We start from the raw sequence: 57,671 nt of genomic DNA, 5'->3' as shown, positions 1-57,671 counted from the left end.
ACACCAGCGACGCGTCACCGAGGTCAACCATGCCAGCCGCGACAGCCAGGTCGGTCAGCGTCAAGTCGTTGCCGCCGAACACAAGCCCGCGTTCGGTCAGTTCGTATCCGACACTGTCCGGGCCGAAGTCGGTGCCACGCACCAGGCTTCCGCCGCCGATGCCGAGCGACAACAGATCAGGCATCCGGAAGTTGGTCCGTACCCCGGCCAGCTCAGTGACCGCGCCTGCCTCCCGTGGGAATCCGGCGGCGACGATACCGATATCGGCAGTGGTCCCACCCACGTCGACCACTGCACAGTCACTGAGCCCGGCCAGGAACGCCGCGCCCCGCATGGAGTTCGTCGGGCCTGAGGCGAACGTGGCGACCGGGAACCGGCGCGCGTATTCGACCTCCATCACCGTGCCGTCGTTCTGGCTCAGCAATAGCGGCGCCGTGATCCCGGCGCCATGGAGTGCCGCGGTCAGCGCGTCGGCGATCTGCCCGGCCAACTCGATCAGGGCCGCGTTGAGGACGGTCGCGTTTTCCCGCTCAAGCAAACCAACCCGGCCTATCTCGTGCGAGCACGAGACGTGCAGGTCGGGCACTTCAGCGCGGAGGATTTCCGCGGCCTTGAGCTCCATCTCGTGGTTCACCGGCGCGAACACCGACGAGATCGCCACCGAGCGCAGGCCGCGTTCGGCCACGTCCGCGGCGACCCGCTTGAGCTCGTCAGGGTCCATTGTGGCCAGTTCGGTACCGTCGTACTCGTAGCCGCCGTGCACCAGGTAGTGCTTCTTGCCAATCGCCGCACGCAGCACCGGCGGCCAGCCGGTCAGTGGCGGCAGCGCGCCCGTCGCGGGCAGCGCGAGCCGGACCACCGCGGTGGGCGTGAGGCCGCGCTGCTGCACGATCGCGTTGGTGAAATGAGTCGTGCCGATCATCACCGCGGTCAGGTCGTCGATTCGTTCGATCACACCGGATGCGGCCGCGCCCGCGAGCAGATCCGTGACCGCCCAAGCGACACCGTCGGTGACCTCCGGTGTCGTCGGCGTCTTGACCGAAGCAAGCAAGCGATTGTCTGAAGAGAGGAGTACCGCGTCGGTGTTCGTACCGCCTACGTCGATACCGATTCGCACGTCTCCTCCTTCCCCTTCGGGGTCTCAACCACAGGCACCTCACTGATAGCCCGGACCAAACCGATCTTTCCCGCTATCAGATACAGCACACCGGCGAGGACTAACGAGTTCAGCGATCCGATTCCCAGTGCCTCGCGTTCGCTCCACCATCCGAACCAAGCCGCGACTGCCCAGATCACTACTGTCACAGGTACGAATGTCGGCTCGGTCGCGGGCAACGCACCGCGTTGCCGTGACTCGTCGAGCGCCGGGCGCCAGCGTTTGAGGATGTAGTACTCGGCGACGATGATCCCGGCGATCGGCGGCAACGTGACACCGAGAATCATCAGGAAGTCAACGAACCGGTCGAGAATCCCGACTGCGGAAAGGACAGTCCCGGCGATACCGATGACCAGCGTGGCCCAGACTCGGTTGACTTTGATTCCGGTCAGCGTGTCGATCGCGTTCGTGATTCCGAGCGAGGAGCTGTAAAGGTTCCAGTCATTGATCTTCACGACCGCGGCGACCAAGGTGATCACGCCGACCACGCCGACAGTGGTTGTCAGGATCGTGACAGCGTCTTCACCCTTGACAGCGTAGGCAAGCAGGACCCCGATCAGGCCCATCACATACTGGCCCAACGTGATCGACAGGACGCTCTGCTTCACCACGTCCACCGGTTTGCGGTTGAACCGATTCATGTCCGGCATGATCGTCGCACCGGCCATGTACCCACCGGCGACCAGAGTCGCACCGGCCGCGATCGTCATCGGTTCACCGAGCGGGCCTGAGGAAAACAGTGCCCCAATGTCCACTTTGCCGAACTCGGTGATCACGGAGTACGCGATCACGATCTGGAACGCGGGAACCGCGGCGACCGCGATCCACTTGATGACACGGAATCCGTACATCACGAGGACCGTGATCAGCAGGCCGGTGATCAGCGACCACACCCACACGTCCAGCCCTGGCACCAGACCGTTCATGCCCAGCGCGAACACACCGTTCTGGATGCCAAACCACCCGATCAGGCTAATCGAGATGATCAATCCGAGCAGCGCCGAGCCGTAGCGGCCGAATCCCGTCCAGCGAGCGAGCAGCGAAGTGGAGAGTCCCTCACGGCAGCCGGCGATCCCGACGAACACCGCGACCAGTTCCAGCACAACGGATCCGAGCGTCAGTGCCCAGAACGCGCCCCAGAAGGACAGTCCCGCGCCGAGGATCACGCCGGTTGAGAACGTGATCAGGTCCGAGATCTGGCCGAACTGCTGCAACGCCACCCAACCCCAGCCGACCCTGGCTTTCTCAGGCACCCGGCTGAGGGCGTAGTCGTCTTGTGGCGTCACCTGGTTCCTCCGTCTCTCGGCGGGCCGCCCGCGCGTACGCGCATCACCACGGTCGGCTCGGACAAGTACGCCAGCGGTTTCTCCTCGACCGACACGAGCGCGACCTTCGCGGGGTCAGCGCCTGCCCGCATCGCCGACGCTCGTGCGGCTTCCCGTACGGCGGCTCGGATCTCCTCAAGGCGTGGGCTGTTCAATGGCACGATCCGGCGCGCCTCACCGACCACAGGGGCGGCGGCGGCACCGACGGCGGCAGCGGCTTCGGCGTTCTCCGGCGACTCGACCTTCACTGTCCCAGCCAGCGCGGTGCCGACAATCCTTGGCGACAAAGACTTCACGAACGTCCGCGCGCCCGGTCCAACTAGGACCAACGGTAAGTCGCCTGGCGCGTCCTTGGCCCGGTCGATCGCTTCTTCGACCGAAGCGTGAATCGGCACGAGCGCGGGAACACTCAAACCCGTTGGCACGCCTGCGACCTTGGTATGCCCGACTGTCATTCGTGGACTGCCGTCGGTGAGCGCGCAGACCGCCCGGACGCTACCGTCCACATTGGTCATTCCGATGAGCGCGTCTTTCTCCTGCGCCAGCAATGCCGCGCCGACAACAGACGTCGCATCCGTGCCGCCCAGGAGTGACAACGGGTGGGTGACAGCGTTGTCAAGCGTGGCAATGGTCCCGTCGCTACGGGCAAGGAATACCTCTGCGTGGGACATGCCGCGCTGGTTGACCTCGGTCAGCAGCTTGGCCGCCTCCTCAGCGACCGGCGCGGTCAACGCGGCCTGCAGGATCGTGGCGTTCTCCCGCTCGATGAGCCCGAGGCCACCGTATTCATGGGACAACAGGATGGCCCCACACGCGCCCATCTCCTCACGAAGCACTTCGGCCGCCGCGAGTTCGTGCCGTGGCGTGACTGAGGAGAATACCCCGGTGATCGCGACGGCTCCGACAGTGCCGACGGTTCGGGTGATCTGCCGGGCGAACGCCAGAAGTCCGTCGAAGTCAAGGGGTTCGTAGTCGCTGCCGTCCAGCATCGCGCCGCCGGACAGGCACGTCGACGCCACCACCACGCGCTCACGCAGCTCCTGCGGCCACATGGTCAACGGCGGCACCGACGTTGTCGCAGCACCGAGCCGTACCGCGGCGACCTTTGCCAATCGGCCTGGCCAGCCGCGCCAGTAGCCCTTCTCGGTGGACAAACCGTTCAGCGCGCGCAGATCCGTGACCGCGAACATGACGTGATCGATGTCTTTGGCCGTGATTCCGTGCGGTGCCGCGGCTTCCAGGACCGCGTCGATGACTTCGCCCGGAGTGTCGGCCGCACACTCGACCGTCACGACGATCCGATCATCCGGCGAGAGGATGGCCGCGGACGTCCGGCTGCCAGGAACGGCAACGCCAAGCCGGTATCCAGTCATGAACCCGCCAACGGATGGTAGTCAAGGTCTAGGCCGAATGCCCTAGGGCCGACTAGTTCCAAACCCGCGGGCTGAAGCCAAAGTGGCGGGCACGGCAGCGCGAGCACGACCACGCGTTGCCCGTAGCGCAACGAATCCGTCGCCACGACATCGCCACTGTAGACATCGAACAGGGTGATGATGTCCGGAGTCGTGGCGCGGACCTCGCCGTCCTCCAAAATCGCCAGGTACTCGTGGCCGACCTCCACACGCAAGCACCGCCCGCTGTCGCTGTTGATCCCGTCGAGCAAGGCCGTGGACCGCAGGCTCGCCGCGAAGGTCGACGTCGTGCTGGTCTGGACCGGCGAGACCATGCTGACTTTGCCTTCCATCAGGCAGGTCCCGCCGAACTCGGCCGCCAGCCGCCGCACCGCCGTCACCACGGGTACGCCCGTGCAGTCCGCGAGCACGCGGCCGATCTTCAGCGCGCGGCTGATGGAACCGTTGACCGTGCTCGTCCTGGCTTGTTCGACGGTCATCACGTATTCGGAGCTCACGCCCGTGTCGCCGAAGGCCGTGACCGCGCTGCGCGCCAGGCGTTCCAGCCAGTCGCCGGTGTCGGCTTGAACCAGGACAACGTGATCGTGGTCGTCCGCCAGCACGGACGGGCCCGGTTGGACGCCCGCGACCTGCATCGCGACCTGCTCGACGCCGGGGAAGGCGCGCCCCATGCCGTCCGCGTCGGCCAACGGCAGTCCTGCGTTCGCCGCCAGCGCCACCGACGCGGGGCCGTTGCTGCCACCGATCTCCGTGCACATCATCGCCACGACTTCGGCACCGAAGTGCTGTTCGACCTGACGGCGGATGGCGATGCTCTCGCGGCCGGTACCAATCCGTTCCACCCAAACGGCGGGCGAACCGAGGTAAGCGCACGGCATCACTAGGCCATCCGGCGGAAGATCGTCGAGGCCGATGATCTCCACGGGACCCTGTGTGTCCAATGCGACCTGCGCCATCGGTACGGTTCCCCCCGCGTAACCACCGCCACCGGCCGCGAGTACGTCGCAGCCTCTGGCGAAGTCGACAAGGCAACCCCCGTTAAGTCGCACGAGGGAATGGTAGTAAGACAGCCACTCTGAGTATTTGTCCTTGCCCAATAGAATCCAAGCCCCGGCTATCCCCACTGAACAATCCTGGCGACGGAGGAGCACAGTGAGCCACGTTCCGCTCCGCGACCTGCTCGCGGGGCCAGACCTGAACCAGCTCACCGTCCTGACGGCGTCACCAGGGCGATCGGTCAGTTCGATCCGCGTCATCGACAAGCTGACGGACCTGCGATCGGTACCGCGGGACAGCTTCGTCGTGGTGCTGCCATCGGCATCAGCGCAGGCCAGAGGACACCTGTTCGACATCGCGATGCGCGACGCGACCGCGAGTGGCGTGGGCGCGATCGTCCTCAACGGCATCGACGCGACAATGGTCGAATCAACGGCCGTGCGGATCGCCAACCGCAACGCTCTGTCACTACTGCTGGCCCCGGTCAACCTGGAACCAACTCGGCTAGTTGTTGCCGTGTCAGAGGCCTTGGCGGGAGACGCCACATCTGCGTTGGCCCGCATCGACGCGGCCCGACGCCTGATCGCCTCGGCGGAGACGCGTACGCACGACCGTCGCCCAGGGATCCTGCTAGCCGCGTCAGACGCGTTGGGAACACCAGTCGCCGCGCGCCAACCAACGCACGGCGAACCCGCCGCCCCGGTATTGGTGGACGGTTCCGTCGACACATTCATCGTCGCCGAGGTAACGGACGAAGCACGCGGCGCCTGGGTCGTCGCCGCCCGCGCCGTCGCAACCTTGACCGCCGACGCGTACGCCCGCGTAATCGCCGATGAACGCCGTACAGAGCTCGCCCCGCTCGCTGACCGCGGCCGCCTGTTGGGAGAGCTGTTGCTGGCACCAGACTCCGAGCGTGTCCAACTGGTATCCCACGCGAGGTCGGTCGGCTTGCCGGTGGACGGCTGGCACCAGGTATTACGCTTCGAACTATCGTCCTCTTTAGACTCTGCTTCGACCTTGAGCGCAGACCAAGTCGACGCGATCAGCGCGGCAATGCTGCACGCGGTCCGTGCGGAGATAGACGCGAAGTGGCACAGCACAAGAATCGGCGGAGAACCGCTGCTGGTGCACAGTGTGGACGCGGACCCCGGCCCAGCGGCAGCACGAACCGCATTGGCAGCAGCCACAACCGCACTCTCCGCAGCCAGGAAACGCTTCCCCGGCATCGTCGTCCGGTGTGGAATCGGAGCCGTACACAGGCAGGCAGAAGGATTGCGGACGTCCGCAACGGATGCGAAGGCAGCGCTCGCGGTCACCAGGCAGGCAAAGCCAGTGCGGGATGTCGTGGCGATCGACGCGTTGGGCCTCAACCGGATGCTCGTCGAGTGGTACGCGTCGGACAACACACGGGCGTCAGTCGACGACCTCCTCGCCCCCCTCGTCGATCTGGGTCCAGCGGCGGCGGAAGAAGCGATCCGGACATTGCAGGCCTATCTGGACCACCAGAACTCCCCCGCCAGAGCAGCGGAAGTACTCCGCGTGCACAGGCAGACCGTGCACTACCGGCTGAACAAGATCACCCGCCAGCTCGGCGTAGACCTGGCAGATCCGGAGCAACGACTCGCACTGCAACTCGCGTGCCGCGCGTGGCTGATGCGATGAGGCTGCGGGTCCGGGTGCCGATGCCGACCCCCACGTGCGACATCGGTGCCCTGACCCCGCCTTTTGGATTACAGAAGCGACCGTAACGCCGCACGCTTTCAGTTCTCTTTCACTGCGCTGACCACTGCCATCGTTTCCCGCTCACCGGGTACGCAGCCGAACTCCCGGTGCATGGCCAACGCCTGGTCAGCGATGCTCAGGCCCTCTTCGGTCGCGCCAAGTCTCAATTTGATATCGCAGATGATTCCAGCAACGTGAGGGTTCTGAGCTCGCCCGGCTTGCAGCCGAACTCCGATGCTTGGCGAGAGCCTGTTCGGCCGTTCGTGGCCACGTACGCGATCATCGCGAGATAGTTCGCGCATTCGACATCAGCCTGGCTGCCGCTTCACCCTTAGTTACGAAGCCAGCGGCGACAACATCAGTCTTCCGATCCGAAACATCCACGGCGACAACAAGAGTCGGTCGACAGCAATGTGGACACGGTGGACATATCAGTCGACCAACCGCTGGAACGCGTCGTCACGGAGTTTGAGCTTCGCCAACCGGTCCCTGGTCCAAAGACCCTGAGCAGATTCGGCTGCCATTCATGCCATCACACCACTAGAAGTACCTGCCTACCACCAGCTCAGCTCGGTGCCCGCGATTCGGCTCTCGTGGACTCGGCATCAGCCCTTTTCGGACAGACGCGCCAATAGCGCCAGGGTCTTCTCTTCACCCGGCCGTGCACCGAACTCCCGATGCATTGTCAGGGCCTGCTCAGCCAACTCACGCGCCGAATCCAGGTATCCAGCCTGCATTCTCACCTCGGCCAAGGCGGTCATAGCCTTGGCCTCCAACAGACTCATCCCACTCTTGCGGGCGAGATTCAGTGCCTCCACACAATGTTCTTCCTCGGTGCTGGCCACAGCCAGCCCGATAAGAGCTTGGATTTCGACAGCCCTGGCCACCGCCGCGCGCGCGGTATCAAGCGCTCGCCGAAAGACGGCTACGGCTTCATCGCGTTCTCCCGCCGACAAAGCAATCATGCCAAGCACGATCCCAGCCTTCGCTTCATAGGTAGCATGGCCGGTGATCTTGGCGCGTTGCAAGGCGATGCTCGCGCGCTCGGCTGCTTTCTCCATGTCGCCCATCGCGAGGTACACCTCGGCAGGGCCGACCGTATAGTCATCGTGCGCGACATATGGACGAAGATGCGATTCTGCGGAGAATGTGAACTGCCTCAGCGCCTCTTCGTAATCACCTGCCTCGCACAGGGCAATTCCCAGATACGAGCGGACTATGACGTCGACTATCCTGTCTTGGCGGAGCTCAGTCGAGCTGGGCCGCAGTCCTTCGCTGATGAGCGCGACTGCTTCCCGCAACTGTCCGCGATGAATGTAACAAGTTCCCAAGTTGGCCAACACGGAGATCCTGCGCGCGTCGCCCTGCTCGACGCCGCGATTGACAAGTTCCAGCGCTTCCTCACCGTAACGAACTGCCATCTCCGGCATGGCCGCCTCACCGTACATCGCACACAGGCTAGTCAACGCCGACGCCTGAATTCCTGTTTCACCGATCTCCGCCGCGATGTCCCTGCACGCGGTCAAATCGCGGATCGAATCGTCGAACCGGCCGGAGATCGATTCCGATCCGCCAAGCACCAACAACATCACGGCTTCCGCACGCCGGTTTCCCTCCCGCCGCGCCATATCCAGCCCAAGGCCAGCGGCGCGGTCCAACTCAGCGACGCGATATCCGATGTGCATGTGTGGGCGCGCCGCGTCAGTCAACTGCCAGGTGTAGCGAACGGGACCGTCAACCGCAGCATGTTCGATGATCGCGAGATAGTTCAGACGCTCGAGTTCCAACCATCGCGTCGCCTCATCGGTTGCCGCGAAGACAACCGGTGTCACGTCCGACGGATGCGGCTTGAGTCTCGACATGTACACGGTGGCAAAGCAAAGACGGACCGCGTCGTGGACGCTGTACAGATACCAATCCGCCAGTCGCCGGAATGCCTCGTCACGGTCATATTCACGAGATCGGCTTGCGGCGTAGACGCGAATCAGATCATGAAAGCGGAACCTGTCGTCACCCTGCGACTCCACGAGATTGGCGGTCACCAACTGGTCAAAAATGTCGCAGGCCTCGTCGATTCCGCAGCTCCACACTGCCGCAGCGGCCTGCAGCGTGAAGTCATTGCCCGGTATGACCCCAAGCAGACTGAACGCCCGCTGTTGCGTCTCGCTCAGTGTTCCGAACGAAACATCGAACGCCGCCCTGACAGCAAGTCGGTTGTCCCCCGCTGTCGCCAACTTCGCCAACCGGTCACCGGTGCGCAGATCCTCCGCGTACCGGCTGATGCGCAGACTCGGCCGAGTAGCCAGATTCGCCGCCGCGATCCGCAACGCGAGCGGCAACCGTCCACAAAGGTCTGTCAACTCATCGGCCCCAGCCTGATCCTGAACACATCGCTGGGAACCAATGATGCTGGCAACCAGCTCACGCGCATGAACCCGGTTAAGTGGCTGCAGCGCCAACCTTTTCCCGCTGTACAGAACCGAAAGGCCGACCAGCTCAGATCGACTGGACACGAGCACGGCACTGCCGGGGCGGCCGGGCAACAGAGGCGCGACCTGCTGCACGCTGCCCGCGTCGTCCAGTACCAGCAACACCCGCCGCCCCGCGAGCCGTGACCGCAGCAGACCGGCGCGTTCGTCCTCGTTCGCCGGGATCGCCATCGGGTCGATTCCGATCATCCGCAGGAGTTCACCAAGCACATCGTTGGCTTTCCGAGGCGTCTGCCCGGCACCGTTGAGCCGGAGAAACCATTGTCCGTCCGGATAATCGTCAATCAACCGATGCGCGGCCCGCAGCATCAACGCCGACTTGCCCATCCCAGGCGGACCACTGATGGTCAAGATCGGCACAGTGTTGCCAGGGCGGAACGTCTGAAGAATCTGGTCCAGCTCGGCCTCCCGGTTCGTGAAGTCGGCGATGTCGATGGGAAGCTGACACTCCACCCGCCACCCGGAGGCCTGATCGCCGGACAAAACCGCCTGATGCGCCTGGCGCAGCTCAGTTCCCGGCTCCACACCCAGCTCATCGACCAGCTTCTGACGGACATCGGTGTAGACCTGCAACGCCTCGGCCTGCCGTCCAGACTTGAACAACGCGAGCATCAACAACGCCCACAGCCGCTCCCGCATCGGATGCGCGGACGTCAAATCCCGCAACTCGGGAAGCGCAAGGTCATGACGGCCATCTCGCACATCGAGTTCAAGCTTTCGCTCAAGAGCCTTTGATCGCCGTTCAACCAACGCGGGGACAACCGTGCGATGCAGATAATCCGATGGCACGTCGACGAATGGCTCACCACGCCACAGCACGAGAGCTTCTTGCAGGATGTCCGCTTCCTGGGAGTCCGCAGCGGATTCGAATCGTTTGATGTCAACATTCGATTCATTGACTGCGATTCGATAGCCATCGGCCCCGACTTCGATTGTCGCTCCGGTGATCGCCCGTAGACGCGTCACGCACGTATAGACAACCGGACGCGGGTTTGCCGGAACCGAATCGCCCCAAATCGCCTCAACCAGTTCATCGAACCCGACGAACCTGTTGGCCCGAACCAGCAACATCGCGAGCAAACAGCGCAACCGTGCCGAGCCAATTGGCACGACTCGGCCGTCCACCACGACTTCAAGCGGGCCTAGAACCCGAAACTCCACCCTGTACCCCGGAAGGTCCGACAGCAAAACCAACCGGTGAGTGTACTCCGCAAATGGCTCGGCCACGCCAGGACCAAGACTGGGGGTTGGTCCTGACGTGGCCGAGGTTCGCGTCCGGGATCACGGTGCCGCCGGATGCCCCTCCTTTGGCACTTTCCACCCCTATCCCGGGTTGCTTGGCAAGCCTATCGATAGGTCCTTTCATGTACCTTTCACGAGATTGACCGACCAGCCGACGGTACGGATTTCAGCAGGCAGAGGCCACATTCCTGATCGAAAATGACGGCCTTTACCTTGCGGCCGATCAGACTAATTTCCCGCTCAGCGGAACTATCTGGTCTCACCGTACGCGGACGCCGCGAAGTCACTGAGCTCCGTGCGGTCCGCCACTTCGGCTTTCATGATCAGGCTTGCCACGTGCTTCTCGACCGTGCGGGGTGAGATGTGCAGCCTGTTCGCGATCGCCTTGTTGGTCAACCGCTCCACCAACAGTTGCAGAACCTCGTGCTCGCGTACCGTCACCCCCAATGCACGGAGGTCATCTGGCACCTGGTCGATACCTGTTCGACGCTGCTTGACGGTCGCACCGGCATGGCGGAGCAACGAACGGCAGGCACCAGCCACTGCTGGGACTGACAACTGATGGAAGTATTCCTCGGCGCGACGGAGCCAAGCGATGGGTTCCCCCCACCCGTCGGCAATCGCCGCTTCAGCCGCAAGCCTGAGCACAAGGTGCCGGGCCATGCCGTAGATCTCGGAGTCCTCCTGAGCCAAGTCGGCAGCCGCATTCGCCTCTTCCACGTGGCCTTCACGCCCGTGCAGTACCGCCTCCGCCATCTTGACGAATTGTCGGTTCCATCGCATCGCGCCTTGTGTCGTCGAGACAGTCGCCCCGTGCTCTGCCCAGCCCGCCTTGCCCTCAAGCACGGCCAGGAACAGGCGAAGACCGTGTCGCCCTGCGAGATGGAAAGTTGACGGCAAATCCTCGGTGATGGCCACCATCTCCGAGAGTTCCTCGGCAGCCAGTCCACGATTCTCTTCGAGGAGCGCACAGAAGGCCCGCGCGAGTCCCAATGCCAGTGGGAGCTCATTCGCATTGTCGTCCTGCCACTCCGAGAACTCGGCGAACGACTGCTCCATCTCGAAACGCTTGCCTTGGTGTGCGGCCAACGTGGTCTGCACCATCAGGAGAAAACGAAGCTGCGGACGCAACCGGAGCCGGGTCATCTCTGGCTTGTTCTGCGCGATCAGTTCAGCTGTTCTTACGAAATCGCCTCGCAGTACGGCGTCGACCGCAAGGTTGGCTTTTACCGTGTACCCCAATGTGACCGCACCGACGTGCTGAACCTCTTGAAGGGTTCGCTCATATGCCGCCCAGTCACCAAACGACATCCATGAGTTGACGGCACAGAGCACCAGCGCATACACCCGCCAGATCGGCAGCCGATGTTGCTCGGCAAGTTGCAGGCCACGCTGGAAACATTCGTCCGACTCCTGCATGCTCCGTTCCCGAGAAAGCTCGCCAACGATGAGCCATGCCTCGCACAAGACGTTCACCGCATTCGCCCGCTCAGCGGACGCTATGGCACGTCGTGCCAGGGCTTCGGCGTCGGCCCGACGGTTGCTTCCTTCGACGTGCCGGGTAAGGCTAGCCGCGATGACGTCGATTGCTGCGCTGTGCTCCTCGGTCATGTGGCCGTCGAGTACCTGCCGCGCCACGCCGACCTGCTCCATACCTTCGCTGAAAAGCCCGGCCAGGTAATACACCTTGGCCAGTCGCGTGTGCAGCGCGGCACGCGTTCCGCGACTGACGCTTGCGCCGTTCAACTGCTCGTCCAGCGTGTCCACAAGCGTGCGGGCACGATCGACCTGCCCAGCCTCGGCCAATGCGTAGAGCAGGACCTCCAAGATCTGAGCCTTGCTCTCCGCGCTCGATTCTCCTTGAAGCAAGGCGTTGGCTCGATCGAGCAATTTGACCGACGACTCGGACGCTCCGTCGGCGAGAGCACGTCGCCCTGCCTCCGCGAAAAGCGAAGCAGCACCTTGGATGTCGCCTGAGTCGGCTTGCAGCGTCGCGACCAACTGGCACCACTCGCCTGGCAGGTCTGGGTGCAGGGCCTCCACCGCCGCCGCAGCTTGTCTTGAATACTCCGAGCGGTCGGTCGGCGGCAGATTCGACCTCAGCGCCTCGGCTGTGAGCGGATGTCTGAACGCATACCAGTCCGGTGAGGATTCATCAGGGGCGACGAGCTGCGCGGCGACCGCAGCACGCAAGTAGGAGAGCAGGCTGCGCTGATCGAGCTCAGTGACACGGGCGACCACCGACAAAGGGAACCTGTCCCCAAGTACTGCGGCAACTGAAAGCAATGCACTACCCTGCGGCCCCAGCTGTCCGACTCGGTCAACTACTCCGCGCAGGACCGTCTCCGGAACGTCAGCGCGGAGCGTGCCGATCACCCGCCAACCATTCGCACCGTTGACCAGAACGCCATCAGCAACGAGTTGGTGAAGGACCTCCTCGATGATGAAAGGCACGCCAGCACTGTCCTCGGCAAGTCTGGTGATGACCTCGTCAGGAAGATCCGCGGCATCGGTTTCGAGGCACGAAGCCGCCAGCCGAGTCACATCGGGAGACTTGAGCCGACCCAGTGTCAGCATTGAAGCCGCATGGCGTTGAGTGGCTGATCGAGCGAGGTCCCGCGCCGCGCATGGCTCATCTCGGATAGTGGCCACGAGCAACACCGGCATGTCGACCAGGTTGTCCGTCAAGTATTCGACGATCGCCAGGGTTTCAGCGTCGGCGTGCTGAAGATCCTCAAGGATCACCATACAGCCATGCCCGCGCCCGGCGACCGTCACCAGCCTGAGCACGGCCTCGCCCAGCACAATCAGTGAGTCACCGACGGCGACCGAACCAGACTGGTGCAGATCAGGGATCAGTCTGCCGAGAATGGGCAGATAGGGCTCCAGAGCTGGGTCGTCTGGGGGATGTCCGCTCCGGAACAAAGCCAGTAGCGCCTCGGTCAATGGCCGGAACGGCACGATCGGGCCGATCGTGCTCCCACGTCCGCGCAGGACACGGACGCCAGCGGCGAAGGCGATGGCTGCCGCCTCGGCGGATAGCCTGGACTTCCCAATCCCGGGTTCACCGACGATGAAGACCGCGCCGCCGCGCGAGGCGCGCGCGGCGTCGATCGCCCTCGTCAGCTCGGCCACCTCACGGTCGCGGCCGATTACGAGCGGGGAACGGGACACCATGGCCGGACAGTACCTAGACTCGCCCGTTCGGCTGAAGCCCAGAAAGCGGTGGATCTCATCGGGACTAGTTAGCACCCACAGACGACTGCAGGTCAATAACGACCATCGAACCAATCGTCATTGAGGGCGGCCACATCCTTTCGGACCGGTATCCGGCAAGCGCGTTGACTCGTGCTGTGACAGAGCGAACAGACGGGAGAACTATCTCACCTGCGGGGTGGGCGAGCGTTACACCAGCGGCCAGCGTCGATGCACTCATGACTGTCTTCTTTCCTGTGAGCGGGGCATCTCAAGGAGGTTGTGCGCTATGTCTCCTTCGTGGAGCGAGTTCGTGCAGGAGACGGGGTTAGTGCGAACCGCGAGCGGGTTCGAGGAGGAGGACGGAGGGGACGCGGTTGGCGAAGCCGAGGCGGAGCAGGCCGTATCCGATGCCGGCGAGGCCGTTGAGCAGGCCGGCGGAGACGACGCCATGAGGGGTGCCGCAGCGGATGCCGCCACGGTCGATGGCGCCGAGCAGGAGGCCTGCGTGGCGGGTGGCGGCGGCAGCGGCTTCATAGTTTCCGCGTTCGCCCAGGACCATTAGGGCTTCTGTCACGCCCAGTTCACCGTGGCAGAGGCTCATGTCTCGCAGGGGCTGGTGCTCCGCGAGGGTTCGCGCCCATTCTTCGGGCGCGTCGCGGCGGGCCATGGTGAAGCCGGACAGGCCGCCGCACCAGCTCAGGTCGGCGCCATCCGGCACTTCTGCGTCCAGGATTGCCTGGCCGACCTCGAAATAGTGGTCGCCGGCACCCGTTGCCGCGAAGCGCTGCAGCGCCCAGCCGATTCCCATGTGGCCGTGGGCGAAACCGGCCGTTGGCACGTCAAGGCAGGTACAGGGCACCGTGTGGGCTTGTTCGATCAGCCTGTCGGCGAAGTCCCAGGCCAGGCGTCCTGCTGAGGGCAGTCCTGTCTCTGTATGCACCGCCAGCATTGCTGCCAGGCCTCCGGCGCTTCCCGCCGCGAAGCATGCCAACTCGTCGTCGGTCGCTGCCCGGGTCAGGTCTACGACCGCGGGCAGCCAGCTGCGGATTTCTGGGTCGTCGAGGAGGTTTCCCAGGCGGGCTATCGCGTAGCTGATTCCGCCCAATCCGTGGGGGCCTCCGCAGCCGATCGTCACGCCTAGTTCTGGCTCTGTGATCAGCTGGTCGATGAGTCGGGGCACTGGGCGGACTGCGTCTCGCGCCAATTCCGCATAACGCTGTACGCCGGTCAGGTCGGCGAGTTGCGCGAGGAACAGGGCCACTCCGCAATACCCGTGGGCGAGGCCGGCGCCCATCGGGAGAACCGCCCAGTGCTTGTCGATGATCGGCTCGAGTCCGAGCCAGTTCGCACGGCCGTCTCCGTGCATCGCGCGGGCGCCGATCTCGTCCGCTATTCCGCACGCCGCCGACAGCAGCCGCTGCGGGTCCGGTATCGCCGACGAGCCTGCCCGTGGCCGGGTTTCGCCAGTTCGGTGATCAACCGGCCGCGCGCGGGTTGCGAGTGCCGCTGAGATCAGCCATTCCTGGTCGTACCGGTCTACTTCGTCCATCGCGGCGATCTTCAGCACGACCGTCGCAAGGCCGGGGCCCTCCAGCAGGTCGGGCAGGCATTCGCCGTCCGCGGCCCACAGGTCGCGCGATCCTGGCTTGCTGGTGAACATGGGCAGGTCGCCCGCCCACAGGTCCGTCAGCTCGCTCGGGATCAGCCGCTGCCGTGCCAGGTCGCAGGCTGAATCGATGGTCAGCGCGTCGAAAACGCGCTCACGCTGCACGGCATCGCGCAGCACGTCTGGGTGTGTGGACTCGTCGAGCAGGGTCGCGTAGACCTGGCTCGGCCGTGCCACGATGCGGATTTCGTCGTTCGTGCACGCGGTCAGCAACCCGATCAGTTCTGACCTGTGCCGCACGATCGCGTCATAGCCTTCACGGAATCCGCCGAGCATGGCGGCGCGGTACTCCGACGGTTCGACGTCGATGTCGCCGAGGCGCGGTCGGTTTGACGCGCCCTGGAACTCGCCACGGCGACGCACGAGACGCATCACGTCGGTGCCGACGCCGTCCCACGCGACGGTCTCGTTCGGGTACTGCGCGCCCTTGTCGCCGCCCAGGCCGGACACGTCGACCGCGCCGTACTCGCCGAGCAGCATCTGGGGCAGCAAAGCCATGCGGTGCACGGAAGATGCGAGCACACGCGCCGCCGGGTCGGGTCCGGTCGCGGTCGGCTGCTCGAGCATCGGGTGGAACAGCGTCTCGACGTCCACGAGCACCGGCTGGTCGCCGCACGCGACCAGGTTCTCGTAATGGATGTCGGCGCCATCGACGGCGTACAGCAGGGCAAGCAAAGCGCCTTGCCTGCGGTAGAAGCGGTCAACCTCGGAAATCTGCCTGCACGGCTTGTGTTCGACGAACTCGAGCCAGCCGTAGCCCTTGCGCGCAAGCGAGTCAACGCTACGCAGCCCGAGGCCCAGCACCTTGGAGTTGAGCCAGCTGACCAGCCCGCTGAAGTGCCTGTGCAGGTCAAGCGGCCGCGGCTTGTAGACGACCCTGCGGCCGTTGGCGAAGTGCAGGATCGCGACGGAACGGCCACGCTGGTGTGAATCGCCCGTACCGGTCTGGATTTCCACCAGGTCACCGGGGTCGACGCCGTCGAGCAGCCTGCTCACGATCAGGTCGCGGTCGGCGGTGAACCGCTCGAGCAGCTCGACCTGCGCGTCCGCGCCGAACTGGCAGGCCTGGCCGAGCAGCCGCGCCAGCACCGGGTACTCGGCGAACAACGCGGTCAACCGGTCGGAGCTGGCCTGCGAACGGATGAAGTCGGCGAACCGCTGCTGCGCGGTCTCGCCGGTGAGCCTGCCGGAGACTCGCTCGACGTTGAGCTCAAGCACGAGCGTCCGGGCGGCCAGGCCGGCAAGCCGCCTGCCGAGCTGCCGGTCGAACCCGGCGGCCACGGCTTGCGCGTCGATCTTGCCGACCGAGGCCGCTTCGGTGACCCGTTCACGGGCGATCCGTGCCAATGGCCGGAACACCCACGCGAACGCGTCTGGCCAGTCGGACGGCACAGCCCCCTCGGCGCTGACCGGGCCGGTGGCCACCGCCTGGTCGATCAGTTCAGCCCAGCGCGGGCGGCCCTGGACCGTCCACCGGCGTTCGGCGGCGGTCAGCGCGCCGGTCCACCATGGTCCGGAGTTGATCCCGTTGTCGCGGTGCGAAATCGCTTGGCTCACAAGTAAACAGGCTGGCAGCGGCGTCGCGCGCGGACATGGGTATCGAATCCCCACATTCCCGTTAGGGACCACCCGCAATTAGGTAGTGGGTACCACGACCCCCCAGTTACTCGAAGGTACCGAGGTTGACACGAGGTGCGCGACCGTTGTCACCCATCCGGAACCTGACAGCAGGTGTCAGGCACCGGTGTCACGATGAGCCGGTGAGTACAACGGTTGATCGCGCGCAGGTGCTGGCGTACCGGATCGCACGCCAAGGCCTGCCCACTCAGAATCAGCACCGGAGCAGCACGCCCGTCGACGACCTGGACATCGTCGATCTCGGCGTGCAGGACACCCCGCCTGGCTCCTCCCGGCTGGCGTTGGGGGTTCGGACGGACGCCGACGTCGACGCCCACAACCTGGTGCGTGCCTGGACGCTACGAGCGTCGCCGTTCTTGCACCATGCGGAAGACCTACCCAAATTCGCCGCCGCGCTGTGGCCGCACAGCGAACGTGACGCGTTGGGCAAGGTCGCGTGGCAACGCTCGGTCATGCAGAAGTCCGGCATCACGGCCACACAAGCGATCCGGTACACCGCCGAAGCGATGCAGGAGTGCATCACGAGCCCGACCGTGAAAGGCGTCGCGAGCACGGCGGTGTCCAAGGTCGTGCCGAAAGCCCTGGTCAGCTACTGCCGGGGGTGCCAGGCGGAGCACGTCTTCGAGTCGCTGTTCCGGCTGGCCGCCCTGCCCGGCGGACTCAGACTCGACCTCGACCAGTCACCGCCATTGCTCGTCCCGATCGAGAACTGGCCGGGCATCCCGGAAGAGCAGCACGGCACAGACGACCTGATCACGCTGTTCCTGACGTTCGTCGGACCGGCGAGCTACGGCGACGTGGCCGCGTGGTTGACCACTACCCAGACCGAGATCAAAGAGGTCTGGCCAGCCCAAGGCCTGGTCGAAGTGGACATCGACGGACGGAAAGCGTGGATTCCGGAGTCCGAGATGGACCTGTTGCTCGATCCCCCTGAGCCGCCGCGGGCTTTGCTCGTGCCCACATCGGACCCGTTCCTGCAGGATCGGAACAAGCTGTTCCTCGTACCGGACAAGGCGCACCACAAGACACTGTGGCCGGTGATCGGCCAGCCGGGTGCGGTGCTTGTGGACGGTGACATCGTGGGTATCTGGCGCACGAAGGCGACGCGCAAGAAGCTGGAGGTCAAGATCACCGAGTTCATGCCGATCCCACCGGATGCACAGGGGGACGTCGAGGCCGAGGCTGGGCGCATCGCAGCCTTGCGCGGCATTCAAGAGTCTGTCGTGAGTGGTTACGCGAGTTAGAACACGGCTAACCACTCACGACCTAGTTGTACCTGGCCAGGTCCTCGACGGCCTGCTGGACTTCGGGGTGGTTACGGCCAAGGATCTTGGTCTTGATGTCCAACGCACGCTGGGCCAACCGGCCAGCAGCCGCCATGTTGCCCTTCGCGGCCATCAGCATGCCGAAGTCGGCGCAGGCCACGGCCAGGTCGTAGTGGTTGGGCGGCAGCACGCGTTCGAACGTCGAGATCGCCTTGCGGTACAGCTTCTCGGCCAGGTCAAGGTTGCCTTGCCGGGCCAGGACCGCGGCCAGCATCGCGCGCTCATTGGCGGTCGCGGCATGGTCCGGGCCGAGCGTGTTCTCACGCAGGGTCAGCGCGCGCCGCGCGTAGGACTCGCCGGTGACGAAGCGGCTGAGCATCAGGTCGAGCTCGGCCATGTGGTGCCAGACCACGGCAGAGGTCGGTTTTTCCGCCCCGACCAGGTCCAATGCCTGCCGGTAGAGCAGCTCGGCCTCGTCGAACCGGCTGGAGAACAGGTACACCGCGCCGAGCCCGCACATCAGCTCGGCCAGCTCCTCCGGATGCGGCCACGTGCCGTTCTCGGCCAGGTCGAGGGCGGATTTGTAGAGCACCTCGGCACTGCCGAAGCGGTTACGGACCCGCTCGATCATCGCGAGGCACCCGAGCGCCTTGACCCGTAAGCGGACCAGCGTCTCGTCGTCGCGGGAGTACTCCTCGGTGATCACGATCGCCCGCCGCGCGTACCGCTCGGCTTTGATGTACTGCGAAAGCCGCTCGTGCAGCAGGCTGAGCTCGATGCACGCACCCGCGATGGCTGGGTGGTTGGGGCCGCCCGCGTGCTCGACGACCGCGAGCGCGGTCTCCGCGACCACGACCGCTTCCTCGGCCCTTCCTTCGTCGTAGAACCGGCGGGCCAAGCCGAGACGCCTGCGCGCCTCAGCTATCGGATCGAGCATCGCCGGCGCTGCACATCGTGTTTCCCTGCCGTTTCATGTCGGAAGACATCATGATGGCAGGACTTTACGACGTAAATCACCCACTGCACGGTCCTCGGCGACCCCTAGACACCGAGGACCGCCATCAGCCTGCCGGCAGAACGGCCAGGTTCCGCCAGGTCAGCGCGGTTTTGTCGGTGTCTTGGGGCAGCCTCTGACGGATCTCTATCGAACGGCGGTAGAACCGCTCGGCTTCCGCCGTGTGGCCGCGCAGCGCCATCAGGACGCCAAGGTCGTTGAACATCGCGGCGACCTCGTCGCTGAGCAGCGCGGTCTCGTCGGCAAGTGACTCGTTCACGTGATCAGGATGGCTTCCCGGTCACCCCAAGTAGTAGGTACTGGGCACCCAATCCGACCGGGAAGCCATCCCGGGAATCAACCCAGCACGCTGTCCGCGATCCTGCCTCGCAGGGTCCGTGCGCTCGCGCCGAAAGCCTCAAGCCACTGGGCCCGCTTGTACAGCCGGTGCAGGAAGTGTTCCCAGGTCATGCCCACTCCGCCGTGCACCTGGATCGAGCGTTCGCACGCGGTGACCGCGGCCTCGGCAGCCGCCGCCTTGGCAGCCGCGATGGCCACGCCCGCCTGGTCGTCGCCCTCGGAGAGCGCCCACGCCGCCCAATAGGTCAGCGACCTGGCCAGCTCAAGGTCCGCGTACGAGTCCACGAGCTGGTGCGATACGGCCTGGTACGTGCCGATCACGCGGCCGAACTGTTCGCGGGTGGACGCGTGCGCGATGCCTTCCTCCAGCGCCCGGCGGCCGACGCCGAGGGCCTCAGCCGCGGCGAGCACGAACGCCCGGTTCTCGATGTCGGCGAGCACGGACGCGTCGCCCAACGCCTGTGAAGGCGCGCCAGTGAATTCCACTTCGGACAACCGGCGCGATTGGTCCGAAGTAGACACAGCGGTCACGGTCGCGTCGGCGGCACGAACGAGCCGGAGTTCCGGTCCTGCCACCGTGACCACGAACGCGTCGGCGAAAGCCGCGTCTGGCACAAGGATTTTCCGGCCGGTCACGCGACCGTCCGCGTCGACCGTTGTACCCAAGTCGGTGTCGGCAATGCCCTGTGGACGGCCGGATTCCGCCCACGCCAGGGTCAGCTTGAGATCACCGGACGCGACCGAGGCAAGCAGGTCCTTGTCGTGCCGGATCGCCGGAAGCGCAAGCGCGATCGTGGTGAACAAAGGCGCGGGCAGCAGCGCGGCGCCGGTTTCCTCGAACAGCACGACCTGGTCGAGCAGGGTCAACTCGTCGTCGGTCCAGCCGAGGTCCGCGATCTGCTTCCAGCTGTCGGGCTGCCAGCCCGGCTCGCCGTCGATGATCGCCGGAACATCGGTCAACGGGTACTGCTCGGCCAGGAACTCCCGTGCGGCCGTACGCAGCATGTCCTGTTCGGACGAGAATGCGAAGTCCATCAACGGCTCCTAGGCAGCCCGAGCACCCGCTCGGCCACGATGTTGCGAAGAATCTCGGAAGTGCCTGCTTCGATGGTGTTGCCACGGCTGCGCAACTGGCGGTACTGCCAATAGCCGTCCCACACCGCGCCCTTGTCGTCGAGCATCCCGGACAGACCCTGCAGGCTGCGTGCGAACTTCGTCAGCCGCTGGTTCGCCTCGCTCCACACGAGTTTCACCACAGAGCTCTCCGGACCCGGCTGCCCCTTGGTCAACAGCGTCGTCAGGGTCCGATAGTTGGTGAACGCCAACGACTGCAGCGCGATCCATTCACGCGCGATCGTGTCACGGACAACCGGATCGTCCGCCGGAATGCTGCCGTCCGACGCGGGCTGCTTGGCCAGTTCGACCAGCTTGGTGAAGTGCTGCCGGAACTGGCCGACCAGCGCGAACGCCAGCGTGCCGCGCTCGTGCAGCAGCGTGGTCATCGCGACTTTCCAGCCGTCGCCCGGCTTGCCGAGGATGGAGTCCTTCGGCACCCGCACGTTGTCGAAGAAGATCTCGTTGAACTCCGGATCACCGGTGATCTGTTTGAGCGGGCGGACTTCCACGCCCGGCGCGTGCATGTCGACCAGCAGGTACGACAGGCCGGCGTGCTTCTCGGCGCCCGGGTCGGTGCGTACCACGAGGATGCACCAGTCGGCGATGTGCGCCCACGAAGACCACACTTTCTGGCCGTTGACCACCCAGTGATCGCCGTCCAGCACCGCGGTCGTGCGCGCGCCCGCGAGGTCGGAACCGCTGCCGGGCTCGGAGAAGCCCTGGCACCAGATTTCCTCACCGGACAACAGCTTCTGCAGGTACCGCTGCTTCTGCTCGGCCGTGCCCCACGCCATGATCGTCGGGCCCGCCATGTTCAGGCCGATCAGCCCGATGTGCTCCGGTGCCTGCGCGCGGACCATCTCCTCGAAGTAAATGGCCTGGTAGCTGGGCGAAAGACCGGCACCGCCGTACTCCTTCGGCCAGGTCAGCCCGACGTAGCCGGCGTCGAAGAGCTTGTGGCTCCACGCGCGCATGTAGTCGACCTCCGGACGGCCCGCGCCGGGTATGTCGGCGGGGTCGAAGTTCTGGCCGTACCAGTCGCGTAGCTTCGCACGGAACGCCGCCTCGGCTGCGGTGTCACGGAAGTCCATGAGACATGTTTGCACTTTGACTCAAAACTGGTCAACAGCAGAATGTGTCTCCACGATGCGACGCCCGGTATGGTGAACCGCATGTCCACGACACCACTCACCCGCGCACTGCGCGGACCGTCACCGACGCCCAAAACGGCGCCCATCGACGCGTTCCGCCTGGCCAAGCAGTGGTTTTTGGACGGACGACGGGTCGACATGCAGCAGCTGGCCGCCGAACTCGGGGTCAGCCGCGCGACCCTGTACCGCTGGTGCGGCAGCCGTGAACTGCTGCTCGGCGAGGTGATCTGGGCGATCAACGAGCGTGCGCTGAAGGACACGCGCGCGAAGTCACGCGGTTCCGGTCGAACGCTGTTCACCCGCGTGCTTGAGCGGTCGCTTGCTCAGATTCGTAGTTTCAAGGCGCTGCAAGAGTTCGTGGCCGAGGACGCGGAGTACGCGCTGCGGATCATCACGTCCAAGCAGAGTGTCGTGCAGGCCCGGCTGATCGAGTGGACCGCGGACTTCCTGCGTGAGGAGGTCGAACTGCGCGACGACATCGACCTCGCCGACCTGGCGTACGTGATCGTGCGCGTGTGCGAGTCGTTCGTGTGGAGCGACATGATCACCGGCGCCGCCCCGGAGACCGACAAGGCGGTCAAGATCGTCGACCTGCTGATCGCCGCGGCCGAAAAGCCCTCGTGAGTGGTTATCAGGGTTAGAACCTGGATAACCACTCACGAGGGCTGATCAGCGGTAAGTGAGTAGGTCGCGGTGCTCGCCTTCGAAGTGGGCGTGGTCGTTGTACGTCACCAGGCTCGTGCCTGACCGGCCGACAACGAGTTTGGTGATGCCGCAGTTGACCGAGACCCGGTTGACGGCCACGAACCCGTTGGCGTCCAAACCCCACAGCGACGCGCAGACCGCCGCGATCACACCGCCGGACGTGAACACGACCGCGGTTTGACCGCTTTCCAACGACTTGCGGAGATCCGCAAGCGCCGACGCGACAGTTTCGGTGAACCCGCGGAGCCCGTCCCACTGCCGCAGCGCGACATCGAGCGATTCCTGGAAACTGCGCGGAGTGACCACATCGCCGTGAATCTCACGAACCAGACCGATGTGGTCGAACTCGTCCCACCGAGAATCCTGCCGCGGATCGGCGTCAAGCTCGGCCGCGAGCGCGGTGTCCCGCTGCCGCTTGAGCGACCCGCTCCAGACCTGGTCGGCCCGCACGCCACGGCGCCGCAACTCCGCTCCGACGTGCTTGCCCTGCCTGTGCCCGACCGGGGAAAGCACGTCGTAGTCGTCGGCACCGAAGGACGCTTGGCCGTGCCGGATCAGGTACACCAGTGGCATTGACGAATCCTACGTGTTCCCAGTTGCCAGTAATACTCCGTTCAGCGTAGTCACGTTAGGCCAGATGACCTTGAATTATGGTCGTTGTGAACCTGCCGACACGCCGATGGGTGCTGATACTCTCTTTCGCATCTGCTCAGGGGTCGGAAAGCTTCACACTAGTCGGTGTACACATGTCGGGGAACTCTGCTCGGGGACAAATCGAAAACGCGCACGGCGACAATCAGTTCGCCGAAGCGCTCCGCTCGGCCATTCGGGCCAGCGGGTTGAGCCTCGATCGAATACAAGCGCGGTTACGCGCGCGCGGCACACCGGTCAGCATTGCCGCCCTCAGTTATTGGCAGTCCGGTAAGCGGCAACCTGAGCGTAACGACTCACTGACCGCACTCGGTGAACTGGAAAATATCCTCAAGTTGCCGCCCGGTTCGTTGCTCGCGCTTCTGCCACCGCCGCGGCCGCGTGGCAAACAAGCCGCCGCGGTGCCCGCTGTCGCCGAGACGGTCCAGTTCGAACGCGAGATCCTACTCGGCCTTCTCGCCGCGCTCGGCAGCCCGGAAGCGCTCGATCAAGAGCAGCAGCTCACCCTGGTTGGCCTGCATGACCGCTGCCAGTTGGGCGATGACGGCGGCCAGGAGTTGATCACAACGCGAGCCGTCTTCGAGGCCCGTACCGACGGCCAGGACCGCTGGCTGTTGATCTACAAGTCGGACGATCCCGGCGCGGGCACCCCGGCGCTGACCGCAATCCGCAACTGTCATCTCGGCCGCCAGCAGGTGGATGACGCGAATGGACTGATGGTCGCTGAGCTGATGTTCGACCAGCCGATTAGGCGGGGCGACACGTACCTGATCGAGTACGAACTCCGGAATGCCGGACCGCCGTATCCGAAGTGCAACATGACGCACTGGCGCGAGTTCCGCAGACCGATTCGTGAGTATCTACTCGAGATCCACTTCAATTCGTCCGCCGCGCCGGGACGGTGCCAGCAGTTCGCCCGCCCATCCGGACAAAAACACGCGCGGATGCGAAATCTGACACTTGACGCGTGCAAGAGCGTGCACGCCGTCGCGATCGATTTCGGACCCGGTCTATTCGGGATCGAATGGGACTAATCGTCCACATCTGACACGAGGTGACAGCGGGCTGTCACTCCATCTCGGCGAGCCGGTTGCGCAGCAGCTTGCCCGTCGGGTTGCGCGGCAACGAGTCGAGGAACCGGACGTCACGAGGAACCTTGTACCTGGCCAGGTTCGCCCGGACATGGTCTTTCACGCCTGCCTCGTCCAGTTCGACACCGTCCCTGCGCACCACGAACGCCCGCAGCCGGTGGCCGAAATCCGGATCGGGCACGCCGATCACGGCCGCCTCGACCACGCCAGGGTGTTCAGCCAGCAGATTCTCCACCTCGACCGGGAACACGTTCTCGCCGCCGGACACGATCATCTCGTCGTCCCGGCCGTCGATGAACAGCCGCCCTTCGGCGTCGAAATGCCCGACGTCGCCACTGGACAGCAGACCGTCGATGATTTCCTTGTTCCGGCCGTCGGTGTAGCCGCCGAAGGCCAGGTCACTGCCTACGAACACGCGGCCGATCACGTCCGGTTCGGTGATCCGGTTGCCGTGGTCGTCGTACAGCTGAACCCGGCAGCCGCAGGGAACCTTGCCCACAGTCCCCGGCGCGGCGCGCCAATCCTCTGGGGTGGCGACCGTGGCGACGGCTACTTCCGTTGAGCCGTAAAGGTTGTAGATGACGTCACCGAATGCCTTGGTGGCCCGGTTGCCCAGTTCTGGCGACAGTGCCGAACCCGCGGAGAAGATGATTCGCAGCGAAGACGTGTCGTACGAGTTCAGTACCTCGTCACCGAGGTCCAGAATCCGTTGCAGCATAGTCGGAACGAGCACCAGCTCGGTCGCTTTGTTGTCCTGCACCATCTTCAGCGTCGCCTCGGGATCGAACTTCCGGCGGACGACGACCGTGCAGCCAAGGGCGAACGAAAGTACGAACTGGGACAGCGCGGTGCCGTGGAACAAAGGCGCCGCCAGGACCGTGCATTCGTTGACACGCAAGGGAATCCGGTCAAGAAACTGAGCCGCCGACAGTCCCGACTTGACCTGCCGTGGCGCGCCCTTCGGCGTTCCGGTGGTGCCGCTGGTCAGCAGCACGAACCCGCCGGGCTTTGGCGGGTTGGGCAACGGGCGGTCGTCGGTGTTGACGATCAGGTCCTCAAGAGTCGTGCCGTCGGCGACCCCGTCGGTCCATGCCAGGTAGCGCGGCAGATCCGAGGCGTCGAGCAGGTCGGCGAATTCCTCGTCGTAGACCAGCGCGGAGACGTTCTCGCGCTTGATCACGTCGACGAACTGCGGCTTGGCGAAACCCGTGTTCAGCAGGAGCAACTTGGCTCCGAGCTTGCCTGCCGCCAGCATCGTGTCCACCAGTCCCCTGTGGTCACGGCACAGCACGCCGATCACCGAGTTCTCGTTCAGCCCGCGCCGCGCCCAGGCCCGTGCCAACGCGTTGGAACGTCCTTCGAGCTGCCGGAACGTCAGCGGCCCGAGCTCGTCGACCAGCCCGAGCTTGCGGGGGTCGCGCCGGGCGGACATCCGGACTGGGCCCGCGATCACACCGATCTGCTTGACCAGGCGCAGTGATCGGACGCCTTCGTCGATCCTCGGCAGCGGTACCAGCCCGGCCCGGCGCAGGATCCTGATGCTCTGCAGCGTCTCGGGTATGCGCGTGGCGATGCTCGGCACTGGCCCCTCCAAAGCTACTGGCGAGTTAACTTCGACCGTAACTGTCGTACCCCCGGTGCACAATCACTTCCATGTTGGTCTTCGTGTCGCCAGGGCGTGCAGGCGCAGGTAGCGCGCGCGTCGTGGACGCGACGACGGCCGAGGTGGTGGCCGACCACAGGCCGAGTGACCTCGCAGCCTGGATGGCGAATTTCGAGGTCAGTGAGCATCCGCGGTGGATCCTGCCCGCGGTCGACGAGCTGTACCCGCAGCTGCTGCAGAAGGACATCCGGCTGTCCCGCTGTTATGACCTGACGCTCTCGGAGGGCCTGCTCCTCAACCACGAGGGCCGCCGCGGTTCTCACCGCAACCCGGGCGCGGCCTGGGCGCGACTGCACGGCCGCGTCGAGCCTGAGGACAAACCTCCGCCAGCAAAGGACGCGCAACCCGCGTTGTTCGAGCTCGACGAGCGGTTTTACTCCCTGGACCAGCTGGCTGAGGTGTACACCGACCAGCAGCGCCGGATCCTGGCCAGCGCGCATCCCGATCGCCTCCGGCTGCTCGTCACGTCCGAGTCGGCCGGTGCCCTCGCGGCTGCCGAGATGAGCCACTGCGGGCTGCCGTGGAGCGAGAAAGTCCACCTGGAGCTGCTGGAGTCGATGCTCGGGCCGCGTCCGCTGCCAGGGGCCCGACCGGCGAAACTGGCCGACCTCGCCGAGAAGATCATCGCGGCGTTCGGCGGCCGGTCACTCAACCCGGACAGCCCGCCGAGCGTGGTGAAGGCGTTCGCGCGGGAAGGCATCGACATCCCGAACACCCGGGCTTGGGTGCTCAAGGAAGTCGATCACCCGGCCGTCGAACCGCTGTTGGAATACAAGGAACTCGCGCGGATGTGGACCGCGCACGGGTGGAGCTGGATCGAGTCGTGGGTGCACGACGGCCGGTTCAGACCTGAGTACGTGGTCGGTGGCGTGGTTTCCGGGCGATGGGCGACACGCGGGGGCGCTGCGCTGCAGTTACCCAAGGCTTTGCGCAAGGCTGTTCGTGCGCTGCCTGGGTGGTCGCTGGTCGTGGCTGATGCCGCGCAGCTGGAGCCGCGCGTGCTGGCAGCGCTGTCCGAAGACCAGAAGCTGGCCGAGTTCTCGCGGGACGTGGACCTGTACGCGGGCCTGGCGGCGGACTCGTTCGAAGGCGACCGGGGCAAGGCCAAGATCGCCATGTTGTCGGCCATGTACGGCGGCACTTCGGGCGGTGCCGGTCCCCTGCTCGCAGTCCTGCGCAAACGCTTTCCTCAGGCAGTCGGACACGTCGAGCAGGCCGCTCAGGCTGGCGAACAGGGGCGGATGGTCCGGTCCCAGCTCGGCCGGACGTCGCCGTACCCGTCGGAGAGCTGGCGCGCCTTGATGGAACGCAGCGAGGGCACCGAGGACGAGATGCGCAAGTCCCGGCAAGCGTCAAGGGATTGGGGCCGGTTCACGCGTAACTTCGTCGTCCAGGCCAGTGCGGCCGACTGGGCGCTTGTGCTGCTCGTGGTGCTCAGACGCAGGCTGACCGCGCTCGCACCGGCCGCCGAGATCGTGTTCTACCAGCACGACGAGTTCATGGTGCACTGCCCGGCCTCGGCCGCCGAGCTGGTCAGAACCGAGGTGCTGGCCTCGGCCAAGGAGGCCAGCAAGCTCGTCTTCGGCGACACTCCGGTGCAGTTCCCGCTCGAGATCGCCACTGTGGACAGTTACGCGGATGCCAAGTAGGGCAGGATGTCCGCGACACCGGGCAGCAGATGCGTGTGCCGGACCGCGCCAAGGGTCATGGCGTTCTGGCCGCCTGTGAGCACACCGACCACCATCTTCGCGCCCGCATTCATGCCTGCCTCAAGGTCGCGTGTCGTGTCACCGGCGACGAGAACCCGGGACACGTCCATCACACCGGTCGCTTCCATCGCCCGGAAGATCATGTACGGCGCCGGGCGTCCTTTTGCGACATCGTCAGTGCACACCACTGCGTCCACTTTGTCCTCCCAGCGCAATGTGCTCAGGATGGACGCCGTCACGTCACGATCGAAGCCCGTTGTCAAAGCGACCTTCACACCGTTGACCCGCAAGCGATCGATGGTTTCGGGCACGCCGTGCAGGGCGACCGGCGGCTTGAGTTCGTAGGCTTCGGCGAGCCTGCGCCTGAAGTCGTCGAACGTGTCCTGAACGATCTGCCCGGACTTGTTCAGCAGAGCCGCGATGGCTTCTTTCTTGTCCGCGCCCATCCACGGCACAACCTCGTCCTCGGACACCCCGGTCGCGTCAGCAAGCGCTTGGTAGACCGCGCCATGTTCGTCCACTGTGGTGCCTGCGATGTCGAAAACAGCGAGTTCGATCACGATGCTCTCTCAGCTATGCGGGACAGGGCAGGGTGTGCCCGTTGGGAATTCTCGATGGAGAAACTGACAATGTCCGGCCGGTACCGGTCATCGGAGTATTCGAACGGCTCGCCGGTCACACTGGTGGCCGTACGACGCTCGCGCAGCAGCGGCGAACCCGTTGGTACGTCTAGCAATTCATGGTCTTTTTGATCGGCCGCGACCGCGTCGATCACGTGACTGCCGTGCGTTGTGTCAACGCCTTGGCTTTCCAGGTGGGCATAGATCGACCCGGAGTCACAGTCGAAGTCGAACAGCAAGCGCCCCACTGGTTCCACGAACGTGGTGCGCTCGATCATGGTCGGCTGATCGTCAATGAGCCGTAGCCGCAACAGCTGCACGACCGGCGTTCCCTCGGTGAGATGCAAGGCGGCCGCGATGTCCGGAGTGGACGGCCGACGCGCGATCTCCAACGTCCGCTGCCCTGGCGTGCGGCCAAGCCCGTTGACCCACCGGGAAAAGGACATGAAGGTCGCGAACGGCTGGCTCATCGACTGCCGCAGCACGACTGGCGGCTTGCCTCGTCCACCACCGATGACGCCTTCCGCACGCAGCGTGCCCAGCGCCTGCCGGACCGGGCCGCGCGAGGCGTCCCACTGCGCGCACAACTGCGACTCGGATGGCACCGCGGCCCCGACACGCAGCTCGCCGGAGAGCACCCGGCGGCGTATGTCGGCGGCGATGCGTTCGTGCAGCGACTCGTCCACGAGACTTGACTGTACAGGTCGCCGCACCAAAAAGCCCATACATGAACCGGAAATGAACAGTTCCAAGCTGCGTTGACATTCTACTGGGAGATTTCGGACGCTCTTGTCATGACAAGTCTGGACGCGGTCGATGTGGTGATCGTCGGGGCAGGCATCGTCGGGCTGGCGCATGCTGTCGAGGCGGTCGAGCGGGGAATGTCGGTCGTGGTGCTGGAACGGGACGAGTGGGCGACCGGCGCGTCGGTCCGCAACTTCGGGCACGGTTGCTTCACCGCCCAGGATGGCACGGCCTACCGGTACGCCAAGACCGCCCGCGAAACCTGGCTGAAGCTGGCCAAACTCGCCGGACTGACCGTGCGCGAAAGCGGCACGGTCGTCGTCGCCCGCGCTGAGGACGAGCTCGCGGTCCTCAAGGAGTTCGCCGAGGTCCGCCCGATGCACCTGCTCAGCGCGGCCGAAGTCGAGGACCTGGTGCCGACCGGGCCGGACGTGATCGGCGGCGCGCTCCTGCCCCTGGACATCAGGGTCGATCAGCGAACCAGCGTCGGCCTGATCGCCAAGTGGCTGGCTCGTCAAGGTGTTCGATTCCATTGGGGTACAACAGCTCACCTCATCTCACCTGGCGAGGTGGTGACCAGCCGCGGCCGCGTGGCGGCTGCGCGGATCATCGTCGCAGTTGGACACAACGTGGACCGGCACTTCCCTTCACTGGCCGATGAGTTCGAGGTCCGCCGGTGCGCGTTGCGGATGCTGCGCGTCGCGAATCCACATGGGCGCGACATCCACCCTGCCGTTCTGAGTGGACATTCACTGCTGCGCTACTCCGCTTTCTCGCTGTGCCCAACCTTGCCCGAAGTCCAGGCTCGGATCTCGCGAGAGCAGCCTTCGCTGGTCGATATTGGACTCAACCTGATGTACACCCAGCGGCCGGACGGCTCGCTGACGATCGGTGACACGCACGCGTACCACAAGACCCTCGACCCGTTCGAGGACAACGAGCTCGACCGGACAGTGCTGTCCGAGACGGCACATTTCCTCGGCGTACCAAGCCTTACTGTGCTTGAACACTGGCGTGGCGTGTATGCGTCCGCGCCACAACCGTACCTCGTCGCCAGCCCGGCCGACGGGGTCCGGGTCGCCGCCGTGACCTCGGGGATCGGCATGACCACCGCGTTCGGGCTCGCCCCGGACGTGCTCGACACGTTGTGATTACAGGGAGCTGGAACCCCATGCGCGCACTTCTCGGTGTGATCGCGTTGCTGTGCCTGACCATCACCGCCTGCGGCAGCAGTACACCGGCCGCGAGCGGAACCTGCCCGGACGGCCGGATCCGGTTCGGAGTGGAACCCTACGAAGACCCCGCGAAACTCAAACCAGCATACGAAGTCCTCGCCAAAGCGTTGCAGGAAAAGCTGAACTGCCGGGTCGAACTGCAAGTGGTCGACGACTACTCGGCGGAAGTACTGGCGATGCGCAACGGCAAACTGGAAATCGCCCAGTTCGGCCCGCTGGGCTTCGTCTTCGCCAGCACAAAGGCCAACGCCCAAGCACTTGCCTCATTCGCCGACGCCACCGGCAAACTGACAACGTACACAGCAGGAATCTGGGTCCCGGCGAACTCCCCGATCAAATCCATCAACGACCTCTCCGGTAAGACAGTAGCTCTGTCCAGCCCAGGCTCGACATCCGGAGACGCCCTCCCCCGCTTCGCGTTCAAGGACATCAAAGACGTCAAAGTGGACTACGCGGGCGGCCACCCTGAGGCAATGCTGGCGCTGACCAACGGCAAAGTGGACGCAGCGGAAATCAACAGCCAGCAAGTCGCCAGCGCCCGTGCGGCAGGAGCCTTCGACCCAGCGAAGTTCCGACAGGTCTGGACATCGGCGCCAATCCCCAACGACCCAATCACAGTCCGAGGCGACCTAGACCCAGCGTTGACCGACAAGATCCGCAAAGCTCTGTTGGACCTGGGACCGTCCGATGTGGCCAAGGTCGGCGAGTTCCTTGACGTGACACCGCCCGGCCCGCTCGTGGCCGTGACGAAGGAGACCTACCAGCCCCTGTTCGACCTGGCCGCAGGCCTGGGCCTGACCGAGAACGACGTATGAGCATCGAGATCAGGGGACTGAGAAAGTCCTTCGGCAGCAAAGAAGTACTGGCCGGAGTCGACTTAACCGTAGCGGCCGGAGAGTTCGTAGCGGTCCTTGGAGCGAACGGATCCGGAAAGTCCACAGTGTTGAGGTGCGCAGTCGGCTTACAGCAGCCCGACGCGGGCACGATCTCGATCGACGGCGGCGCAGCCATGGTATTCCAGCAGATCCACCTGGTAGGCCGCCGGACAGTGTTGGACAACGTATGTTCCGGAGCCCTGGGCCGCTTGAGGCTCCGACAGTCGGTTTTCTTCCCACGATCAGTCCGGGAGGAGGCCATGGAATGCTTGGCACGCGTGGGGTTAGCGGACCGTGCTTCCGACCGTGCCAGCAAGCTTTCGGGTGGACAGCAGCAGCGGGTCGCCATTGCTCGGGCCTTGTGCCAACGGGCAAAGGTGATCCTGGCGGACGAGCCAGTGTCTGCTTTGGACCCGAGTGCCGCGGAGCAAGTGGTGTCATTGCTGGCTTCCCTGGCAGATGAGGGGCTGGCAGTATTGGCAGTCCTTCATCAACCAGAGTTGGCACAGCGGTTCGCTGACCGAATCATAGGCTTGACCAGAGGCAAGGTCGCGTTCACAAATAAAGCGACAACCATCGATTCAAACATGGTCAACGCCTTGTATGAGGTTGCCAGATGATCAGCCCGCCGACTCGCAAATCTCCTTCCCCACTTGCCTTCACCATCATCGCCGTCCTCATTGGCGTGCACGTCCTCGCCTGGCAGGGCACCGGTTTCTCCCCTGGTGCCCTGGTCGAGGGCTGGCGAGGCATGGTGGACTTCCTCGACCAGTCCTTCCCTCCCGACCTCAGTGTCCTCGGTGAAAGCCTGGAAGCCGCGGTCATCACCCTCTACATCGGACTTCTCGGCACTACCTTCTCCATCCCCTTCGCCCTCATCCTCGGGATCCTCGCGGCCCGGGTCACCACTCCAAACGCATGGACCTACCAGATCGCCAGGTCCATCCTGTCTGTCCTGCGGTCCATTCCGGACGTGGTCTTCGCCTTGATCTTCGTAACAGCGGTCGGGCTCGGGCCATTCGCGGGTGTGCTTGCCCTGGCGTTCCACAACACCGGCGTGATGGGCAAGCTCTGGGCCGAGGCGATGGAGGAAACTGACCCTGGGCCACGAGAGGCACTGAAAGTCGCAGGGGCCAACGGAACTCAGATCGCCGCGAACGCCGTACTGCCCGCGGTGCTTCCCCAAATGGTCGGACTGCTGCTCTACCGGTTCGACGTGAACGTTCGGTCCTCGCTGGTGCTGGGGCTGGTCGGCGCGGGCGGGATCGGGTTTCTGATCAACCAGTCCATCAAGCTCTTCCGGTTCGACCAGATGGTCACGCACATCATCGTGGTCGTCATCGTCGTCGTGATCGTCGATCAGATCTCCGCGTACGTCCGGCGGCGCCTAGCGTGAGCTTCCGAGACAGACGAACGGTCGGCGGAACGGGTCGGCGGCGATCGCATCGGCAAGTGCCACAGCGGGTTTCGCACCTGCGGCCAGGCGGCGGTGATAGTCATCCATCGCCGCCGCCGAGGCTTGGTCGCCGACCTTGCTCAGTGGCGCGATGACCGTCTGCGAGCCGCTTGCCAGCAACGCGCTGGCAAATCCCAAGGCCTCGTCGCCTGGCCGGATCCGGTTCAACGCAAGCTCGCACGCGGCGAGCACGACATGCTGCGGCGGGCGTGCCAATCCGGCGATCTCGTGGGCGAACAGGGCCCCATCGGCTAGTTCGAGCCGTGAGAACAAAGCGTTCTCCGGCTCGTGCGCGCCGTGCGACGCGATGTGGGCGAGGCCAGCGCCATCGAGCTGCGCGAGGACCGCGGCGACTGTGGCCTCCGCCCCCGAGATCAGCTGGGCCTTCTCGTGATGCTTGGCCAGCTTGTCGATTTCCCCGACGGCGGCTGGCAATCCGAGCGTACGAACCAGAACCGCGTGCCCAGATGATCTAGGCGAGCGTTCGGCCGCCAGCCATGCTGTCGCTGACGGCGCGACGACGGTCGGACGGCCGTGCAGCGATGGCAGAACACCCCACGGGACACCGTAAAGCGCGCCAGTTGGCACGACCACAAGGTCCCGCGAGCCAATCAATTGCCCCAAAGGCCGCGTGATCTGGCTGTCCACCCGTTCGGCCTGTTTACGCGCCGAGACCGACACCACCTGCACCATCGGCGCGGGCAAGTGGTCCGGCGCCAGCGCGTTCAGGTCCACGTTGAGCATCCGCGCGTGCTTCGCGGCGGCCGACGCCGACCCGAGTTGCACGATGCGCACGTCGCCGTCCACCAAAACCGCCGCCACCAGGGAATCCTCGGACGCGACAAAGCTGACCAGCGCGCGGTCCCCGAGTTGCGAAGCCACCTCCGCCAACCCGGCGACCGGCCGAGGTTGGCCCCAGCGCCCGGTGTGCCAACCGAGTCGGTTGGCCTCGGTGAGCCGATCCGCGCGCGTGGCCAACAACTTGGCCGTTTGGTGGCCGTCGTGCTGAGCCTGACGGATGGACTGGGTGAGGCTGCGGACCTCGTCGATGCGTTCGGCCAGAACTGGATCGTCCACTCCGGCAAGCGGTTCGTATCGGTATGTCTGCGCGCGGGTCCGCTCCAGCCAGTCGAACAACTCGTGCGCCTCACGCAGGGCAAGCTTGATCGCCAGTTCGCTCAACTCTTGGCCGTGCAACGCCGTCCCGGACAGCAGGTCGAGGCCGTCCATCCGGTCACGGACCTCATCGAGCGCGGTGAGCCCACGGTCGATCTCGGTCAACGCGCGGTCAACAGAGCCTTGGGCAACGGCGAGTTCCGCGTGGCACAACCGCAGGAGCAGCCGGTAGTCGATGGTCGTGAGTTCCCCAGGAGGCGTCACCTGATCGAGCAAAGCAACTGCTTGCTCGACATCACCCTGGTTGATCGCCACGCGGGCGGCCACCATGCGGGCGACCCCTGCTTGTTCGGCCAGCCGCGGCACCGGGAGCGAATCGGCGAAATGGGCGGCACGCGCGGGCAACGTGCCCGAACGCGGCGACCGCAACGCATCGACCCGCAGGCTGACGAGCGCGGCATCGGCGACACAGGTTTCGCAGTGCTTCATCCGGGTCTCTGACCGGGTCGCCATTTCCTGCGCCACTTCAAGGTCGCCGGTGAGCAGTGCGGCCTCAGCGCGATAGCGCTCGGCACGACCCAGTTCTCTGCTGTTTCCCTCGGCGCTCATGATCGGCAGCACGTTGTCGAGGTGCACGCTGGCCTCGTGCGCCAAACCCGCCGCCAGCAGCGCCTGGGCCTGGTCCAGCCGAAGCAGCGGCAGTACATCCTGACCAAGCGCTTGGTACGCACGACCGGCTTCTTCATACGCCCGCAGCGCGGCGGGCACATTGCCCACTCGTAGCTCAAGATTGGCCAACGCGTGCAGGCAATCGGCGGCTTTGACCGGCAGATTGTGCTCATCCGCAAGCTCAGATGCCCAGTCGAGGTCCTTACGCGCGGCGCCGACCTGGCCGAGCCGGGTCTGCATCAGCACCCGGGACAGCAGCGAATGCACGAGTTTCTCGGTCACCAGCGCCCGGTTGTCCGTCTCGCCGAGGCACTGGAACTTCCGGTCGATCGACGCGGTGAACTTCGTCAGGCTTTCCTCGTTGCGACCCGCGCTCGCCAGCAGATGACCGCTGTTGTGGTCGACCGACGCGTACAGTTCGAGGCGGATGATCGGGTCCGGGACGTGCTCGATGTGCTCGCGGAGCCCTTCGAGGCGCTCGAGACTGCCGTCGATGCCTTCGGTTTCCGCGATCAACGCGGCGAAAGTGCTGGCGAGCCGGACCCTGATCCGTGACCATTCGGTTTGATTCGCCTGGTCAACGGGAGCGACAGCGTCCAGCACGTCGAGCCCGCGCCTAGCCAGTTCCCTGGCTTCTTGTTCACGCGCGCTGCACGCAGCGTCCGAGGATTGGCGATACAGCTCGCGGGCGGTCTCGATAGCTTCGAACACGGGCACCTGACTATGACATCACAGACCGTAGCGAAAGGCGCCCGCCGACCGGGGACACAACCCCGATCGGCGGGCCATCACACGTTTACTTCGGGCCCGGCTTCTCGACACAGGTGCCGGTGCACTCCTCGCCCTCGGTGGTGAAGGCCTTCTCGCCCTCGACCGGCGGGTTCACATCGACGGCCTTGTCCTCGTCCGAGAAAACGATTTCTTTGACATTGCTGGTCATGCTGATCTTCCTCCCCTGATAGATCTGCCGTTAGGCCAGACGTGGACTCGACGGCACGCGATGTCGTCTCTGCGTCCACATGTTCGACGGTCCCTCAGCCGCGAACGGCCTAATACTGACACAACGGAGCAATGATCGGTCAGAGTATTTCTACTTGCTGTAACGAAGCGAGAAAGGGACCGTCCAATTGGACGGCCCCTTCTCTTGATCGTTTAAAGGACGTCAAGGTAATCCGCGTTCGTCCCACCTGACGCCGTTGTCGCGGTTGCCCGGATGATGTTGTTGCCCGCGTTGAGGTTCAGCGTGGTCGTTGCGGACGAGTAGCTTGTCCACGCTCCGGTGCCGGGAAAGTTCAACTCCTCCACACTGAATCCGTTGACAGACAAGGAAACTGGGCGGTTTTCGGCCGTGCCGTTGGTGTAATTGACGAATCCGGTTCCGCTGAAGCCCGCGTGGCTGGATTCGACTACACCATTGGAGATCGTCGCGTTCTCCGCCTCGTACCGCACTGGTTGTGGCCCTGGGTCAGCGGATCGGCAATGCTGGTCGGACCTCGTGAGTGGTTGTGCGTGTTCTAACCCGCATAACCACTCACGAGGTCTGACGAGGCATGGGCGCGGCGGGGCCAGGGATTGGCCTACTCCACCGCGTCCGACCTCGTCAAGACTCACCTCCGACCTCTGTTCCCGCTCATAGGAACAGACATGCCTTTATGGGTTCAGAAGCCTTAAAACGTCGGAGCTGTCATCTTGACGGCAGCTTCTGAGAGGAGTAGACCCTACGTATGTAATCGTTTTCGTTGGGTTACATTGCAGCAGGGTGACCGACCGACCTCGACGACGCAGTCAAGGGAGAGCCAACCGTGAGCAGCAGCATGCATTCGAGACGGAACGTCCTTCGTGGCGCCGGTCTCGTTGCGGGCGGAATGCTTGCCGGTACCGGTTTCTCCGCCGCCACTGCCGCCGCCGAGGTCAAGCCGCCAGACCAGTGGAGACTGGTTCCGCACATCCTAGGCAGGATCCGTCCGCCCACGTTCCCGAACCGGGTTTTCGACATCACCGCGTACGGTGCCGTGGGCGACGGCAGGACCAAGAACACGAACTCCATCAACAACGCGATTGAGGAATGCAGCCGGACAGGCGGCGGGCGCGTGCTCGTTCCGGAAGGCACGTTTCTCACTGGCGGCTTGCGCATGCGCCCCACCATGATTCAGTTCATTGACTGCCAGAACTTGTTGTTCCAAGATGTGTTCCTGCGCGACCCTGCGATGTGGACTCCGCATCCGGTCTTCTGCACCAACGCGACCGTCCGCAATGTCCACATCTACAGCACGAACTCGCAAGGCGATGGCGTCGATCTCGACTCGACGAGCTACGCGCACGTCATCAACTCGCGGTTCAACACCAATGACGACTGTGTCGTCCTCAAATCTGGTCGGGATGCCGACGGGCGGCGGATCGGCATCCCGACCTCCACCTCGTGAGTGGTTAGCAGGGTTAGAACACGCATAACCACTCACGAGGGTTCTTCTGCACTCGAAGGGTCGCCTCAGCATGTCCCCACTCTCCCGTAGGTCAGTGCTGCTCGGCGCAGGCGCGGCGGTATTCGCAGCCGGGTCGCCCGCGTTGGCCGCGCCCAATGTCGACTGGTCAGTCAAAGTGGTTCAGTCCACAATGGCGCGACACACGCCGTCCACTTTAGGCGGTTGGGGATACACCCGCGGACTGTATCTCTATGGACAGTACCTTGTGTACAAACGAACCGGCACCCAGTCCTACTTCACCTACATCAAGCAGTGGGTGGACAGATTCATCGACAGCAAGGGAAAGATCAGCAACAGCTTCACCAACTTGGACGCGATGCGCTCTGGTCAACTGCTGCCGATCCTGCACAGGGAGACGGGACAGCAGCGGTACAAGACCGCGGCCGACAAGATCCGCAACCGGTTCAACAGCTACCCGAGGACATCCGACGGCGGGATGTTCCACGCCACAAGCAAAGTCGGGCAGCTGTGGGCTGACGGTGTCTACATGGCACAGCCGTTCATCGCCGATTACGCGAAGCAGTACAACCAGACCTACGGTTTCGACGAGTCAACGCCCAACATGGCCGCGTACTTCGCGCATCTGAAGGAAACCAACGGCCTGCTGTACCACGCTTATGACGCAGATGGATCCGAGTCGTGGGCCAAGAACCCTGGCCGCCACTCGGCGTACCACTGGGCGCGGGCGATCGGCTGGTTCGGGATGGCCGCGATCGACATCCTGGAAGTGCTGCCCGCCACCCACCCTCGCCGCCAGGCGTTGATCGACATGATCAAGCACCTGGCGGCTGGCTATCAGCGCTTCCAGGACCCGGCGACCGGGCGGTGGTGACAGGTGGTCGACCGCGGCAGCACGTCAGGGAACTGGCTGGAGACATCCGCTTCGGCGATGTACACATTCACGATGTCCCGTGGTGTGGAGCGTGGCTATCTCGACCAGGGCTACATAGCCGTTGCCAGCAAGGGATATCAGGGCGTGCTGGCGAAGATCTCGCTCGGCTCGGACAACCGGACGAACCTGCGGGACATCTCCGAGGGCACGAACGTCGGCGACCTGAACTACTACTTCGCCCGCAAGCGCAACACGAACGACTTCCACGGCCTGGGCGCGTTCCTGATCATGAACGAGCAACTGATGAGAACCGGCGGATGATGCGGATTGGTCGTGAGTGGTTAGCGGCGTTAGAACGCGCGTAACCACTCACGAGGGTTTGCGGCGGGCGGCCCAGACGATCAGGACAACGCCCGCCGCGACGCAGACCAGGCCGATGCTGGTCCAGAGACGCTCGCCGGTCATGAAGCTACCGGTGATGTAACCGAGGCCTTGGCCGGTCCACACGCCGCCAACCAGGATCAGCAGGATGCCAAGCACGATCGGGAGCCATTTACTCATCCACTCATCGTCTCACCATGAACTCCCGTTCCGCGAGCGGGCGGTCGACGATCCGGACGTCCCCGATCCACCCGTAGAACGTCTTGTCGATCTTCCGGTCGTAGGTGTACGCGCCCATCAGGCACACGTCCTGAGCCGTGGAGATCCCGTTCTGGTTCAACGGGAACGTGGCCCATTGCAAAGCATGCCCATCGGACAGGCTCAAAGTCGCCACGGGCTCGCTGGGATCGTCACCCGTCTTGCCCGCATCCCGTCCAGTACCAAGCCGGGAAAGCAAAGCGCCCCAGGCATGCGAGCTGTTGAAGTCCGCAGGCAGCTTGAAGAACGCCTCGATCGTGTAGCCACGCTGGAAAGTCGCCTTGTTCAGCGGCGCGCCCGGCACGGTCTTGAAGTACGCTCCATCAAGGAAAACGCTGCCATGCCCTGGCTGCGAACGATGATGCTCCGACGTCCACGATGGCGTGCCCGAAGCGACAAGATCGTTGCCGTGGCCGGACAAATCGCGAAGATCGCGCGAGTCGAACCGCCAGTACGCCACCGTCCCCGGAATCACCATCTCGCGGGCGGGACGCGGCTTGGGCTCAGCAACCGGCGCGAACCCGGCGAACCGCTTGGCGAAATCGATCTCCACACTGAAGTAGTCGAGCGGCCCCGAACGCAAGATTTCCTGCTCCGCCAACACATTGAGCTTACGTTGGGCAAGCAACCACGGCGAGAACGTCTCCACGTCGATCACGCCACGCGCCAGATCGAAGTGGTACAACCGAATCATCGCCGAGCCGCCGTAATAACGGTCCTGGTAGTTCGTGATGTGCGCGTGCACCTCATTGCCCGCGCTGTTGCGCAACACAGTCCGCCCTGGCGGCCAGAAATGCCCGTTCAACGTCAAGAAGATCTGATCATTGTCCTTGACCAAGTCGTTCCACAGCCGCTGGCCGAAGTCGGACAACACACCGCATTGCCGTCACCGCCATCGGCGTGCACGAACTCATGCGTCGTTAGTATGACCGGGCTGCGGGGATGTTTACGCAACACATCCCGCACCCAGGCGATGCTGCCCGCGGAAGGGCGCCAATCCAGCGCCAGAACAACCCATTCCCTGCCTGCCGCACGGAATACGTGATACGAGTTGTAGCCGTCCCGAGTCGCATCCCGAAACGTTGGGCTGTCCCGAAACCGAGCCGGGCCGAAGGTGTCAAGGTATGGGCTCGGGCCGCGCTGATCGTCCTTTGACGCGTCGATGTCGTGGTTTCCGGCGAGGACGCTGTACGGGAACCGGTCGAGAATCCGGAATGTCCGGCTGATCGACGTGAACTCGGACGCGAGACCGTTCTCCGTCATGTCGCCGAGGTGAGCAACGAATACGGTGTTGTGCTCGCGCGCGGTGTCCACAATGTAACGAAGGGACGCCTCAAGTGGCGCTGCGTCACCGCGGTCACGATCGTAGAGGTACTGCGTGTCCGGAATGACCGCGACGGTGAAGCGTGGACTGTCCGTTTCCACCCTGACGGGCGACGCGACGGCGGGTGTAGACAGCGCGGTTGTGGACAGGGCGGCCGGGATCAGCCCGGCATTCAGGAGAAAAAGACGTCTGCTGGATGACACTGCGGGAAACTACGTCCCGCACAAGAACTTGGCCCCAACGGAATATGAATGTCTACAGCTCGTACGCGTCACCGGACAGCGAACCGTCGGGCAACCGCGGCGGCTTGATCCCCGCCTGGGTGAACAACTCGCCCAGTTCCAGGTTCAGCCTGCTGACCAGCATCCGGTAATCGGGCACCGGCCGCAACTTGTCGTGGAAAACCGCCCGCGTGAAGGTCTGCACCTCCGAGCCCCGCGTCGGCCGCAGGCGGTTGACGTCCAGCTGCAACTCGGCGTGATCGTTGCGGCGCCAGATGGTCAGGCTCCACCACTCCCGCACGTCACCGGACATTCCGCCGTGCTGTGGTCCACGGGGAATGCGCCAAGACCATGACTCGACCCAGCTGCGCAGCTGATCGGAACTGACTTCCACGGCGCTCCCACTGGGCGAGAGTGATCAATCTTCTTGCGAAGCGTACAACGGACTACGCCGATCTTCCTGGTTCACCTGCCACGACTGAAGTTGTGGTCATTGGTTTCGCACGTCCTCGATTCGTGATCAACAACCGCGGGCAAGCGCGTCCGGCGTCAGCTCGGCGACCGACCGGTAACCGGACAATGCGACGGTCAGATCGAATTCCGCGAGAATGCTGCGGACCACGTGCCGCACACCGGCTTCGCCCGCATGCGCCAATCCCCACACGAATGGACGGCCGATGAGCACGGCCTTTGCACCCAGTGCAATCGCTTTGAAGACATCGGCACCCGTCCGGACACCCGAATCGAACAGAACTTCGAGTCGATCGCCGACCGCGTTCGCGATGGCTGGTAGCGCGTCCAGTGAAGCGATCGCACCGTCAACTTGTCGGCCGCCGTGGTTGGACACGACGATCCCGTCCATTCCGGCGTCGGCCGCGCGCCGCGCGTCGTCGACGTGCTGGATCCCTTTCAGCACAATCGGTCCGTCCCAGTGCTCACGCAGGAACGGCAGCGCCTCCCAGTTGCGGTCCGATCCGGTGAATGTCTGGACCCATTTCAGGACCGCCATCGGCGTGTCGTTCTCCGGCGTGTCGGCCAGTCCGGAACGGAACACCGGGTCCGAGAACGGGATCGCGGTGCCGATCCCGCGCAGGAACGGCAGGTATGAATGGTCGAGATCGTTGGGCCGCCATGCCAACGACCACGTGTCCAAGGTGACCACAAGCGTGCTGAACCCGGCTTTGGCCGCTCGGTTGATGAGGCTGATGCACAGGTCTGGGTCGTTCGGCCAGTACAGCTGGAACCACCGTGGTCCGGTGCCATTCGCCTTGGCGACGTCCTCGATCGTGTTCGACGACGCGGTCGACAGGACCATCGGGACACCAAGTTCGCTCGCGGCACGCGCGGTCGCCAATTCACCGTCCGCATGCACGATCGACTGCACGCCGATCGGCGCGAGCAATACGGGCGCGGGCAGCTGCGCGCCCAACACCGTTGTGGACACATCGCGCGCGGCCGCGTCGCGGAGCATGCGCGGCACGATCCGCCACTTGTCGAACGCTTCACGGTTGGCGCGCATGGTCGCGCCTGAACCGGCACCGCCCTCCACGTACCAGAACGGCCCAGGCTCGAGGATCTCGCGGGCCGAGTCGGCCAGCCTGGTGGCGTCGGTCGTGCACGGAGGAACCTGGTCAGCCAGGCCGTGCAGGTAGATCTCGTTCTGGTAGCCGCCGAGAGGTTGGGTCATGGGCCAGAACTTACTTGGGATGGCTCCGCCGCCAGATGGCGAGCACGGACACCACCACACTGGCCACACTGGTCACAAGAACGATCGTCAACGGATTCAACGTCTGCGCGCCAAGCGCGACAAGGACCGTCCACACGATCAACAGCACTGACGACAGCGCCATCAATCCGGCGGCCAGCGCCAACATCCTGTGTTCGACCAACGTCTGCTTCACCGGCACGCCCCGCGCGTACTTCACCCACGCGCTGCCCACCACGAACACGACGAACAGCACCAGCACCAACCCGAACCAGCCGAGCACGCTGTACGTGTCGTCCAACCCGACCAACATCAGCACCAGGCTGCCGATGGTCAAACCAATGGACGAACGCCTCAGTGCGAGCCACAACCCGAGTTCTTCGATACGGCCAAGATGCACCTGAACGATCGGCTCGGCCTGTACGGGCGCGGTCGTCGTACCGAGTTGCGGACGGCCGAGCCGAACCAGGTTGGTGCGCGCGTGCTGGTTGGCTGGATCGATTTTGATGGCCTCGTAGTAGGCGCGTCGCGCGGTTTCCTTGTCGTGCACACGCAACGCCGCGTCGCCGAGAACTTCGAACGGCCGCGCCTCGTTGTTGGCGAGCTGGATCCCGCGACACGCCGCGGCGAACGACTCCTGCGGATCTTGCGTGCCCAACGCCTCCGCCAAAGCCACGTGGCAACGCCAATCCTCGCCATCGCGCCGCACGGCTTCACGCGCGGACACGACGGCCTCGTCACGCCTGCCCAATTCCATCAGCGCGACGCTCGCGAGCCGGTACCCCCACGACCGCTCGCCGTGCCGGATCGCTTGCTTCGCGGCGTCAAGCGAGGACTCCGCGTCGCCCACGTCGAGGTACGCGGCGCCAAGATGACACCACGCTTCGGAGTGCGTGGGGTGCTCGTCCAGCACCCCACGCACAACGTGGATCGCCGCGTCGGAGTTACCGGCAGCGGTCAGATCGGCCGCGCGACGTAACGCGACGGCGATCGGCTCGTCGGCCATCCTGACTCCCTGAATTGGGTTTCGGATGGCCCCAGTCTTGCACTCGTACTGCTACACGGGTTTCACCGAGTCCACGCCCGGGCGAGTCTCGTGCCACCGTCCCCTGGTGAAATCGGGAATTGGTTGCGGCGCGCCGCCTTGGTCGATGGATTTCGAACTCAGCGGCACGGGCGCGCTCCACACCGCGCCGTCGTAGACATCCATGTCCGGGACCAGGCCAAGCCGCATTGTCTGGATGGTGCGGTAGACCATGTAGTAGTCCATTCCGCCGTGGCCGCCGGGTCCCGGCGGGACGTCTGTCCACAACCAATGGTCATATGACTTGTACTCGTCGAAATTCGCCCATTGGTGGTTGGTGTTGCGGGGTTCGAGGTAGATCCGAGGTGGATAGTCCTCGAACACACCCTTGGTCCCGGCGATGTGGTTGAGCCGTGAATAAGGGTGCGGTGTGGACACATCGTGTTCGAGTCGGATGACCCGGCCTTTGGCTGTCTGCAACAGGCTGATGGTCATGTCTGACTCGACGTACCGTTCGCGCCACGACGAATCACCCGGTTGCTCGTTCGCTTTGCGGTACTCCGCGAGGCCGAGCGCCGGCGTGCCCATCGACGACATGCGCACGATCCGGTCGCCACGGTTGATGTCCATGTAGCCAGCGACGGGACCAAGCCCGTGCGTCGGGTAGAGGTCGCCTTTGAGGCGTGACTTCGTGTGCCACGCGCGCCGCCATTCGCCTGCGTAGTACGTGTCAGAGAACAGCAACTCGCGCAGGTCATGGTTGTACGCGCCCGCACCGTGCAGCAACTCGCCGAACAGGCCCGCGTGCACCATGCGCAGGATGCGCATCTCGTTGCGTCCGTAACAGCAGTTCTCGAGCTGCATGCAGTGGCGTTGGTAGCGCTCGGAGGCGTCCACCAGTTGCCACAGTTCTTCCATTGACGTGGCGAACGGCGTTTCCACGCCTACGTGCTTGCCTTCTCGTACCGACGCTATGGCCATTGGTACGTGCCATTCCCAGGGCGTGGCTACGTAGACGAGGTCGATGTCGTCACGCCGGAGCATGTTCTCGTAGTCGTGGTCGCCCTTGGTGTAGAGCGCTGGCGCTGGTTGGCCCGCGTCGGTGACGGCGTTCGCCGCACGGGTCGCGGCCGTGGCGTTGACGTCGCACAACGCGGTGACTTTGACACCGGGCACGGCCAGGAACGACCCGATCATGCCGCCGCCCCGGTTGCCGAGGCCGATGATCGCGACGCGGACCGTGTCGTGCCGCTCGAACGGCACCCCGACCATGCTCCGACCCTTTTGCGGCGGGACTTGTGTCTCTTCGACAGCCGCCTCGGCCTGGGCCCCCGAACCCAGGCCGAGCACTGCACCCGCCGCGAGCAACGACCGACGCGAGACCTGATCGCTCATGACACCTCCTGCGCGAATCTGCACATTAGAGCTCGATTGCAAGCAGATTCACACAGTCGGCCGGAGGTGTCAGCCTACTTTCGAACTAAACCGCCCCAATTGCGGTCTCAGGCCACGGCCGCGAGTTCCTGCACCGCCTTGTACGCGTTCTCCTTCGACGCGTCCGCGATGTGCTGGAACTGCTTGAGGTGCTCGATCGTGTAGGCGAGCGTCATCTCGCTGTGGATGAACGTCAGATCCTGGTCGAGGCCAAGTCCTTGGAATAGCTGACGCAGCAGCGGCTCCTGGTGGTCCCACGACTCCTTCGGCGTGCCTGGCGCGTACGAACCACCGCGCGCGGTCGCGACGAACACCTTCTTGCCCGCAAGCAGACCCTCACCGGTTTCGGCGTTGACCAGCAGTTCCGGCACCAGCAGGTGGTCGATCCAGGTCTTGATGGTCGACGGGATCGTGTAGTTGTACATCGGCACGCCGAGCAGTACGACGTCCGCGGCGATCACCTCGTCACGCAGCCACTTGAACTTGTCGAACTCGGCCGCCTGCTCAGGCGAACGCTGGTCCGCTGGCACGTAGGCAGCACTCATGTACAGGCCGGTCAGGTGCTCGACGGGGTCGACCGCGAAGTCACGGTACGTATAACCGCCATCCGGGTTAGCGGCCTTCCACGCCTCCGCGAACGCGGCGGTCACCGGCCGCGAGTGCGAGGTGGCGTCCCAGATGCTCGAGTCGATGTGCAGCAAGTTCGTCATAACTGAGAAGATACGAATCGAGATGTTCCGAGTCAAGAATATCTTGAGTAGTGCACATCACGTACACTTGGGACGTGGAGGACAGCGTCAAGGCAGCCGAGGAGATCACGCAGCAGTGCCTGCAGCACTCCGACGTGAACTGGCTGCTCAACAGGGCGGCGCACGGGCTGCGTGAAGCCATGGACGCCGAGGCGAACGCACATGGGACGAGCATCCGAGGGCAGATCGTGCTGAGCGCGCTCGCCCAGAACCTCGGCCGTCCGTACAGCCAGCTGGCGCTGGGGCACGCGCTGGGCGTCGACAAGACCACGATGACTGCGCTGTTGGACAAGCTCGAACGCAGCGGCCTGGTCGTCCGCACGCCAGATCCGCACGACCGGCGTGCCCGGATCCCGGTGCTCACCGAGGCGGGCCGTGAACTCCAAGCGAAGCTGTATGTGCAGCTCAAGGCGGTCGAGGAGCACAGCCTGGCGCCGCTGTCGCCGGACGAGCGCGAGGTGCTCCGGTCGCTGCTGCGCAGGATCATCCCGATGCAGCACATCGAGGGTTCGTGCATGTGAGAGGCCGGATCCGGATCACGCTGATCCTCGGCTCCTTATCGGCGTTCGCGCCACTGTCGATTGACATGTATCTGCCGGGTTTACCGGCGATGACGGCGCAGTTCGGCTCCTCCGCGTCCGCGGTCCAGCTGACTCTGACGGCCTTCGTGATCAGCCTCGCGGTCGGTCAGGCGATCGCCGGCCCCCTCTCCGATGCTTACGGACGGCGACGGCCGCTGATCGTCGGGCTCGCGCTCTACGCCGTCGCCTCGGTTGCCTGCGCCTTCGCTCCATCGGCGTATGCGCTGGTCGCGTTCCGGGCCGTGCAGGGGTTGGGCGCGGCGACCGGGATCGTGATCGCGCGGGCTGCCGTGCGGGACATGTACTCTGGAGTCGCGCTGGCTCGATTCTTCTCCAGTCTCATGCTGATTACCGGCCTCGCGCCGATCCTGGCGCCCGTGATCGGTGGTGAACTGCTCCGGTTCACATCGTGGCGCGGGATTTTCGTTGTCCTGTCGGTTTTCGGGGCGCTTCTACTGCTGTCCACTGTGCTCGGTCTGCCGGAAACGCTTGCGGCTGAGCGCAGGCAACCGGCCCAGCTTCGTCCGGTGCTGCGGTCCTACGGCGGGTTGATCCGCGATCGGGTCTTTCTTGGGTACTGCTTGACTTCCGCGCTGCTGTTCGCGGCTTTGTTCGCGTACATCTCCGGTTCGCCGTTCGTGCTGCAGGACTTATACGGCTTGTCGCCGCAGCAGTACAGCTGGGTGTTCGGCGTGAACTCGATCGGGATCGCGATCGCCGGGCAGTTCGGCGGCTGGCTGGTCGGCCGGTTCCCGCCGCGCCGTCTCGTCGCGGCCGGCCTTGCCGTTGGGTTGACCGGCGGCGCCGGGCTCGTGGCCGCGATCGCCGCCGGTGCGGGGTTGGTTCTGGTTCTGATTCCGTTGTTCCTCATCATTTCCAGCGTCGGCGTCGTGATGCCGAACGCTGCCGCGCTGTCACTGGCCGATCAGGCGGACAACGCGGGTGCGGCGTCCGCGCTGATCGGGATCACCCAGTTCATCGTCGGCGGTGGCCTCGCTCCCCTTGCCGGGCAAGGGGCTTTGGCGATGGCCGTGCTGATGGCCTCGGCCGCCGTCGCCTCCGCGCTGGCTTTCGCCTTGCTAACCCGCCACAAGGCCGATCGCCAAGATCATGATCACTCCACTGGAGACCAGCGCGGTGATCAACCGGCCGCGCGGCCCAGTGAGCACGCGTCCGACAAGGCTGCCGCCACCGGCGAGCAGCAGTTGCCAGCTTGCTGACGCCAGCAACACACCGAGGACGAACACCATGCCGTGCAGCAGATCCGGCACGACATCGGCCTGCATCCCAAGGACGAGCGCACCGAAGTAGATGATCGTCGCCGGGTTGAGGATGGTCAGCCCAAGCAGTCCAAAGTAGGCACTGCGCGCGGTGACTTCCTTGTGACCACTTTGCTTTCTGGCATCAACGACGGTCTTGACAGCCAATGCGACAAGCACGATCGCCGCGGCCCACCGCATCGGACCCGCTATCGGCTCGATCAAATTGGCGATCGCCGCGCCACCCAGAACGGCGGCGAGGGCGTACAGACCGTCCGCCGTCGCGACACCAAGGGCTGCGGCCGCACCGACACGCAACGAGGTTCTCGCGGTCAGGCTGATCAACAACGCGCCAATCGCCCCAACAGGGATTGCGACGCCATAACCAGCAACAATGCCCGCGAGGAACGCGCTGCTCATGACGCGGCAGCGTCGTACCTCCAGGACAAGCGCTGCTGTCGGCACGCTCCTGTCGCCGGTGCGACAGGACAGATGAGAGGCAGCTTTGTCATGTCCGTCAGGGTAAACACTGGTCTCAACCGATTTACTCGGTGTAACCGGACAATTACGGAAGTTTCGGACGAGGCCTTGTTCTGCGCATCCACTGGACGGGATAGTAAGGGCCGCCGCCACCTATGTATGGAAAGTTTCCTAATAAAGGAGACCCGATGCGGAAGATCCTTCTGCTCGCGGCAACCCTGCTGGCCGCAGGGCACCTTGGTGCCGGCGGCCACCGCGGGCGCGGACGTCACTCCGGTGGCCGGCCCGACGGCCAGCCAGTTACTGGCGAAAACCCAATCCTGCCGCCAGATTTCCAGCGGTAAGTACAAAACAGACAGCGAACTCGGTCGAACGATCTCGGTCTGCGATGCCAACGGCGCGGTCTGGTGGCGGGCGGATATGGACATCGACTGCGACGGTCAGCGCACCGCCCGGTGCAACGAACAGACCGACCCGTGGTTCCAGCCGGACACCGCTTTCCCTCGCTCGGACGGCAAACCCCTGATCGCTGACCAGACGCACTTCATCGTCGTGCCGAGCCCAAGCAGCACCTGGCGTTACACGTCTTCCGGCCTGGCTGGCGGCGGATCGTGTGCGGTGATCTACAACAACAAGGTCCTCTACGCCTCCATCGGCGACACCGGCCCGACCGACATCATCGGCGAGGCCTCGTACGCCACCGCGAAATCCCTGGGTATCGACCCGAACCCGGCGACAGGGGGCACAGACGGACCAGTGACCTACATCTGCTTCAAGAACTCCAAGGTCAGCCCGATCGAAAGCAACTCCGCGGCGACAAGCGTCGGCGAATCCCGCGCGAACCAGTTCGTAGCCAACAACTAGCAGCTCAGCCCTCGTGAGTGGTTAGCCGTGTTCTAACGCGGCTAACCACTCACGAGGAGTTGTTGAGCACCACAGGAATGGAGAGTGGGCCGTAGGTCAGGAAGGAAGGGCTGTAGGGGATTTCATCGACCGGGATCGCGGGCTTCATGTCGGGCAGGCGGTTGAACAGGGCCGACAGCGCCATTTCGCCTTCGATACGGGCGAGCGGGGCGCCGATGCACTGGTGTGGCCCGTGCCCGAAAGCCAAGTGTCCTTTTTGGTCACGAGTGATGTCGAACTGGTCGGCCAAGGGGCCGTGCTGCGCGGGATCCGTGCCGCTGCCGCCGATGCACAGCAGCAAGGCATCGCCTTCGAAAACCTGCTTACCCGCGACTTCGGTGTCAGCCAAGGCATACCGGAACAGCGAGCCATAGACCGGCGGCGTGCGGCGTAATGCTTCCTCGACCACGTCGGCCCAACGATTCTCGCCCATCGCGAGAGTCAGCTGGCTCGGATTGGCCAGCAGACCGACGATCGCGTGCCCGATCATGTGCAATGTGGTCTCGTGACCCGCGATGAGGATCAGATACAGACAGTCCACAAGCTCCTGGAGCGACAGCTGGTCATCGTTCTGGTCACGAACCAACGCGCTCGTCAGGTCGTCGCCGGGTTCCTGGCGTTTCCAATCAGCCAGGGCAGTCATGAACGCGATCAGCCGTTGCCCGGCGAGATGTGTCTCCTCAGCCGTTGCCTCATGGGAGAACAATGTCCGCGTCCACGAGCGCAGCCGAGCCCGGTCACCTGCGGGAATGCCGAACAGTTCGCAGATGACTGCCATCGGGACCTGCTCGGCGAACGACGGAACCAGATCGGCGACCTTGCCTTCGGCGACCACGGCGGCGATCAACGAGTCGACGATCTTGGCGACACTCTCCTTGAGCGCCTCGATGCGCTCCGCGGTGAACTCACGCATCAGCAGATTTCGAAGGCGCCCATGCGCGGAGCCGTCGCGCATGAGCATGTGTTCGCCGTAGACCAACGGCAGAAACGGCCAGCCGCCCGGCACCTGGCCGTCTCGTAACGCCGCCCAATGCGAGTAATGCTTGCCAAACCTGATGTCGTCCCCTTCGAGGACTTCACGGACGGCGGCATAGGTCGTCACCGCCCACACCTGGACACCGCCGGGGAGTTCGACCGGGATGACTGGTCCGGCCGCACGGAACCGGGCATACGTCAGCGGCAGAGCTTCCCCCAGCGCCGGGAGCCGGTAAACCGTGTTCACAACACAAGCTTGACGACGCTGGTTCCAGAACACCAAATTATTGGCAGACTGTTGCCGTTGGACGCCAGTCAAAATCTCGGTCAGAGACCACGGTGGACAGACGCGGGCCGCCACATCGGGTACAGCTTCGGCCCGTTGTCCGGCAAGGCGATCGGGCTGCCGGTCGGCTGGAATCCGAGGTGGACGTACAGCGCGAGGTTGCGCCGGTTCGTCGCCTCCAGATACGCGGGCATGCCCGCGATGTCCAGTTCCCGCAACCGGTGCTGGACCAACGCGGTGCCGATCCCCCTGCCCTGCAATTCGGGCAACACGCCGACGAAGGCCAAGTACTGGTGTGGACCTGTCGGGTGGGATTCCTCCATCGCGTGGTGCAAAGCGTGGAAACGCGGTGCGTACGGACCGCACATGATGTCGATGCGCTCGTCGAGGTCTCGTGGCGACGCGTGGGGCGGGCCGAACGCGGCCGGGAACCACACTGAAACACCCGAGAGCTCGCCCCCAGCGAACACTTCGCCCGCGCCGAGGGCGTGCTCGACGGTCATCGCCCAGTAAGCCGGATAGATCCGGCGCCGGTCCGCCGGGTCGGGCACGAGCCACTCGGCGATCTCACCGTCCACAAAGGCCTCACTGAGCACGTGGCTGACCGGGCCGATCGGGTGGTCGGCGCCGACCCGGAACACCTCGTGCCTGATCGGCGCCATCGCCAGGCCTGGGCTGGTGATCGACGGGAGCACGCCGGAGGAATCCGTGCGCTGCGGCGGCAGATCCTGGCTGGCCCGGCCGATCACGCTGTTGGCGCCGAGGCCGATCGCGGCGTAGGCCGCCGGTCGCGCGGACTTCAGGTAAGCGCCCCACGCCAGCCCGGCGACCCCGAACACGGCGAAGGTCGACGGCAGGATCCACACTGCGGGATGGTCCGTCGGCAGGCCAAGCAGAAGGGAGTACTTGTCCAACGTCTGCCACAGCACCCAAAGCAGCAACACCGAAGCGATGCCCGGCGCCACGAACTTGTGCCACGTGTCCTCGCCGGTATCCGTGCGTTTGACGAAGTACCCGATCACGGACATCGACGTCAGCGCCATCAGGATGATCACACCGAGCCCGCCGAACGTGGTGCCGATGAAGAACAGGTCGATCAACGGATCCAGTCCGACCACCGCGAACAGGATGATGACCACGAACGCCAACACGCTCTGCGCCAACGATCCGACGTACGGCGAACCGGTCCGCCGATTGGTTGAACCAAGTCCCGCGGGCAGCACCCGCTCACGCCCAAGCGCGAACAAGTACCGCGCGACGGTGTTGTGGAAGCTCACGAGCGCGGCGAACAGGCTTGTCACGATCAGGATCCGGCCACAGTCCACAATCCACTGTCCAAGGAAGCCTGCGTTGAAGTTGAAGACCAGGTCCGTCTGCTGTTCCGTCGCCGCGTCGACGATCTTGTCCGGGCCAATACCAACGGTCAATGCCCACGCGGACAACGCGTACAGCACACCGACGAACGCCACGGCGATGTAAGTAGCCCGTGCCACAGTGCGTTTCGGGTCACGACTCTCTTCGGCGTACACCGCGCCGCCTTCGAAGCCCACGAAGCCGGTCACCGCGGTCACGAGCAGCGCGCCAACACTTGTGGACACCAAAATGGACGGTGACAACGAGTCGAAGGTGATCGTGCCGTCGGCGGGGTTGGTCAGCTCGACCACGTTGAACACCAACATGATCAGACACTCGGCGGTCAGCAGGACGGCAAGAACGCGGCTGTTGAAGTCGATCCGCAGCACGCCAAGGACCGCGATAACCGCCCACGCACCCAAGGCCAGCACCCACCACGGCACGTCCCAGTCGAACCACGTGGTCAAGTGGGTGGCCAGGATCGCGCCGAACCCGCCGTACAGGCCGATCTGCATCGCGTTGTACGCGACCACAGCGACGAAGGACGCCCCGACTCCCGGGACACGGCCTAAACCTTGCGCCACATACGTATAGAAGGCGCCCGCGTTGGTGACGTGCCTGGACATCGCGACGTAACCGACCGCGAACACCGCGAGCACCACCGCGATCGCCGCGTACGCGATCGGGATGCCGATCGTCTTGGTATTGGCGAACGCGAGCACGGCGCCGCTGCCGATGACCGTGAGTGGCGCGGCCGCCGACACGATGAAGAAAACGATCGACGAGACACCGAGGCGGTTGCGCGCCAGCGCGGACGAGACGCGGCTAGGCCCGACACGGACAAGCGCGGTACTGGTCGATGAGCCAATTTTGTTGTCTACCAAAGCAAAGCTCCTTAGTCAGCGGCGACGGCCAAGCACCGCGTCGCCAACCGCGGCCTCAGTCTGCTTGGCGAGTTCGAGCAGGGGTGCCGGGAGTGCACGGCGCATTTCGTCCAATTGGGACCGCGCTCGATGCGGTCCGTGGTACCAGAGCAGGGCGGACAGCAGGCCGGTCGAGTGCGCGAGCGCGGCGAGCGTGACGTCCTGCATCAGCTTGTGGTCCATGCTGATCCTGGTCACTTCGAGCCCCGGATGCGGCCGCGCGAGCAGGTCGTGCAACCGGACTTCGGGGATCAGTGCCTGTTCCGCGTTCACCGCGCGGTACTGCATCGCCGGGCCACCCCACCATTTACGCAGCCGGACCTGGGCTAGGTGCCCGGCCACGTGCAGCCTGCTGCCGACCTTGTCGCGCGCGTCCTGGCTGAGGTACTCCAGCCAGACCCGGACGCTGTGCGGTGGTTCGGTGACGATGTCCCGCAACATGCTCGCGGCCAGTTGGTCGTTCGGCGGTGACGGGTCGAAGACGATGACCCGCCCGTCGGCGACCTCCAGCCTGCGGTCGAGTACCAGTTCAGCGAGCAGCGCCCCGGCGAGGCCGAGTTCGATCCCGGTGTCGTGCAGCCGCGGCACGATGGTGTCCGCGTCGTGGTTGTGCGCCACCAGGAAGAACTCGTCGGCAAGCCGGAGTGACGCTGAGTTCGGTGCCCGGCCGGTCACCGAGACCGTTCCGAGGTTCTCACCCGGCACGGCCGAACTGCGATAGTTGCTATGTCAACTGTCGAGTCCGACATCCGGGGAGGGTCAAGCACCGCAACAGGATGCCACCGACGATCACCGGTCAACACGATCGAAGGTCTGTCGTCACCCGATTGGTCGATCCGAAATTCTTGGATATACCAAACTGTGGTCGTTCCGTGGACGTATATCACCTAGTAGGCTCGGCCGTTCAAGATCGACAACTACGTGACGAAACGGGGTCGGGAAACAATAGTGCGAAAAACCTTCGCGGACGCGTCACGGCGCCGCACGGCAACCGTCTCTACGACGGGTAGGGAAGGCGTTGGCCCGACAACCGGGGAGGCAAGACAGAGGTGACTGCCCGCAAGGAATGGTCGGTGAGCTGCCGCGATATCGCGGGACGGCGACGCGACCTGACGGTGTTCGTCAGCGGTGGCCGCGTGGTACTGGTCTCCCCGCCGGGTGAGACCGCCGTGCTTACCCCACTTGACGTGGGCAGACTGCGCGCGGCGCTGAGGGATGCGGTGGTGGACGCGTCAGTGATCCATGAGCAGTAGAGTTTGATTCCTACTCGCCAGTAGGCATGGTTCCGCCATGACCGGCTACTTCGTGACGGGCGGAACCGGATTTCTGGGCAGCAGGCTGATATCGCGGCTGCTCACCCTGCCTGACTGTGCCGCGGTGTACGCACTGGTGCGCCCCGGTTCGCACACACGATTCGACAAACTCGCCCGGACATGGGATTCCGGGCGAGTCGTCCCGGTCACCGGTGATCTCGCCGAACCGATCACGGCACCGTTGTCAGGCGTGGACCACGTGATCCACCTCGGCGCGATCTACGATTTCACGGCCTATCGCGCGATCAACGAAATCACGAATGTGAACGGTACCGGTCACGTGATCGAATTCGCGGGCCGGATCGGCGCCAAATGGCTGCACCACGTTTCCTCGGTAGCGGTAGCCGGGGACTATCGAGGACGTTTCACTGAACGGGATTTCGATCTCGGCCAAAACCTGCCGTCCCCCTACCACTCGACAAAGTTCGAAGCGGAGAAGCTGGTCCGTACGCAGGACAAGGTTCCATGGCGGGTGTACCGGCCCTCGGCAGTAGTCGGCGACTCCCGTTCCGGCGAGATGGACAAGGTCGACGGTCCCTACTACTTCCTGCCCGCGATCACCCGGTTGTCGCGGTTGCCCGCCCGGCTTCCCTTGGTCGTGCCCCACCTTGGTTCGACGAACGTGGTTCCCGTGGACTATGTGGTCGACGCGCTGGTGCATCTGATGCATCAGGACGCGCCTTCGGGGTCGACCTATCACCTTGGTTCGGCCCGGAACCAGTCTTTGACCGAGGTGTACAACGCTTTCGCCGTTCCGGCTGGGGCGCCTCGGATCGTGGCCAGCCCTCGTGTTCCTGTGCTGGATCGAGCCGGGGTCCTTGCTGCGCGGGCGGTTGATCGCCTGCCGGGTGGGCGTGAGGTTCGGGATGCCGTGATGACCGAGATGGGGATTCCGCCTGAGGTCATTCCGCATATGGTGATGGAGCCCAAGTTTTCGACAGCCTCGACGGTCGCGGCTTTGGAAGGCAGTGGGATCACGTTGCTGCCCTTGGCTTCTTACGCGCCACGGTTGTTGCGGTATTGGTCGTCGCATTTGGACCCTTATCGCGCTCGCCGCGCTGACCGGTCGGATCCGTTGGCAGGGCGTCGGATTCCGGAGACCGCGCCCGAAGCTCGATCCCGCCCGCAGCCGCCCCTGGCGAGCGTGGCCGCGACCCTCACCCGCTCGGTGTGGCGAAAGCTGTAAATGCCCTCGTGAGTGGTTAGTCGTGTTCTAACGCGGCTAACCACTCACGAGGGATGACCTGGGGTTTCAGGCCACTGATAGCTCGCTGAAACCCTGTTGATCCGGGTTGCGGTCAGCCTTGTCATCATGAAAACGACAACCGTCTGGAACGCTCACCCCGCGCACTACTGGATGCACGGCCATCGGCCCGCGGAACCTGTCGAATTCGCTGACTCCGTGGGTTTCTGGAACATCTCCGGGTATTCGGAGGCTCATCAGATTCTGGCTGATCCGGTGACTTTCGTTTCCGATGTCGGGCAGTTCTTCCCTCAGGGTGACAGCGACGACCCTCTTGTCAAAGGGCTCTCTGAGGGGAATCTGTTGCAGATGGATGGTCCGGCTCACCGTGATCACCGCCGGGTTGTCAGTCGGGCGTTTACGCCGAAGATGGTTGCGGACCTGGAGCCTCGGATCGCCGAGATCGCGAATGGCCTTGTCGACGGCTTGGTTGGGCGGGACGAGTTCGACTTTGTCACTGAGGTGGCGCATCCGCTGCCGATCTCCGTCATCGCCGAGCTGCTTGGCGTGCCGGTGAGCGACCGCGACCTCTTTATCTACTGGGCGGACAAGTTGCTGGAGAGCAAGAACATCTATCACGAACCGAATCCCAGTGAAGACGTGCAGGCTGCTTCGATGGCCGCGTTGCGGGAATTCGCTCCGATGGTCGACTACCTGCATCAGCACACTGCCGAACGGCGCCGTCAGCCTCGGGAAGATCTGCTGACGGTATTGGCTCAGGCTGACATGACCGACAGCGAGGTTACTCATTTCGGGATTCTTCTTCTGTTCGCTGGGCACGTGACCACGACTTCGTTGCTGGGCAGCACGATCATGTGCCTTGACCGGCTCCCGGACACCTCAAGGAAAGTACGCGCGGACCGGTCCTTGGTCCCTGGGTTGATTGAAGAGTCCTTGAGGTTTGTCAGTCCGGTACCGGCTGTCTTTCGGGCGACCACTGTGGACACTGAGATCGGCGGCTACCCGATGCCCGCGAACCAGTTGCTGATGATCGCGCTCGGCGCCGTCAACCGGGATCCACGGCAGTTCGCCAACCCTGAGGAGTTCGATATCTTCCGGGATCCGAACCCGCACTTGGCGTTTGGACGTGGCGCGCATTTCTGTCTCGGTGCGCCACTTGCCCGGCTCGAAGGGCGGATCGCGATGAACATCCTGTTCGACCGGCTGGGCGAGTTGCGCGTCGGGACTCCGCCGACGTTTCATCCGTCGCCGGAGATGTGCGGGCCGAGGCACCTACCGGTCAAGCAGGTCCAGCGCGGCGATTCGTAGCTGGTCAAGCGACAGGGTGGCGTAGTGCGAGACTGCTTCGGCGTACGCCACCTTCTCGGCCGCGGCCCGCGCTCGCGAGGGGGACATCGTGGGCTGAAATCCGCGCAGGAAACGGAAACGCTCGGCCAAGGCGATCATTCGCGCGGCCTTGCGGGGTTGCGGTTCGGTCATTCCGACCGCCAGCAACAACGCGCCCCAAGTTGGGAATTCCCGCAAGAAGGGTGATGGGTTGACCGTCGGATGCTCAAGTAACCAGATCAATCTGTCCGGAAGGGACTGTACGAGATCCGCAACCTGTTCCAGGCGACCGTGTTGGGCGTGCGCGACCACAGTGGCCGCTTGGATCTCACTCAGCAGCGGGTCGATACCGGACGATCCGACCCGATACTCTGTGCCCACATGCGGGTTTATCCGGCCGAGCGCTGTCCGCCATGTCGACAGGCCCGCGTCGATCTGGTCACGGGCGAGCAGAACCTCCGCGCGGACACCGATGATGAACGCGCCTTCCGGTCCACTGCTGTCGATCGCGTTGTCCGCCACCGAATCCAGCCATCGTTCGACCGTGTCAAGCTTGCCCGCGTGCAGGTTGGCGAGAATCAGTGCCATGCCCTGGCCGCTCACGTCCGTTTCCAACGTGTGCAGCGCCGCAAGGTAGTGTGTTTCCGCTTCCTCGGGCTGTCCTATCTGGAGTAACAGGTCACCGACGCGGGCGTGCGTGGCGATCCTGAGCCACGGCGTCTCGTTCTCAACCAACTCCTGCGCTTGCCGGGCCGCCGCGAGTGCGGCATGTGGATCGAGTTCGCTTTCCTTGATATAGCTTGCTACGAAACTCGTCGCGGCGACGGCCAACGGTTGCTGACTGTCCTGATTGATCAGATAGGCCGCGATCGCCTTGGGCAGCGTGTCCGGTTTTACGGACGGCAAGCGCTTGAGAACGATCAGGCTACGCAGCGCTCGCGGCCCCTGGATCATGAACGTTGTGGCGGCGCACACGGCAGCCGCAGTCCTCGTCACCTCTATGTGCTCGGCTTCAGGGCGGTAGTGCAGGAGGACTCTCGTGATGTCGTCGGCGAGGGAAATCGTTCTGCTGTAATGGGATACCAGCAACCACGAGCAAGTGAGGACAGCAGCCGTGGCGGCAACAGTCGGGCCGTCGGCGCGTTTGATGCCGTACCGCAATGCCGCGATCAGGTTGTCCTGCTCGACATCGATCGGGAACACGGATCCCAGCGGATCAGGTCCGAAGAGGAGCTCGTGATGCGTAAGGCAGAAATCACGGGCCCATGCGAGGAACCGATCGACCTCGTCGCCACTTCGTTGCGCGGCAGCGAACTCACGGACAGTTTCGAGCATCTGAAACCGAGCACCGGCGGGGGTGTCGTGCACCTTGAGCAGTGATTGGTCGACCAAGTTCTCCACAGTCTCTTCGACACCAACGTGTTCAGCCGCGGCATAGCTGAATCCGGCCGGAAATACCGACAGCACGAGCATTGCTTGCTTTCCGGCTTCGTCGAGGAGGTTCCAGCTCCAGTCGACCACCCCGTGCAGGGTTCTGTGCCGGTCTGGCGCGTCACGGGAACCGCCGCGCAGCAACGTAAACCGGTCGTCCAATCGGCTGGCGATCTCGGGAATCGACATGACCCGCGCCTTCGCCGCCGCCAACTCGATCGCCAACGGGAGCCCGTCGAGGTGCGTACACAGCTCCTTGACAGCCCCCGAAGGCAGGTCCACCCCGGGACGCACGGCTTTCGCGCGTTGGCTGAACAACTCAACCGCCGCGGGCAACGGCAGTTCGCTGAGCGGGTACACGGTTTCCGATGAAAGACCTAGCCTGGCACGGCTTGTGGTCAGGATTCTCAGGTCTTTGCTCGCCGATACCAGTTCCTGCGCGAGTTTCCCGGCTCCATCGAGGACATGCTCGCAGTTGTCCAGTACCAGCAAGGCGGATTCGAGCGAGTTCAGCCGCTGCTCGCCGACGGCCGCCACGACTTCGTCCTCGACGTCCGTATCAGTCGCGACACCGGCAAGGGACACGAAATAGACGTGATACTCGGCTTCCCTGCTGACCGCGTGCGCCAGTCTCGTCTTGCCCATCCCACCGGGACCGATGATCGATGTGACCCTGGACTCCCGCAGCAAATTCGTCACGGCCGCGATGTCTGAATCCCTGCCTAGCAACGCATTCGGCTCGTGCGCCACGCCCTTCTTGAGGGTCTCACCCCGGAGCAAGCGCTGGTGCAAGGCTTGCAATGCGAACCCTGGATCGGTGCCCAGCTCGTCGGCGATTCGGCGGCGGTACTGGTCGTACGTGTTCAAAGCGCCCGCTGGGCCGTCGGTCGCGGCTGGGTACGGATCAGCTCAAGAAGCAGTTCCTCGTCATGCGACGACGAGGCGACGAGATCTTCCAGCGG

The 57,671-nt window shown here is 64.3% G+C and carries 47 protein-coding genes and 3 pseudogenes (2 of these 50 running past the window's edge); 17 read left to right on the top strand and 33 right to left on the bottom strand.

Annotated features, from left to right (window positions below):
- The 4 genes in view from LWC34_RS30770 to LWC34_RS30755 are tightly spaced (each overlapping or abutting the next) and all read right to left on the bottom strand, a layout consistent with a single transcriptional unit that may run on beyond the window.
- Positions 1 to 1,117 carry the 5' portion of a hydantoinase/oxoprolinase N-terminal domain-containing protein gene (locus LWC34_RS30770; protein WP_233728554.1) on the bottom strand. Its footprint begins 458 nt before the window's first position, so the window shows 1,117 of its 1,575 coding nt (coding positions 1-1,117); the start codon lies at positions 1,115 to 1,117; its stop codon lies beyond the left edge, outside the window.
- A complete protein-coding gene (locus LWC34_RS30765) occupies positions 1,096 to 2,442 on the bottom strand; it encodes a purine-cytosine permease family protein (RefSeq protein WP_233728553.1) in 1,347 nt (448 codons plus the stop codon). The genes LWC34_RS30770 and LWC34_RS30765 overlap by 22 nt, the downstream gene beginning before the upstream one ends.
- Entirely contained in the window at positions 2,439 to 3,854 is a 1,416-nt protein-coding gene (locus LWC34_RS30760) for a hydantoinase/oxoprolinase N-terminal domain-containing protein (protein WP_233728552.1), read from the bottom strand. The genes LWC34_RS30765 and LWC34_RS30760 overlap by 4 nt, the downstream gene beginning before the upstream one ends.
- A complete protein-coding gene (locus tag LWC34_RS30755) occupies positions 3,851 to 4,942 on the bottom strand; it encodes an S-methyl thiohydantoin desulfurase family protein (RefSeq protein ID WP_233728551.1) in 1,092 nt (363 codons plus the stop codon). Before LWC34_RS30755 ends, LWC34_RS30760 begins: the two co-directional genes overlap by 4 nt.
- Before the next feature lie 103 nt (positions 4,943 to 5,045).
- Here LWC34_RS30755 and LWC34_RS30750 point away from each other — a divergent pair, with 103 nt between their 5' ends.
- On the top strand, positions 5,046 to 6,551 hold the full coding sequence (locus LWC34_RS30750) for a PucR family transcriptional regulator (RefSeq protein WP_233728550.1): 1,506 nt from the start codon (positions 5,046 to 5,048) through the stop codon (positions 6,549 to 6,551).
- 98 nt (positions 6,552 to 6,649) lie between these two features.
- On the opposite strand, the gene LWC34_RS57195 is transcribed toward LWC34_RS30750, so the two are convergent.
- The 4 genes from LWC34_RS57195 to LWC34_RS30735 all read right to left on the bottom strand — a co-directional run bounded on the left by LWC34_RS57195 (position 6,650) and on the right by LWC34_RS30735 (position 16,763).
- Positions 6,650 to 6,778, bottom strand: a complete 129-nt coding sequence (locus LWC34_RS57195; protein WP_284051674.1) for a hypothetical protein — start codon at positions 6,776 to 6,778, stop codon at positions 6,650 to 6,652.
- 438 nt (positions 6,779 to 7,216) lie between these two features.
- Positions 7,217 to 10,261: an AfsR/SARP family transcriptional regulator gene (locus LWC34_RS30745; RefSeq protein ID WP_233728549.1), complete on the bottom strand. Its 3,045-nt coding sequence runs from the start codon at positions 10,259 to 10,261 to the stop codon at positions 7,217 to 7,219.
- A gap of 330 nt (positions 10,262 to 10,591) precedes the next feature.
- A complete protein-coding gene (locus LWC34_RS30740) occupies positions 10,592 to 13,519 on the bottom strand; it encodes an ATP-binding protein (protein WP_233728548.1) in 2,928 nt (975 codons plus the stop codon).
- Between the two features lie 346 nt (positions 13,520 to 13,865).
- Positions 13,866 to 16,763, bottom strand: coding sequence for a type 2 lanthipeptide synthetase LanM family protein (locus LWC34_RS30735; RefSeq protein ID WP_233728547.1), 2,898 nt, complete (start codon positions 16,761 to 16,763; stop codon positions 13,866 to 13,868).
- 203 nt (positions 16,764 to 16,966) lie between these two features.
- On the opposite strand from LWC34_RS30735, the gene LWC34_RS30730 reads away from it, so the two are divergent.
- Positions 16,967 to 18,088, top strand: coding sequence for a winged helix DNA-binding domain-containing protein (locus LWC34_RS30730; protein WP_233728546.1), 1,122 nt, complete (start codon positions 16,967 to 16,969; stop codon positions 18,086 to 18,088).
- Between the two features lie 22 nt (positions 18,089 to 18,110).
- Here the strand turns inward: LWC34_RS30730 and LWC34_RS30725 are convergent, their stop codons facing one another.
- The 4 genes from LWC34_RS30725 to LWC34_RS30710 form a co-directional block, all read right to left on the bottom strand.
- Positions 18,111 to 19,046, bottom strand: a complete 936-nt coding sequence (locus tag LWC34_RS30725) for a tetratricopeptide repeat protein (RefSeq protein WP_233728545.1) — start codon at positions 19,044 to 19,046, stop codon at positions 18,111 to 18,113.
- A 124-nt stretch (positions 19,047 to 19,170) separates the two neighbouring features.
- On the bottom strand, positions 19,171 to 19,383 hold the full coding sequence (locus LWC34_RS30720) for a tetratricopeptide repeat protein (protein ID WP_233728544.1): 213 nt from the start codon (positions 19,381 to 19,383) through the stop codon (positions 19,171 to 19,173).
- Between the two features lie 77 nt (positions 19,384 to 19,460).
- Entirely contained in the window at positions 19,461 to 20,498 is a 1,038-nt protein-coding gene (locus tag LWC34_RS30715) for an acyl-CoA dehydrogenase family protein (RefSeq protein ID WP_233728543.1), read from the bottom strand.
- Entirely contained in the window at positions 20,498 to 21,670 is a 1,173-nt protein-coding gene (locus LWC34_RS30710; RefSeq protein ID WP_233728542.1) for an acyl-CoA dehydrogenase family protein, read from the bottom strand. Before LWC34_RS30710 ends, LWC34_RS30715 begins: the two co-directional genes overlap by 1 nt.
- An 81-nt stretch (positions 21,671 to 21,751) precedes the next feature.
- Here LWC34_RS30710 and LWC34_RS30705 point away from each other — a divergent pair, with 81 nt between their 5' ends.
- The gene (locus LWC34_RS30705; RefSeq protein ID WP_233728541.1) at positions 21,752 to 22,354 is read left to right on the top strand and encodes a QsdR family transcriptional regulator; all 603 of its coding nucleotides are present in this window, start codon (positions 21,752 to 21,754) and stop codon (positions 22,352 to 22,354) included.
- A gap of 45 nt (positions 22,355 to 22,399) precedes the next feature.
- On the opposite strand, the gene LWC34_RS30700 is transcribed toward LWC34_RS30705, so the two are convergent.
- Positions 22,400 to 23,008 carry a histidine phosphatase family protein gene (locus tag LWC34_RS30700; RefSeq protein ID WP_233728540.1) on the bottom strand — a complete coding sequence of 203 codons (609 nt, stop codon included), beginning with the start codon at positions 23,006 to 23,008 and terminating at the stop codon, positions 22,400 to 22,402.
- A 173-nt stretch (positions 23,009 to 23,181) separates the two neighbouring features.
- Here LWC34_RS30700 and LWC34_RS30695 point away from each other — a divergent pair, with 173 nt between their 5' ends.
- Positions 23,182 to 24,120, top strand: a complete 939-nt coding sequence (locus LWC34_RS30695; protein WP_233728539.1) for a hypothetical protein — start codon at positions 23,182 to 23,184, stop codon at positions 24,118 to 24,120.
- A 34-nt stretch (positions 24,121 to 24,154) separates the two neighbouring features.
- On the opposite strand, the gene LWC34_RS30690 is transcribed toward LWC34_RS30695, so the two are convergent.
- Positions 24,155 to 25,759, bottom strand: a complete 1,605-nt coding sequence (locus tag LWC34_RS30690; RefSeq protein WP_233728538.1) for an acyl-CoA synthetase — start codon at positions 25,757 to 25,759, stop codon at positions 24,155 to 24,157.
- 71 nt (positions 25,760 to 25,830) lie between these two features.
- On the opposite strand from LWC34_RS30690, the gene LWC34_RS30685 reads away from it, so the two are divergent.
- On the top strand, positions 25,831 to 27,489 hold the full coding sequence (locus LWC34_RS30685) for a bifunctional 3'-5' exonuclease/DNA polymerase (RefSeq protein WP_233728537.1): 1,659 nt from the start codon (positions 25,831 to 25,833) through the stop codon (positions 27,487 to 27,489).
- Here LWC34_RS30685 and LWC34_RS30680 read toward each other — a convergent pair.
- Both LWC34_RS30680 and LWC34_RS30675 read right to left on the bottom strand, forming a co-directional pair.
- A complete protein-coding gene (locus LWC34_RS30680) occupies positions 27,471 to 28,109 on the bottom strand; it encodes a phosphonatase-like hydrolase (RefSeq protein ID WP_233728536.1) in 639 nt (212 codons plus the stop codon). The genes LWC34_RS30685 and LWC34_RS30680 overlap by 19 nt on opposite strands.
- Entirely contained in the window at positions 28,106 to 28,855 is a 750-nt protein-coding gene (locus tag LWC34_RS30675) for a GntR family transcriptional regulator (protein ID WP_233728535.1), read from the bottom strand. The genes LWC34_RS30680 and LWC34_RS30675 overlap by 4 nt, the downstream gene beginning before the upstream one ends.
- Before the next feature lie 108 nt (positions 28,856 to 28,963).
- Between LWC34_RS30675 and LWC34_RS30670 the strand changes: the two genes are divergently transcribed.
- Genes LWC34_RS30670 through phnE form a run of 4 tightly spaced genes read left to right on the top strand, consistent with a single transcriptional unit; the run spans position 28,964 to position 32,419 of the window.
- On the top strand, positions 28,964 to 30,064 hold the full coding sequence (locus LWC34_RS30670; RefSeq protein WP_233728534.1) for a TIGR03364 family FAD-dependent oxidoreductase: 1,101 nt from the start codon (positions 28,964 to 28,966) through the stop codon (positions 30,062 to 30,064).
- Positions 30,065 to 30,084: 20 nt separating this feature from the next.
- Complete coding sequence (locus LWC34_RS30665; RefSeq protein WP_233728533.1) at positions 30,085 to 30,963, top strand: phosphate/phosphite/phosphonate ABC transporter substrate-binding protein; 879 nt, start codon at positions 30,085 to 30,087, stop codon at positions 30,961 to 30,963.
- Positions 30,960 to 31,643, top strand: a complete 684-nt coding sequence (locus LWC34_RS30660) for a phosphonate ABC transporter ATP-binding protein (RefSeq protein ID WP_233728532.1) — start codon at positions 30,960 to 30,962, stop codon at positions 31,641 to 31,643. Before LWC34_RS30665 ends, LWC34_RS30660 begins: the two co-directional genes overlap by 4 nt.
- Positions 31,640 to 32,419, top strand: coding sequence for a phosphonate ABC transporter, permease protein PhnE (gene phnE, locus LWC34_RS30655; protein ID WP_233728531.1), 780 nt, complete (start codon positions 31,640 to 31,642; stop codon positions 32,417 to 32,419). The genes LWC34_RS30660 and phnE overlap by 4 nt, the downstream gene beginning before the upstream one ends.
- On the opposite strand, the gene LWC34_RS30650 is transcribed toward phnE, so the two are convergent.
- The 3 genes from LWC34_RS30650 to LWC34_RS30640 form a co-directional block, all read right to left on the bottom strand.
- Complete coding sequence (locus LWC34_RS30650; RefSeq protein WP_233728530.1) at positions 32,411 to 34,981, bottom strand: CHAT domain-containing protein; 2,571 nt, start codon at positions 34,979 to 34,981, stop codon at positions 32,411 to 32,413. The two genes, phnE and LWC34_RS30650, sit on opposite strands and share 9 nt — an antisense overlap.
- 79 nt (positions 34,982 to 35,060) lie before the next feature.
- Positions 35,061 to 35,204, bottom strand: coding sequence for a hypothetical protein (locus LWC34_RS30645; protein WP_233728529.1), 144 nt, complete (start codon positions 35,202 to 35,204; stop codon positions 35,061 to 35,063).
- Positions 35,205 to 35,416: 212 nt separating this feature from the next.
- Positions 35,417 to 35,713 carry a carbohydrate-binding protein gene (locus tag LWC34_RS30640; RefSeq protein ID WP_308200159.1) on the bottom strand — a complete coding sequence of 99 codons (297 nt, stop codon included), beginning with the start codon at positions 35,711 to 35,713 and terminating at the stop codon, positions 35,417 to 35,419.
- A gap of 353 nt (positions 35,714 to 36,066) precedes the next feature.
- Here LWC34_RS30640 and LWC34_RS30635 point away from each other — a divergent pair, with 353 nt between their 5' ends.
- Positions 36,067 to 36,687 (top strand): glycosyl hydrolase family 28-related protein, encoded by a 621-nt coding sequence (locus tag LWC34_RS30635; protein ID WP_233728528.1) that lies wholly within the window; start codon positions 36,067 to 36,069, stop codon positions 36,685 to 36,687.
- Between the two features lie 70 nt (positions 36,688 to 36,757).
- Positions 36,758 to 37,900 (top strand): annotated as a pseudogene (locus LWC34_RS30630) (glycoside hydrolase family 88/105 protein).
- A gap of 48 nt (positions 37,901 to 37,948) precedes the next feature.
- Here LWC34_RS30630 and LWC34_RS30625 read toward each other — a convergent pair.
- The 8 genes from LWC34_RS30625 to LWC34_RS30595 all read right to left on the bottom strand — a co-directional run bounded on the left by LWC34_RS30625 (position 37,949) and on the right by LWC34_RS30595 (position 44,636).
- Entirely contained in the window at positions 37,949 to 38,140 is a 192-nt protein-coding gene (locus LWC34_RS30625; protein ID WP_233728527.1) for a hypothetical protein, read from the bottom strand.
- Between the two features lie 4 nt (positions 38,141 to 38,144).
- On the bottom strand, positions 38,145 to 39,089 hold the full coding sequence (locus tag LWC34_RS59330) for a metallophosphoesterase family protein (protein WP_308200158.1): 945 nt from the start codon (positions 39,087 to 39,089) through the stop codon (positions 38,145 to 38,147).
- Positions 39,026 to 39,745, bottom strand: coding sequence for a metallophosphoesterase (locus tag LWC34_RS59325; protein WP_308200157.1), 720 nt, complete (start codon positions 39,743 to 39,745; stop codon positions 39,026 to 39,028). The genes LWC34_RS59330 and LWC34_RS59325 overlap by 64 nt, the downstream gene beginning before the upstream one ends.
- A gap of 52 nt (positions 39,746 to 39,797) precedes the next feature.
- Positions 39,798 to 40,157: a hypothetical protein gene (locus tag LWC34_RS30615; RefSeq protein ID WP_233728526.1), complete on the bottom strand. Its 360-nt coding sequence runs from the start codon at positions 40,155 to 40,157 to the stop codon at positions 39,798 to 39,800.
- Between the two features lie 126 nt (positions 40,158 to 40,283).
- Complete coding sequence (locus LWC34_RS30610) at positions 40,284 to 41,450, bottom strand: lactate 2-monooxygenase (protein WP_233728525.1); 1,167 nt, start codon at positions 41,448 to 41,450, stop codon at positions 40,284 to 40,286.
- A gap of 10 nt (positions 41,451 to 41,460) precedes the next feature.
- Positions 41,461 to 42,474: a tetratricopeptide repeat protein gene (locus LWC34_RS30605; protein WP_233728524.1), complete on the bottom strand. Its 1,014-nt coding sequence runs from the start codon at positions 42,472 to 42,474 to the stop codon at positions 41,461 to 41,463.
- A gap of 51 nt (positions 42,475 to 42,525) precedes the next feature.
- Entirely contained in the window at positions 42,526 to 43,887 is a 1,362-nt protein-coding gene (locus LWC34_RS30600; RefSeq protein WP_233728523.1) for a Gfo/Idh/MocA family protein, read from the bottom strand.
- Between the two features lie 107 nt (positions 43,888 to 43,994).
- Complete coding sequence (locus LWC34_RS30595) at positions 43,995 to 44,636, bottom strand: FMN-dependent NADH-azoreductase (protein ID WP_233728522.1); 642 nt, start codon at positions 44,634 to 44,636, stop codon at positions 43,995 to 43,997.
- Positions 44,637 to 44,710: 74 nt separating this feature from the next.
- Here LWC34_RS30595 and LWC34_RS30590 point away from each other — a divergent pair, with 74 nt between their 5' ends.
- Positions 44,711 to 45,196, top strand: a complete 486-nt coding sequence (locus LWC34_RS30590) for a MarR family winged helix-turn-helix transcriptional regulator (protein ID WP_233728521.1) — start codon at positions 44,711 to 44,713, stop codon at positions 45,194 to 45,196.
- Positions 45,187 to 46,326 (top strand): annotated as a pseudogene (locus LWC34_RS30585) (multidrug effflux MFS transporter); the annotation flags it as partial. The gene LWC34_RS30590 and the pseudogene LWC34_RS30585, both read left to right, overlap by 10 nt.
- A gap of 9 nt (positions 46,327 to 46,335) precedes the next feature.
- Here LWC34_RS30585 and LWC34_RS30580 read toward each other — a convergent pair.
- Complete coding sequence (locus tag LWC34_RS30580; protein WP_233728520.1) at positions 46,336 to 46,935, bottom strand: LysE family transporter; 600 nt, start codon at positions 46,933 to 46,935, stop codon at positions 46,336 to 46,338.
- 248 nt (positions 46,936 to 47,183) lie between these two features.
- On the opposite strand from LWC34_RS30580, the pseudogene LWC34_RS30575 reads away from it, so the two are divergent.
- A pseudogene (locus LWC34_RS30575) lies at positions 47,184 to 47,859 on the top strand (glycoside hydrolase family 75 protein).
- Between the two features lie 49 nt (positions 47,860 to 47,908).
- Here LWC34_RS30575 and LWC34_RS58205 read toward each other — a convergent pair.
- The 3 genes from LWC34_RS58205 to LWC34_RS30560 form a co-directional block, all read right to left on the bottom strand.
- Positions 47,909 to 49,120 (bottom strand): cytochrome P450 family protein, encoded by a 1,212-nt coding sequence (locus LWC34_RS58205; protein WP_233728519.1) that lies wholly within the window; start codon positions 49,118 to 49,120, stop codon positions 47,909 to 47,911.
- Positions 49,121 to 49,200: 80 nt separating this feature from the next.
- Positions 49,201 to 51,396, bottom strand: coding sequence for an amino acid permease (locus tag LWC34_RS30565; protein ID WP_233728518.1), 2,196 nt, complete (start codon positions 51,394 to 51,396; stop codon positions 49,201 to 49,203).
- 15 nt (positions 51,397 to 51,411) lie between these two features.
- On the bottom strand, positions 51,412 to 52,140 hold the full coding sequence (locus LWC34_RS30560) for a GOLPH3/VPS74 family protein (RefSeq protein WP_233728517.1): 729 nt from the start codon (positions 52,138 to 52,140) through the stop codon (positions 51,412 to 51,414).
- Between the two features lie 344 nt (positions 52,141 to 52,484).
- Between LWC34_RS30560 and LWC34_RS30555 the strand changes: the two genes are divergently transcribed.
- The 3 genes from LWC34_RS30555 (at position 52,485) to LWC34_RS30545 (ending at position 55,260) form a co-directional block, all read left to right on the top strand.
- Positions 52,485 to 52,688 (top strand): hypothetical protein, encoded by a 204-nt coding sequence (locus LWC34_RS30555; RefSeq protein WP_233728516.1) that lies wholly within the window; start codon positions 52,485 to 52,487, stop codon positions 52,686 to 52,688.
- Between the two features lie 37 nt (positions 52,689 to 52,725).
- Complete coding sequence (locus LWC34_RS30550) at positions 52,726 to 53,934, top strand: SDR family oxidoreductase (protein ID WP_233728515.1); 1,209 nt, start codon at positions 52,726 to 52,728, stop codon at positions 53,932 to 53,934.
- Positions 53,935 to 54,060: 126 nt separating this feature from the next.
- Positions 54,061 to 55,260, top strand: coding sequence for a cytochrome P450 (locus LWC34_RS30545; protein WP_233728514.1), 1,200 nt, complete (start codon positions 54,061 to 54,063; stop codon positions 55,258 to 55,260).
- Here the strand turns inward: LWC34_RS30545 and LWC34_RS30540 are convergent.
- Both LWC34_RS30540 and LWC34_RS57185 read right to left on the bottom strand, forming a co-directional pair.
- Positions 55,225 to 57,576, bottom strand: coding sequence for an ATP-binding protein (locus LWC34_RS30540; protein ID WP_284051672.1), 2,352 nt, complete (start codon positions 57,574 to 57,576; stop codon positions 55,225 to 55,227). The two genes, LWC34_RS30545 and LWC34_RS30540, sit on opposite strands and share 36 nt — an antisense overlap.
- Positions 57,573 to 57,671: the final stretch of an AfsR/SARP family transcriptional regulator gene (locus tag LWC34_RS57185; RefSeq protein WP_284051671.1), read on the bottom strand. The gene runs 525 nt beyond the window's last position; only the last 99 of its 624 coding nucleotides appear in the window; its start codon lies beyond the right edge, outside the window; its stop codon occupies positions 57,573 to 57,575. The genes LWC34_RS30540 and LWC34_RS57185 overlap by 4 nt, the downstream gene beginning before the upstream one ends.

The sequence above is a fragment of the Kibdelosporangium philippinense genome, assembly GCF_021390435.2.
Taxonomy (GTDB): Bacteria; Actinomycetota; Actinomycetes; order Mycobacteriales; family Pseudonocardiaceae; genus Kibdelosporangium; species Kibdelosporangium philippinense.
Note: the sequence above shows the minus strand (reverse complement) of the source record. Positions and strands in the feature narration are given on the sequence as shown.

Excerpts from the sequence above, each read along its gene's own strand:
- LWC34_RS30760 (WP_233728552.1), bottom strand. The coding sequence starts at position 3,854 with ATGACTGGATACCGGCTTGGCGTTGCCGTTCCTGGCAGCCGGACGTCC.
- LWC34_RS30740 (WP_233728548.1), bottom strand. The coding sequence starts at position 13,519 with ATGGTGTCCCGTTCCCCGCTCGTAATCGGCCGCGACCGTGAGGTGGCC.
- LWC34_RS30725 (WP_233728545.1), bottom strand. The coding sequence starts at position 19,046 with ATGCTCGATCCGATAGCTGAGGCGCGCAGGCGTCTCGGCTTGGCCCGC.
- LWC34_RS30715 (WP_233728543.1), bottom strand. The coding sequence starts at position 20,498 with ATGGACTTCGCATTCTCGTCCGAACAGGACATGCTGCGTACGGCCGCA.
- LWC34_RS30710 (WP_233728542.1), bottom strand. The coding sequence starts at position 21,670 with ATGGACTTCCGTGACACCGCAGCCGAGGCGGCGTTCCGTGCGAAGCTA.
- LWC34_RS30705 (WP_233728541.1), top strand. The coding sequence starts at position 21,752 with ATGTCCACGACACCACTCACCCGCGCACTGCGCGGACCGTCACCGACG.
- LWC34_RS30700 (WP_233728540.1), bottom strand. The coding sequence starts at position 23,008 with ATGCCACTGGTGTACCTGATCCGGCACGGCCAAGCGTCCTTCGGTGCC.
- LWC34_RS30695 (WP_233728539.1), top strand. The coding sequence starts at position 23,182 with ATGTCGGGGAACTCTGCTCGGGGACAAATCGAAAACGCGCACGGCGAC.
- LWC34_RS30685 (WP_233728537.1), top strand. The coding sequence starts at position 25,831 with ATGTTGGTCTTCGTGTCGCCAGGGCGTGCAGGCGCAGGTAGCGCGCGC.
- LWC34_RS30670 (WP_233728534.1), top strand. The coding sequence starts at position 28,964 with ATGACAAGTCTGGACGCGGTCGATGTGGTGATCGTCGGGGCAGGCATC.
- LWC34_RS30665 (WP_233728533.1), top strand. The coding sequence starts at position 30,085 with ATGCGCGCACTTCTCGGTGTGATCGCGTTGCTGTGCCTGACCATCACC.
- LWC34_RS30660 (WP_233728532.1), top strand. The coding sequence starts at position 30,960 with ATGAGCATCGAGATCAGGGGACTGAGAAAGTCCTTCGGCAGCAAAGAA.
- phnE (WP_233728531.1), top strand. The coding sequence starts at position 31,640 with ATGATCAGCCCGCCGACTCGCAAATCTCCTTCCCCACTTGCCTTCACC.
- LWC34_RS30645 (WP_233728529.1), bottom strand. The coding sequence starts at position 35,204 with ATGACCAGCAATGTCAAAGAAATCGTTTTCTCGGACGAGGACAAGGCC.
- LWC34_RS30625 (WP_233728527.1), bottom strand. The coding sequence starts at position 38,140 with ATGAGTAAATGGCTCCCGATCGTGCTTGGCATCCTGCTGATCCTGGTT.
- LWC34_RS30610 (WP_233728525.1), bottom strand. The coding sequence starts at position 41,450 with ATGACCCAACCTCTCGGCGGCTACCAGAACGAGATCTACCTGCACGGC.
- LWC34_RS30605 (WP_233728524.1), bottom strand. The coding sequence starts at position 42,474 with ATGGCCGACGAGCCGATCGCCGTCGCGTTACGTCGCGCGGCCGATCTG.
- LWC34_RS30600 (WP_233728523.1), bottom strand. The coding sequence starts at position 43,887 with ATGAGCGATCAGGTCTCGCGTCGGTCGTTGCTCGCGGCGGGTGCAGTG.
- LWC34_RS30595 (WP_233728522.1), bottom strand. The coding sequence starts at position 44,636 with ATGACGAACTTGCTGCACATCGACTCGAGCATCTGGGACGCCACCTCG.
- LWC34_RS30580 (WP_233728520.1), bottom strand. The coding sequence starts at position 46,935 with ATGAGCAGCGCGTTCCTCGCGGGCATTGTTGCTGGTTATGGCGTCGCA.
- LWC34_RS30550 (WP_233728515.1), top strand. The coding sequence starts at position 52,726 with ATGACCGGCTACTTCGTGACGGGCGGAACCGGATTTCTGGGCAGCAGG.
- LWC34_RS30545 (WP_233728514.1), top strand. The coding sequence starts at position 54,061 with ATGAAAACGACAACCGTCTGGAACGCTCACCCCGCGCACTACTGGATG.